The organism is Nocardioides sp. (assembly GCF_030150155.1).
Classification (GTDB): domain Bacteria; phylum Actinomycetota; class Actinomycetes; order Propionibacteriales; family Nocardioidaceae; genus Nocardioides.
In genome coordinates this window covers 56,122-113,792 of the sequence record NZ_JASLGR010000016.1, presented here as the reverse complement: position 1 = coordinate 113,792, position 57,671 = coordinate 56,122, and the positions used below count along the sequence as shown (strand labels likewise).

General features: G+C 71.0%; 45 protein-coding genes (2 of these 45 only partly in view). 22 read left to right on the top strand and 23 right to left on the bottom strand.

Annotation, left to right across the window (positions count from 1 at the left end):
• The 4 genes in view from Q1V88_RS03690 to Q1V88_RS03675 are tightly spaced (at most 4 nt apart) and all read right to left on the bottom strand, a layout consistent with a single transcriptional unit that may run on beyond the window.
• Positions 1–870 carry the 5' portion of an isocitrate lyase/PEP mutase family protein gene (locus tag Q1V88_RS03690; protein WP_300678035.1) on the bottom strand. Its footprint begins 78 nt before the window's first position, so 870 of the gene's 948 nt are visible here — the first part of the coding sequence; it begins with the start codon at positions 868–870; the stop codon falls past the left edge of the window.
• Positions 871–874: 4 nt separating this feature from the next.
• On the bottom strand, positions 875–2,398 hold the full coding sequence (locus Q1V88_RS03685) for an aldehyde dehydrogenase family protein (protein ID WP_300678032.1): 1,524 nt from the start codon (positions 2,396–2,398) through the stop codon (positions 875–877).
• Positions 2,395–3,699 (bottom strand): acyl-CoA dehydrogenase family protein, encoded by a 1,305-nt coding sequence (locus Q1V88_RS03680; protein WP_300678030.1) that lies wholly within the window; start codon positions 3,697–3,699, stop codon positions 2,395–2,397. The genes Q1V88_RS03685 and Q1V88_RS03680 overlap by 4 nt, the downstream gene beginning before the upstream one ends.
• Complete coding sequence (locus tag Q1V88_RS03675; protein ID WP_300678028.1) at positions 3,696–5,015, bottom strand: flavin reductase; 1,320 nt, start codon at positions 5,013–5,015, stop codon at positions 3,696–3,698. The genes Q1V88_RS03680 and Q1V88_RS03675 overlap by 4 nt, the downstream gene beginning before the upstream one ends.
• Before the next feature lie 176 nt (positions 5,016–5,191).
• On the opposite strand from Q1V88_RS03675, the gene Q1V88_RS03670 reads away from it, so the two are divergent.
• Positions 5,192–5,905 carry a GntR family transcriptional regulator gene (locus tag Q1V88_RS03670; protein WP_300678025.1) on the top strand — a complete coding sequence of 238 codons (714 nt, stop codon included), beginning with the start codon at positions 5,192–5,194 and terminating at the stop codon, positions 5,903–5,905.
• Positions 5,906–5,988: 83 nt separating this feature from the next.
• On the opposite strand, the gene Q1V88_RS03665 is transcribed toward Q1V88_RS03670, so the two are convergent.
• Positions 5,989–7,662, bottom strand: coding sequence for a nitrilase-related carbon-nitrogen hydrolase (locus Q1V88_RS03665; protein ID WP_300678023.1), 1,674 nt, complete (start codon positions 7,660–7,662; stop codon positions 5,989–5,991).
• A 77-nt stretch (positions 7,663–7,739) separates the two neighbouring features.
• On the opposite strand from Q1V88_RS03665, the gene Q1V88_RS03660 reads away from it, so the two are divergent.
• Positions 7,740–9,191 (top strand): MFS transporter, encoded by a 1,452-nt coding sequence (locus Q1V88_RS03660; RefSeq protein ID WP_300678020.1) that lies wholly within the window; start codon positions 7,740–7,742, stop codon positions 9,189–9,191.
• Between the two features lie 392 nt (positions 9,192–9,583).
• Here Q1V88_RS03660 and Q1V88_RS03655 read toward each other — a convergent pair whose 3' ends face one another.
• From Q1V88_RS03655 to Q1V88_RS03645, 3 genes are read right to left on the bottom strand one after another with little or no spacing between them, the layout of a single operon-like run.
• Positions 9,584–10,219 (bottom strand): DUF4437 domain-containing protein, encoded by a 636-nt coding sequence (locus Q1V88_RS03655; RefSeq protein ID WP_300678018.1) that lies wholly within the window; start codon positions 10,217–10,219, stop codon positions 9,584–9,586.
• The gene (locus Q1V88_RS03650; protein WP_300678017.1) at positions 10,216–10,881 is read right to left on the bottom strand and encodes an isochorismatase family protein; all 666 of its coding nucleotides are present in this window, start codon (positions 10,879–10,881) and stop codon (positions 10,216–10,218) included. The genes Q1V88_RS03655 and Q1V88_RS03650 overlap by 4 nt, the downstream gene beginning before the upstream one ends.
• A gap of 4 nt (positions 10,882–10,885) precedes the next feature.
• Complete coding sequence (locus Q1V88_RS03645) at positions 10,886–12,085, bottom strand: CoA transferase (RefSeq protein WP_300678015.1); 1,200 nt, start codon at positions 12,083–12,085, stop codon at positions 10,886–10,888.
• Between the two features lie 51 nt (positions 12,086–12,136).
• Between Q1V88_RS03645 and Q1V88_RS03640 the strand changes: the two genes are divergently transcribed.
• The 4 genes from Q1V88_RS03640 to Q1V88_RS03625 all read left to right on the top strand — a co-directional run bounded on the left by Q1V88_RS03640 (position 12,137) and on the right by Q1V88_RS03625 (position 16,879).
• Positions 12,137–13,090 (top strand): hydroxymethylglutaryl-CoA lyase, encoded by a 954-nt coding sequence (locus Q1V88_RS03640; protein ID WP_300678012.1) that lies wholly within the window; start codon positions 12,137–12,139, stop codon positions 13,088–13,090.
• A gap of 24 nt (positions 13,091–13,114) precedes the next feature.
• On the top strand, positions 13,115–14,677 hold the full coding sequence (locus Q1V88_RS03635; RefSeq protein ID WP_300678009.1) for an AMP-binding protein: 1,563 nt from the start codon (positions 13,115–13,117) through the stop codon (positions 14,675–14,677).
• 64 nt (positions 14,678–14,741) lie between these two features.
• A complete protein-coding gene (locus Q1V88_RS03630; protein WP_300678006.1) occupies positions 14,742–16,088 on the top strand; it encodes a DUF4437 domain-containing protein in 1,347 nt (448 codons plus the stop codon).
• Between the two features lie 14 nt (positions 16,089–16,102).
• Entirely contained in the window at positions 16,103–16,879 is a 777-nt protein-coding gene (locus Q1V88_RS03625; RefSeq protein ID WP_300678004.1) for a hypothetical protein, read from the top strand.
• An 87-nt stretch (positions 16,880–16,966) separates the two neighbouring features.
• Here Q1V88_RS03625 and phoU read toward each other — a convergent pair whose 3' ends face one another.
• Complete coding sequence (phoU, locus tag Q1V88_RS03620; protein WP_300678002.1) at positions 16,967–17,611, bottom strand: phosphate signaling complex protein PhoU; 645 nt, start codon at positions 17,609–17,611, stop codon at positions 16,967–16,969.
• Between the two features lie 134 nt (positions 17,612–17,745).
• Here phoU and Q1V88_RS03615 point away from each other — a divergent pair, with 134 nt between their 5' ends.
• Positions 17,746–18,909 carry an ATP-binding protein gene (locus tag Q1V88_RS03615; RefSeq protein ID WP_300677999.1) on the top strand — a complete coding sequence of 388 codons (1,164 nt, stop codon included), beginning with the start codon at positions 17,746–17,748 and terminating at the stop codon, positions 18,907–18,909.
• A complete protein-coding gene (locus tag Q1V88_RS03610) occupies positions 18,906–19,583 on the top strand; it encodes a response regulator transcription factor (RefSeq protein WP_300677996.1) in 678 nt (225 codons plus the stop codon). Before Q1V88_RS03615 ends, Q1V88_RS03610 begins: the two co-directional genes overlap by 4 nt.
• Positions 19,584–19,942: 359 nt before the next feature.
• On the opposite strand, the gene Q1V88_RS03605 is transcribed toward Q1V88_RS03610, so the two are convergent.
• Both Q1V88_RS03605 and mshA read right to left on the bottom strand, forming a co-directional pair.
• A complete protein-coding gene (locus Q1V88_RS03605; RefSeq protein ID WP_300677993.1) occupies positions 19,943–20,446 on the bottom strand; it encodes a YbjN domain-containing protein in 504 nt (167 codons plus the stop codon).
• Positions 20,443–21,708 (bottom strand): D-inositol-3-phosphate glycosyltransferase, encoded by a 1,266-nt coding sequence (gene mshA, locus Q1V88_RS03600; protein WP_300677990.1) that lies wholly within the window; start codon positions 21,706–21,708, stop codon positions 20,443–20,445. Before mshA ends, Q1V88_RS03605 begins: the two co-directional genes overlap by 4 nt.
• 18 nt (positions 21,709–21,726) lie before the next feature.
• Between mshA and Q1V88_RS03595 the strand changes: the two genes are divergently transcribed.
• The 4 genes from Q1V88_RS03595 to Q1V88_RS03580 all read left to right on the top strand — a co-directional run bounded on the left by Q1V88_RS03595 (position 21,727) and on the right by Q1V88_RS03580 (position 26,364).
• Positions 21,727–22,485, top strand: a complete 759-nt coding sequence (locus Q1V88_RS03595; protein WP_300677987.1) for an SDR family NAD(P)-dependent oxidoreductase — start codon at positions 21,727–21,729, stop codon at positions 22,483–22,485.
• A gap of 110 nt (positions 22,486–22,595) precedes the next feature.
• Positions 22,596–23,285 carry an amino acid racemase gene (locus Q1V88_RS03590; protein WP_300677984.1) on the top strand — a complete coding sequence of 230 codons (690 nt, stop codon included), beginning with the start codon at positions 22,596–22,598 and terminating at the stop codon, positions 23,283–23,285.
• Positions 23,286–23,428: 143 nt separating this feature from the next.
• A complete protein-coding gene (typA, locus tag Q1V88_RS03585) occupies positions 23,429–25,309 on the top strand; it encodes a translational GTPase TypA (RefSeq protein ID WP_300677982.1) in 1,881 nt (626 codons plus the stop codon).
• Positions 25,310–25,602: 293 nt separating this feature from the next.
• The gene (locus Q1V88_RS03580) at positions 25,603–26,364 is read left to right on the top strand and encodes a 2-phosphosulfolactate phosphatase (RefSeq protein WP_300677980.1); all 762 of its coding nucleotides are present in this window, start codon (positions 25,603–25,605) and stop codon (positions 26,362–26,364) included.
• A 15-nt stretch (positions 26,365–26,379) separates the two neighbouring features.
• Here the strand turns inward: Q1V88_RS03580 and fgd are convergent, their stop codons facing one another.
• The 3 genes from fgd to glgC are packed head-to-tail and all read right to left on the bottom strand — an operon-like array spanning position 26,380 to position 29,365.
• Positions 26,380–27,387 (bottom strand): glucose-6-phosphate dehydrogenase (coenzyme-F420), encoded by a 1,008-nt coding sequence (gene fgd / locus Q1V88_RS03575; RefSeq protein WP_300677978.1) that lies wholly within the window; start codon positions 27,385–27,387, stop codon positions 26,380–26,382.
• Positions 27,388–27,432: 45 nt separating this feature from the next.
• Positions 27,433–28,146, bottom strand: coding sequence for an NADPH-dependent F420 reductase (gene npdG, locus Q1V88_RS03570; protein WP_300677975.1), 714 nt, complete (start codon positions 28,144–28,146; stop codon positions 27,433–27,435).
• Positions 28,139–29,365, bottom strand: coding sequence for a glucose-1-phosphate adenylyltransferase (glgC, locus tag Q1V88_RS03565; protein WP_300677973.1), 1,227 nt, complete (start codon positions 29,363–29,365; stop codon positions 28,139–28,141). The genes npdG and glgC overlap by 8 nt, the downstream gene beginning before the upstream one ends.
• A gap of 22 nt (positions 29,366–29,387) precedes the next feature.
• Between glgC and glgA the strand changes: the two genes are divergently transcribed.
• From glgA to Q1V88_RS03540, 5 genes are all read left to right on the top strand, one after another.
• Positions 29,388–30,602, top strand: a complete 1,215-nt coding sequence (gene glgA, locus Q1V88_RS03560) for a glycogen synthase (protein ID WP_300678236.1) — start codon at positions 29,388–29,390, stop codon at positions 30,600–30,602.
• A gap of 61 nt (positions 30,603–30,663) precedes the next feature.
• Positions 30,664–32,160, top strand: a complete 1,497-nt coding sequence (locus tag Q1V88_RS03555) for a DUF1800 domain-containing protein (RefSeq protein ID WP_300677970.1) — start codon at positions 30,664–30,666, stop codon at positions 32,158–32,160.
• Positions 32,161–32,199: 39 nt separating this feature from the next.
• Positions 32,200–33,432: a DUF1501 domain-containing protein gene (locus Q1V88_RS03550; RefSeq protein ID WP_300677969.1), complete on the top strand. Its 1,233-nt coding sequence runs from the start codon at positions 32,200–32,202 to the stop codon at positions 33,430–33,432.
• 161 nt (positions 33,433–33,593) lie between these two features.
• Positions 33,594–34,907 (top strand): hypothetical protein, encoded by a 1,314-nt coding sequence (locus tag Q1V88_RS03545; RefSeq protein WP_300677966.1) that lies wholly within the window; start codon positions 33,594–33,596, stop codon positions 34,905–34,907.
• A gap of 94 nt (positions 34,908–35,001) precedes the next feature.
• Positions 35,002–35,934 carry a hypothetical protein gene (locus tag Q1V88_RS03540; RefSeq protein WP_300677963.1) on the top strand — a complete coding sequence of 311 codons (933 nt, stop codon included), beginning with the start codon at positions 35,002–35,004 and terminating at the stop codon, positions 35,932–35,934.
• Positions 35,935–35,942: 8 nt separating this feature from the next.
• Here the strand turns inward: Q1V88_RS03540 and Q1V88_RS03535 are convergent, their stop codons facing one another.
• The 7 genes from Q1V88_RS03535 to nrdR all read right to left on the bottom strand — a co-directional run bounded on the left by Q1V88_RS03535 (position 35,943) and on the right by nrdR (position 49,817).
• Positions 35,943–36,224 (bottom strand): hypothetical protein, encoded by a 282-nt coding sequence (locus tag Q1V88_RS03535; RefSeq protein WP_300677960.1) that lies wholly within the window; start codon positions 36,222–36,224, stop codon positions 35,943–35,945.
• Entirely contained in the window at positions 36,215–36,499 is a 285-nt protein-coding gene (locus tag Q1V88_RS03530) for a hypothetical protein (protein ID WP_300677958.1), read from the bottom strand. The genes Q1V88_RS03535 and Q1V88_RS03530 overlap by 10 nt, the downstream gene beginning before the upstream one ends.
• A gap of 243 nt (positions 36,500–36,742) precedes the next feature.
• Complete coding sequence (locus tag Q1V88_RS03525) at positions 36,743–44,650, bottom strand: CshA/CshB family fibrillar adhesin-related protein (protein WP_300677954.1); 7,908 nt, start codon at positions 44,648–44,650, stop codon at positions 36,743–36,745.
• On the bottom strand, positions 44,634–45,119 hold the full coding sequence (locus Q1V88_RS03520) for a hypothetical protein (protein ID WP_300677952.1): 486 nt from the start codon (positions 45,117–45,119) through the stop codon (positions 44,634–44,636). Before Q1V88_RS03520 ends, Q1V88_RS03525 begins: the two co-directional genes overlap by 17 nt.
• Positions 45,120–45,558: 439 nt before the next feature.
• A complete protein-coding gene (locus Q1V88_RS03515) occupies positions 45,559–46,137 on the bottom strand; it encodes a GNAT family protein (RefSeq protein WP_300677949.1) in 579 nt (192 codons plus the stop codon).
• Positions 46,138–46,257: 120 nt separating this feature from the next.
• Positions 46,258–49,176, bottom strand: a complete 2,919-nt coding sequence (locus Q1V88_RS03510) for a vitamin B12-dependent ribonucleotide reductase (protein ID WP_300677946.1) — start codon at positions 49,174–49,176, stop codon at positions 46,258–46,260.
• Positions 49,177–49,310: 134 nt separating this feature from the next.
• Positions 49,311–49,817, bottom strand: a complete 507-nt coding sequence (nrdR, locus tag Q1V88_RS03505; protein ID WP_300677943.1) for a transcriptional regulator NrdR — start codon at positions 49,815–49,817, stop codon at positions 49,311–49,313.
• Positions 49,818–50,162: 345 nt separating this feature from the next.
• On the opposite strand from nrdR, the gene Q1V88_RS03500 reads away from it, so the two are divergent.
• On the top strand, positions 50,163–50,426 hold the full coding sequence (locus Q1V88_RS03500; protein WP_300677941.1) for a hypothetical protein: 264 nt from the start codon (positions 50,163–50,165) through the stop codon (positions 50,424–50,426).
• A 184-nt stretch (positions 50,427–50,610) separates the two neighbouring features.
• Here the strand turns inward: Q1V88_RS03500 and Q1V88_RS03495 are convergent, their stop codons facing one another.
• On the bottom strand, positions 50,611–50,973 hold the full coding sequence (locus Q1V88_RS03495; protein ID WP_300677938.1) for a LysM peptidoglycan-binding domain-containing protein: 363 nt from the start codon (positions 50,971–50,973) through the stop codon (positions 50,611–50,613).
• Positions 50,974–51,174: 201 nt separating this feature from the next.
• Here Q1V88_RS03495 and lexA point away from each other — a divergent pair, with 201 nt between their 5' ends.
• From lexA to Q1V88_RS03475, 4 genes are all read left to right on the top strand, one after another.
• A complete protein-coding gene (lexA, locus tag Q1V88_RS03490) occupies positions 51,175–51,885 on the top strand; it encodes a transcriptional repressor LexA (protein WP_300677935.1) in 711 nt (236 codons plus the stop codon).
• A gap of 86 nt (positions 51,886–51,971) precedes the next feature.
• Complete coding sequence (locus tag Q1V88_RS03485; RefSeq protein ID WP_300677932.1) at positions 51,972–53,891, top strand: alkaline phosphatase D family protein; 1,920 nt, start codon at positions 51,972–51,974, stop codon at positions 53,889–53,891.
• Entirely contained in the window at positions 53,888–55,222 is a 1,335-nt protein-coding gene (locus Q1V88_RS03480; RefSeq protein WP_300677930.1) for an alkaline phosphatase family protein, read from the top strand. Before Q1V88_RS03485 ends, Q1V88_RS03480 begins: the two co-directional genes overlap by 4 nt.
• Before the next feature lie 35 nt (positions 55,223–55,257).
• Positions 55,258–56,952: an MXAN_6640 family putative metalloprotease gene (locus Q1V88_RS03475; RefSeq protein ID WP_300677929.1), complete on the top strand. Its 1,695-nt coding sequence runs from the start codon at positions 55,258–55,260 to the stop codon at positions 56,950–56,952.
• 131 nt (positions 56,953–57,083) lie between these two features.
• On the opposite strand, the gene Q1V88_RS03470 is transcribed toward Q1V88_RS03475, so the two are convergent.
• Positions 57,084–57,671, bottom strand: the 3' portion of a protein-coding gene (locus tag Q1V88_RS03470) for an ATP-dependent DNA helicase (RefSeq protein ID WP_300677926.1). 1,392 nt of this gene lie beyond the right edge of the window; 588 of the gene's 1,980 nt are visible here — the last part of the coding sequence; the start codon falls outside the window, past its right edge — the gene reads right to left on this strand; it ends in the stop codon at positions 57,084–57,086.

The window sequence follows — 57,671 nt, the reverse complement described above, 5'->3', positions numbered from 1 at the left end:
GCCCAGCAGGTCGGTCAGCTCGGTCCACCCCATCCGGGGGACGGCGTCGGCGTGCTCGTCGGCGGTGATCGCCGCCACCACCCGACGTACGGCGTCGGCGGCGGCCAGCAGGGCCGAGACCGGATGGATCACCAGCCGTACGCCGGTCGCGGCCAGGTCGGCGTCACTGGGACCGTTCCGCAGCGGACCGGCGGCCTCGGAGCGGTTGAACACCTGGGGCAGCCGACGGTGATCTCGCGACAGGGCGTCGTTGACCGCCGCGAGATCACCGAGTCCGGCGCCCTCCACGAAGACGGCGTCGGCACCGGCCTCGGCGAAGGCACGACACCGCTCGATCACCGCCTCGCGTCCCAGCACCGACAGCGCGTCGGTGCGGGCCACGATCACGAGCCCGGCGCTGGTCGCCGCGGCGGCGTCGACGGCGGCCCGGATCCGTGCCGCCGCCTCGTCGGCGGCGACCACCTCCTTGCCGCCGAGGTGACCGCAGCGCTTGGGCGCCACCTGGTCCTCCAGGTGCAGTCCGGCCACCCCGGCGTCGGCGTAGCGACGTACGGTGTGAGCCGCCTGCAGGGCGTTGCCGTAGCCGGTGTCGGCATCGGCCAGGATCGGGACCTCGTCGGCACCGGCGCCGAGCGTGCTGCGCAGCACCCGGGCGCGGTCGGCGATGTCGGTGCCGTGCACGAACCCGAGGTCGGGCAGACCGAGGTCGACCGCCGAGACGGCCGCTCCCGAGAGTGAGACGGCGCGCGCTCCACTGCGTGCGGCGATCGCCGCCGAGACGGCGTCGTAGACACCCGGGAGCCGGATCAGATCGGGGCCGGCCAGCAGTGACCGCAGCCGTGCGGCCGCCGTGCCGTGATCGCCGGTCACGGCGCTAGCGCCGATGCAGGGCGAAGCCACCCTCCAGGCCGACGACGCGAGCACCGGTGAAGATCCTGATCGTCTCCACGGTGCCCTCCTCGCCCATCCCGGACAGTCCCCACGCCGGGCGCGGGGTCATCAGGTGGAGGCTCATGATGGTCGACCCGTTGACCTTCACCTCGCCGGCGCGGACCTCCCGGGCCACGGCCAGCGCAGCGTCGGTGTCGGCGCCGACGACGTACCCCTCCAGGCCGAACGGGGTGGCGTTGGCCAGCTCGATCGCCTCGTCGACGTCGGTGTAGGTGTGCATCGTCGCGACCGGTCCGAAGACCTCCTCGACGGCGGCCTCGCTCGGCACCCCGGCGATGATCGTCGGGGCCAGGAACGTGCCCGGCCCGTCGGGCAGGGCGGTGGCGCTGTGCGCGGTCCCACCGGCGGCGACCCGCGCCTCGATCGCGGCGCCCAGGTGCGCCAGGTGCCCGGCGTGGACGATCGGTCCCAGATCGGTGGCCGGGTCGAGGGGGTCGCCGACGGTGAGCTCGCCGAGGCGGCGGGTGATGCCGTCCAGGATCGGCTCGGCCAGCACCTCGGGCACGACCAGGCGTCCCAGCGCCCGGCACCACTGCCCGTTGAGGGTGGTGAGCAGGTCGACGGCGTGCTGGGCGGCGGCCTCGGGGTCGGCGTCGGGCATCACCACGAGCGGGTTGTTGCCACCGAGCTCGAGCTGGAGGGCGGTGAAATTCGCCGCGCAGGCGGCGGCGACGGCACGACCGCCGCCCAGGCCGCCGGTGAAGGAGACCGCACGGATCCGCGGGTCGGTGACCATCATGCCGCCGACACCGGGACCGCCGTGGACGAGCTGGAAGGTGCCGGGCTCGACGCCCTCGGCACGCAGCACCGCGTCGATCTCCTGGGCGAGGGCGGTGGTGCCCCACGGGGCGTACTCGCTGGGCTTGAGGATGGTCGGCGCACCGGCGGCCAGCGAGCTGGCGACCTTGTGCGCGGCCATCGGGGCCGGAGCGTTCCACGGCACCAGCGCGAGCGCCGGGCCGAGCGGGAGGCGGTGCACCTCGACGGTGTTGCCGCTCTCGGCGGTGGTGGTCTCGCTCAGCACGCCGTTGCGCAGCATCTGGGCGGCGAGGTGGAACGCGCCGGGCACGATCACGCCGACGATGCTGGTCTGGGCGATCGGCACACCGGTGGCCATCGACTCCAGCGCCGCCAGCCGCGGCACCGCAGCACCGAGCGCGGCACCGACGGCATCGAGGATCTCGGCACGCCGCTCGACCGGCGTGGTGCGCCACGAGCCCGAGCGGTGCACCCGCGCCGCCGCGGCCAGGGCCGCCTCGACGGCTTCGGGCGAGGAGGCCACGGCGTGGCCGAGGCCGACGCCGAGGTACGGGTCGGCGAGCTCGACGTCGAGCCGGTCGGCGGGTGCCGACCAGACCCCGTCGATCAGCTCGGTGAGCTCGGGGAGCCGGAGACCGGCACGCAGATCGTCCTGCTCCGGTGCGGCGGTCGGGATGGTCTCGGTCACTGCTGGGCACCCTTCGCATCGGACATCGCGTCGCGGGTGGTCAGACCCGCCCAGCCCTGCTGGTCGACGATCATCTTGGCAAGGTCCAGTCTGCCGCGCTCGGCGGGGAAGGCCTGGACCAGTCCCATCGCCGTGTCACGCACCGCGCGGCCGATGTGGTTGCCCATCAGGGCACCGGAGGTGCCGCACATCTTGAGAGCGTCCACGGCGACGGCGAAGGAGTGCTCGCAGATCGCGCCCTTGGCCAGCTTCCAGCTCTTCACCACGTCCTCCTTGGGCAGCAGCGGCGGCTCGCTGGCCTCGAGGTCGATCTGGCGACGCAGCCACAGGTGGGCCTCACCGAGGTGGCCCTCGGCGTCGCCGATCAGCACCTGGTGCATCGGCGAGGACGCGATCGGCTTGCCGGTGTCGGCGAAGGTCGCGGCCATCACGCGCCCCATCGCGTGCTCCCACACGCCGCGGGCGATGCCGGCGTAGATCGCGGCGATCGCGATCTGGTTGCCGACCCAGGAGCCACGCGACATCTGGGTGGCGCGGGTGAAGCCACCGGGCAGGGTGAGCGCCTCGTCGTCGGGGATGAAGCAGTTCTCCAGCACCAGACCGTGGTTGTCCGAGGCACGCATGCCCAGGCCCAGCCACTCGGTGCGGGGACGGGAGCCCTCGGCGTCCCGCGGCACGAAGAAGAGCGAGAGCGCGTCGATGCCGGAGACGTCCTCGCGGCGGGCGGTGACCAGGTAGTAGTCGGCGGTGCCCGACAGGCAGCCGAACGACTTCTCGCCGTTGAGCAGCCAGCCGCCGTCGGTCTTGGTCGCCGTGGTCGAGATCAGCACGTTGGCGTTGGAGGCCTTGACCGCCTCGGAGGCGAAGTTGGCGAGCATCTTCTGCTCGCTGCCCATCCGGCGCAGCACCTTCTCGGAGAAGGCGCGGACCTCGGCCTCCTCCTCGGAGGTGTAAAGGCCTGCCTCGAGCGCCGCCAGGGGCAGCATGCCCCGCGAGGACGCCGAGCAGTGGAAGAAGTAGGCCAGCGCCGTCGAGCCGCAGACGGTCCCCAGCGCGTACGTCGTCGCCGCGAGGTCCCGCAGCCCGCCGCCGAGTCCTCCGAACTCGGTCGGGACGACCAGGCCGAGCAGGCCCGCGTCGGCGAGCAGCTTGACGTGGCCCGCCGGGAAGGCGGCGGTGATGTCGGCCTCTTCGGCGGCGGCGGCGATCTGCGGAAGGATCGACTCGACCCGCTCGGCCCGAGCGCGCTCGGCCTCCGTGAGGTCAGGAAGCAGATACTCGGCGGTCAGCTTCGTGCTCATCCAACGGCTCCTACGATGTCGGTGGCGTCAGGCGACGCCGGTGCTGAGAACGGGGCCCCGCCGGTGGCGGGGGTGTCGGCGGCGCCGACGGGGTGACGCACTGTGCGGGCGAGCTCGATCAGGGCGGCGGTGTCGACCGGGGTCGCCACCTCCACCTCGGCCAGCAGCCGGATCAGGTCCTCGGTGGCGACGGCCTCGTCGAGGCCGGCCAGGGTGGTGTCGAAGTGACGCACCCCGCTCTTGAGGGCGGTGATCGCCTTGACCAGTCCGAGCCGGTCGCGGTCGTGCAGACGCATCCGCACGGGCACCGGTCGGGCCAGGGCGACGACCTCCTGGAGCAGACCGCGCACCTCCAGCGGGGTGGCCCGCCCGGCGGTGTCGGCCAGGCCGATCTCGGCCACGCCGGCTGCCACCAGGGCGCCGACGCAGGCCACCACGGCGTCGAGCCGGTCGGGGCCGAACGGTGCGTCGAGATTGACCACGACCCGGTCGGCGATGCCGGCCACGCCCTCGATCAGGGCCGCGACGGCGGCCTCGTCGGTGGGGTCGAGAGCGAGCTCGGCCAGACCGACCCCGGCGTCGAGGACGACGCGGGCCTGGGTGGGGTCGGCCACCAGCGCCGAGGAGTTCTCCGCGGTCTGCCAGGGCTGTCCCACGGGGCTCGCGGTGTCGCCGACGACCAGGGTCGGCGTACCGCCGGTGAGGTCGGCGACACGGACGCGGGTGCCCGCCTCGGCGGCCTGCGCGGCGACGTCGAGCGCCCGATCCCCGCGATTGGTCTGGACCAGCGCGGCCACCAGGCCGGAGTCGGACAGGGTCGCGATGTCGGGCAGGACATCGGCGAACTGGCCCCAGCCGCGGGAGTGGAAGAGCAGCGGCGCGGAGCGTCCGGCGGCCCTGCCCGCGACGACCTCGCCGACGAAGATGGTGTGGTCGCCGCCCGGGTAGGCGTGCACCACCCGGCAGTCGAACCAGCCCAGGGCGGAGTCCAGCAGCGGCACCCCCGTCTCGGCCAGGGTCCACGACTCCCCGGCGAACCGGTCGGTGACGCCGGTGTCCATCCCGGCGAACCTGCGCCCGACGTCAGCCTGTCCCTTGGCCAGGATGTTGACCCCGAAGACGCCGCTGGCCTCGATCAGCTCGTGGCTGTAGAGCGTCCTGGTCAGGCAGATCGAGACCAGGGGCGGGTCGAGACTGACGCTCGAGAACGAGCTGGCGGTCATGCCGTGCGGCGCTCCTGCGCGGTCGAGCGTGGTCACCACGGTCACCCCGCTCGGCCATTGGGCCATCACGTCACGGAACGTGCTCGCATCCATCGGCGGCCTCCCTTCGAGTACAGAATATACGATATCTGTTTTGCGGACGCCAGTGGAATCCCATCGGATGCGCGAGATTCTGGGCACGGAATATAGGATTCGGGGCAGAAGCAGCGTCGCCACCTCCGGCGAGGCCGCCGACACAGCCCTATCCGGGACAAGGGGATGACAGGACGATGAGCCGGAGAACCACGAACGCCAAGGGCGTCCGCCCGATCGCGCACCACTCGCTGGTGGACCGCGTCACCGACGAGCTCCACCGCGCGATCCTCAACGGCGACCTGCCGCCGGGCTCGACCGTCTCCATCGTCGATCTGTGCGAGCGCTTCGACATCAGTCACATCCCGGTCCGCGAGGCCCTGCGCCGCCTAGAGAGCGAGGGCGTCATCGAGCTCCGCCCGGGCCGCTCCGCACTGGTCGCCACGGTGACCTCGGAGGAGCTCGCGAACATCTACCACCTGCGCAAGCTGATCGAGGGCGACCTGTGCGAGCGCGCCGGTCGCGCGATGACCGAGGAGCGCCTCGCCCACGCCGAGGAGGCGCTGGCCGAGTACGTCGGCATCGAGCGCGAGCCCGCCGCCCTGGCCGCCAAGCACCACGCCTTCCACGAGGCGATGCTGCTCGACGTGATCGGCCCGGCCGACTCCAACGTGCTGCGCGTGCTCTGGAAGGCCTCGGACCGCTACCTGCACCTGCTGATGGACAACCTCGACCACGCCCCCGAGACCCAGCAGGGCCGGATCGACGAGCACCGCGTGCTGCTCGACCTGGCCCGCGCCGGCAAGGTCGCCGAGCTCCGCGCCGCCTGGGTGGCGCACCTGGAGAGCACGGAGTCCGCACTGCTCGAGGCGCTCGCGGTCCGCGAGGCCCCGGCGGTCGCCACCTCCTGAGACTGGCTCGAGAATCGCGACGGCCCCCACTCCGACCAGGTCGGGGTGGGGGCCGTTGGCGTCGCGGGACTCGGCGCCGGGCCTCAGGCGGTCAGCACCCCGGCCAGGTGCCAGGGCCGACCGTCGACGACGTCGGTGCCGCGACTGACCATCCGGTTGGTCGCACAGGCCGGGCGCAGGGTCGCCGCAGTGACCGCGCCGGTCGCCGGCACCGGGTCGGGTCGTGAGATGACGCCGGCGAACGGGCCGTCCCACTCGGTGCCCCACAGCGTGAAGTTCGACGACAGCGGGATCAGGGCGCCGCCGCCATACTCGGCGTGCGGGCGTGAGGCGACCGCCAGGTTGAGACGGTTCTCGGCCGCCCGCTCCAGCAGGAGCAGGTCGACGTCGTGAGCCTCAGCCACCGAGAACGGCACCGCGACCACGTCGGCGTCGGCCAGCGCCGCCAGCCTGAACGTCTCCGGGAAGAGCGCGTCGTCGCCCACCACGACCGCGAGCCTGCCCCACGGCGTCTCCAGCACCTCGATGCCGAGACCGGCCGCCGGTGCGAGGGCCCCGTGGCGCGCACTGACGTGCAGCTGGGACTGGATCAGCTCGACGCCGTCGGCCGAGACCACGACGCCGACGTGCTGGCCCGCAGCCGCGTCGTCGGTGGTGATCGTCGAGGTGACGACGTACGTCGAGGTGCCGGCCAGCAGCTCACCGAGCGCCTCCACTCCCAGACGCTCGTCGGCCGGGGCGCTCGGGTCACCGCCCGGGTGGGCGGCCAGCTCCGGCAGCACGACCAGTCCGGCACCGTCGGCGATCGCAGCGCGCAGGTCGGCGACCAGGGCATCGACGCTCTCGGCCCCCAGCACGACGGCTTCGAGGGCCGCAGCACCCGCAGGTGCCTGTCGACCGACCGGCTCCTCGGTGATCGGGCTGTAGGCGTCAGGGCGGCGCGCTGCCATCACGTCGGTGCCGTCGGGGCGGGCCTTGTCGTCAGCGAGGGTGACGTCGATGTCGGCGATCACCACCGCCTCACCGGTGCGCGGACCGATCGCGACGACGGTCCCGTCAGGGGCGACGATCTGGCTCTCCCCCGCCCCGTGCAGCCGGTCGATCGGGACGCCGACCTTCTCGGCGACGGCAGCGATGGAGTGCTCGGGCACGAGCGGGCCGACCTTGTTGGCCGCGACCACCCAGACCTTGTTCTCCGCAGCCCGGACCGGGACGTGCAGCGAGGCCTCGTCCAGGGCGAAGGAGTTGAGGCTGTTGAGCAGCAGCTGGGCGCCGCCGACCGCGAGCATCCGCGGGGTCTCGTAGATGACGCCGTCCATGCAGGAGTAGAGCCCGACCCGGCCGATCGCGGTCTCGATCACGCCTGCGGTGTCGACGGCGGGGTCGATGTGGTCGCGCTCGGAGCCCATCAGGACCTGCTTGTCGTTGACCGCCAGCACGGAGCCGTCGGGACCGAAGAGCACGTTCGTGCCGCCGACCCGGCCGTCCTCGCGCAGCAGCGTGCAGTTGGCCATCAGGTGGATGCGGTGCTGGGCGGCGCGGGCCGCGAGGGTGGCGACGAACTCCCCGTCGAGGGTCTGGGCCTCACGTCGGGCGTGCTCGCGATCGGCGTACCAGGAGACATGGTTGCCGAACTCGGGCAGGACGACGACCTCGGCGCCCTGGGCGACGGCGGCGTCGATCATCCGCACCGCGGTGGCCAGGTTGGCGGCGACGTCCTCACCGACGGCGTACTGGACTGCAGCTACGCGAAGCACTCGGAACCTCATTTCGTATATCTTGTACGATTCCGTCAGCCTAGTACGAAACCGGCCCCGAGCACAGGAGTCCCCCCATGACGGAGACCCAGCCCGACCATCCAATCCCACCCGAGCGCGCCGTGGCGACGCTTCAGGTGCACTCCCGGGGTGAGGCGCGCGACGTCGACCTGACCCGCGACCCGCCGTTCGGGTGGTGGCCCGCGATCGTGATCGGCCTGGTCGCCTTCGTCGACCGGGTCGAGATCAACCTCGTCGCCGGGGCGCTCCCGGCGATCCAGGAGCACTTCGGGATCAGCGACACCGTCGCCGGCGCGATCCCGACCGCGGCCAGCATCGCCGCCGCCCTGCTGCTGCTACCGGCCGGACGCCTGGCCGACCGGGCTCCCCGGGTCGGCGCGATCGCGATCGTCGTCCTGGTCTGGGCGCTGTGCTCGGTGCTCAGCGGCCTGGCCAGCAGCTTCGCGCTGTTCTTCCTGATCCGGATCGCCATCGGCGCCGCCGGCCAGCTCTACAACCCGCCGGCCTCGAGCCTGATCGCCGACTACTACCCGTCGTCGAGTCGCGGCAAGGCGTTCGGCTTCGAGCGCGCCGGCTACTACATGGGCCTGCCCGCCGGCGTGATCGTCGGCGGCGCTGTCGCCGAAGCCCTGGACTGGCGGGCGGTCTTCTTCGTCGCCGCCATCCCGGGCCTGCTGGTCGCCGCCCTGGTCTGGACGGTACGCGAGCCGCGTCGCGGGCTCGGGGACGAGATCGACGCGCTCCGGGCGGGGCGGGCGGGGGCTGCGGGCTCGGGGGTGGCCGCGTCGGCGTCGGTGTCGGGGTCGGCGGTGTCGGGGTCAGCGGGCGCGGAGGGATCTCTCTCCAGTACGCCGCCCACGCACGGCCCGACCCCTGCGCGCGGTGCCCTGATCGCCGAGGCCCGCGGCCTGCTCACCATCGCGACGCTGCGCGGCGTGATCGCCAGCCAGGCGATGCTGGCGCTCGGGGTCGCCGGCCTCTTCTACTGGCTGCCGACGTTCCTGGAGCGGACCGAGGGCCTCGACCACGACGCCGCCGCGGGTCTGGCCGGCGGTGTCGGCGGCACCGGCATCGTGATCGGCATCGTCCTCGGGAGCCGTCTGGGCGACCGGGCACGGGCCGACGGCTGGCGGATCGCCGTCGCCGCCTGGTTCCTGCTGGCCGGCGCGATCGGGCTGACCCTGGCCGTCACCCTGCCGGGCCTCGGCCTGCGCGTCACCCTGATCGCCGCCGCCTGCGCGGGCTTCGCGGGGGCGATACCGAACCTGACGGCGGCCGCGGCCGACGTCGTGCCGTCACAGAGTCGCGGGATGGGGTTCGCCGTGCTGCAGTTCCTCACCACCCTCGGCGGGGCGTTCGGTCCGTTCCTGATCGGTCTGACCTCGGACCTGCTCGACTCGCTCCCGCTGGCGATGCTCGTCCTGCTGCCGCCCCTCTTCGCCTGCGTGGTGATCCTGCGCGCCGCCAGGAAGACGTTCGACGCCGACGTAGCCGCAGCCCACCCCTAGCCGACTTCCGGGTTCACCACCGCCCACTTCCGGGTTCACCACCGCCCACTTCCGGGTTCACCACCGCCCACTTCCGGGTTCACCACCGCCCAGATCCGGGTTCACCACCAGCAGGTCCGTTCGTGCGCCCTCGGGCCGAAACACGCCGACACCTTCGGCGTGTCGCCTAGATCGGGCACTGGAACGGATCGACCCGCTGCCCGGCGTACGACCATGTGAGCAATCCGGAACTCGACCGTGGCGAACCCGGAAGTCGACCGTGGCGAACCCGGATCTCGCGCGTGGCAAACCCGGATCTCGCGCGTGGCGAACCCGGAAGTCGACCGTGGCAAACCCGGATCTCGCGCGTGACAAACCCGGATCTCGCCGGTGGTGAACCCGGAATTCGGCGGTTAGGACCAGGTGTGGACGATCGCGAAGCCGGGGACCTGCGGGGCCGCGACACCGGCCGGGACGAAGGCCCAGGTCTGCTCACCGGGCCAGAACAGGTCGACGTCGACCTCGAAGACCTCGCCCGCGGCCTGCTCGCGCGCGTGCACCGTGCCGACGAGGGCGGGGGTGGCAGGACGCTGCAGGGCGGCGTCCACCGCGACGACCCGCGCCGCCCCGGGGGCAGAGGCCTCGCCGTCGGCCCAGCCGCCACCGGGGCCGGAGAACCAGACCAGGGCAGCAGTGCCGTCCTGCGTCGAGGTCGCAGCACGGGTGGCCAGCGGCTCCACGATCAGCATCTCGCCCTCGCCGCAGGTCAGGCCGCTGATCGCGAGCGAGCCGGAGATGATCACCATCTCCTCCCCCGCCGGCTGGTGGCCGACGGCGTCACGGGTCCACCCGTTGGGGAACCGCACCACCACGGCACGGGTGCCGCGCTCGGCGTCGGCCCGGAGCATGGTGATGTCGGCGGGCTGCTCGGCCCCGGCGATCTGGTGCCTACCCCAGGTCAGCTCGGGTGAGTCCAGCCGGACCACGATCGGAGCGGCAGAACCGGCAGCAGCAGAACCAGCAGCAGCAGAACCAGCAGGAGCATTCATCGGACGCCTCCAGGGGCAGGGGTGGTGGTCAGGTAGTCGAGGATCTCGGCCTCACTCAGCACATCGGCGTACTTGGCGTCGAGGTCGAAGAGGTTGCGCTCGTGCACCTCGGCATCGCGGTCGCCGCAGGCCTCGCGCGCGACCAGCGGCCGGAAGCCGTGCTGCAGCGCGTCGAGCGTGGTGGCCCTGACGCAGCCGCTGGTGGAGAAGCCGAGCACGACGGCGGTGTCGATCCCGAGGTGGCGCAGCGTCGAGGCGAGCGTGGTGCCGAAGAAGGCCGAGGCGTACTGCTTGGTCACCACGATCTCGTCGGCCAACGGAGCCGGCGAGGCCGGAAACTCCCCGTACGCCGACCCGCGCGCGAACGCGACCAGGCCCGGCACCTTGACCGCGAACCACCCCGCGTCAGCACCACCGGGCGCCAGCACGACCTGAGTGAAGAGCACCGGATGCCCAGCGGCCCTGGCCGCGGTGACGATCCGGTCGGCGCTGGCACGCGCCGCCTCGAACCGACCACCCGCATCGGCGAACGGCCCCGCGCCCAGATAGGCACGGCACACGTCGACGACGATCACGGCCGGCGCCGCCCCGCCCCCGATCCGTCCCATGAACCCGGCCGCCGCGTAGTCGGCGGACCGTTCGGTTCCCAGCGGAGACACCATCGGCTCAGATCACGCCCCGGGCCAGCAGGTCGGCGCGGGCCGCCTCGTCGAGGCCGAGCAGGTCGCCGTACACCTCGTCGTTGTGCTGGCCGAGCGACGGTCCGGTCCAGCGGATCGTGCCGGGGGTGGCCGAGAGCTTCGGCACCACGTTCTGCATCCGCAGGGTGCCGAAGGTGGCGTCGGGGACCTGGACGATCGACTCGCGGGCCTCGAAGTGCGGGTCGGCGAGCATGTCGGCGGCCTTGTAGATCCGTCCGGCCGGGACGCCGCCGGTGTTCATCGCGTCGAGCAGCTCGTCGGCCACCACGGTCGCGGTCCACTCCGAGATCAGGTCGTCGAGCTCGGCCTGGGCCTTCCCGCGGCCGACGTGGGTGGAGTACTGATGCCCGGGGGCGTACCACTCCGGGCGGCCCATCGCGTCGGCCAGCCGGGAGAAGACGGTGTCCTGGTTGGCGGCGATCAGGATGAGCTGACCGTCCTTGGTCGGGTAGACGTTGGACGGGGCGACGTTGGGCAGGATCGCCCCGGTCCGCTCGCGCTGGTAGCCCGCGACGTCCCACTCGGTGACGAGCGACTCCATCATCGCCAGCACCGACTCGTAGATCGACGCGTCGATCATCTGGCCCTGGCCGGTCTGGTCACGGTGCCGCAGGGCCGAGAGCGCCCCGACGCAGGCGTGCATGGCGGCGAGCGAGTCGCCGATCGAGATGCCGGCACGCGAGGGCTGCCGGTCGGCGTCGCCGAGGATGTAGCGCAGCCCGCCCATCGCCTCGCCGATCGAGCCGTACCCCGCCCGACTGGCGTAGGGACCGGTCTGCCCGTAGCCCGAGACCCGCACCATGATGATCCCCGGGTTGATCGCCTTGAGCTGCTCGTAGCCCAGGCCCCACTTCTCGAAGGTGCCGGCGCGGAAGTTCTCGACCACAATGTCGGCCTCGGCGACGAGGCGGAGAAAGAGCTCCTGACCCTCCTTCTCGCGCAGGTTGAGGGTCACCGACCGCTTGTTGCGGCCCACCACGGGCCACCACAGCGAGGTGCCGTCGGTCCGGCCCCAGGCGCGCATCGGGTCGCCGACGCCCGGCGGCTCGACCTTGATCACGTCGGCACCCTGGTCGCCCATCAACGTGGCGGCGAACGGCCCGGCGAGCAGCTGCCCGGCCTCCAGGACGCGGACTCCGGCGAGGGATCCGTTTGCACCAGTCATGCGCAAATCATATATCCGATATGCTGTAGATGTCAGCCTGGAGGAGTGGACATGAACGCAACCCCCGACCCGCCCGGTCCCGCGATCATCGAGATCGTCGAGGTCGCGCCCCGCGACGGCCTGCAGAACGAGAAGCGGCTGCTGCCGACCGAGACCAAGATCGAGCTCGTACGCCGCAGCGTCGACGCCGGCCTGCGCCGGGTCGAGGTGACCGCCTTCGCCCGTCCGGACCTGGTGCCCCAGATGGCCGATGCCGCCGAGGTCCTGGCCGGGGTCGCCGACCTCGAGGGACTCTCGATGATCGGTCTGGTGCTCAACCGTCGCGGCGTCGAGCGGGCGATCGCGGCGGGCTGCGACGAGATCACCGCGGTCGTCGTGGCCAGCGACGGCCTCGCCCTGCGCAACCAGGGCAGGGACACCGCCGCCCAGATCGAGGCCTGGCTCCAGATCGCCGCCGACGCCCGTTCGGCAGACCTGAAGACCTCGGTGATCCTGGCGGCCGCGTTCGGGTGCCCGTTCGACGGCGAGGTCCCCGCCGAGCGGGTGATCGACGTCGCCCGGCGCTGCCTGGCCGGTGCCCCCGACGAGCTCGCCATCGCCGACACCATCGGGGTCGGCGTACCCACGCAGGTCCGGGCCCTCGTCGCCGGCCTGCGCGCCCTGCCCGACCTCGATCCCGCCACGCCGCTGCGGGCGCACTTCCACAACACCCGCAACACGGGCTACGCCAATGCCGTGGCCGCGATCGAGTCCGGTGTGACGGTGCTCGACGCGTCCACCGGCGGGATCGGCGGGTGCCCGTTCGCCCCCGGCGCCACCGGCAACATCGCCACCGAGGACCTGCTCTACCTGCTCGACCGCTCCGCCGACGTCGAGGTGGCGCAGCCCGCAGGTCGCCCGCTCGACCATGCGGCGATCGCCGCGACCGGCACCTGGATCGCCACCGAGCTCGGCCTGCCACAGGCCCCCGCGCAGCTCGGTCGCGCCGGCTGGTTCCCCGCCTGACCACCTGCCCGCAAGGAGACCCGCATGTCCCTCATCCCCGGCGGTGCGCCGCTGTCCATCGTCAACGGCCTGCGTGAGTTCGCCGAGGCCACCCCCGACACCGTCGCGGTGATCGACGGGGAGCGCCGGCTCACCTTCGCCGCTCTCCTCTCCCGCGTACGTCGACTCGCACGCCACCTCCAGGCCACCGGCCTCACTCCCGGCGACCGGGTCGGCGTGCTGCTCGGCAACCGCCTGGAGTATCCGGAGATCGCCGCCGGGATCGCGGCGGCCGGCGGCGTGATGGTCCCGCTCAACCCGCGCCTGACCGCAGCCGAGGCGACCTTCATCCTGGGTCACTCCGGCGCGCGGTCGCTGATCCTCGACGACGCCCTGGCCCCGATCGTCACCGACGCGGTCGGGGCGGCCCGGATGCCGTGCCTGTCGATCGACGGGACCACGCTCGGGTCGGCGTACGAGGAGGCACTGGCGTCGGCCCCCGACGAGGAGACGGGGGTGGTCGTCGACGAGCGCGACCCGTTCTGCATCACCTACACCTCGGGCACCACAGGGCGCCCCAAGGGCGTGGTGATCTCGCACCGCAGCCGCTCCCTGACCTTCACCATGAGCGCCCTGGAGTGGAAGCTCGCCGCCGGCCGGGTCTCGGCAGCCGTGGCGCCGATGTACCACGGCGCCGGGTTCGCCTTCGGCTACGCGCCGGTCTACACCGGCGGCACCGTCACGATGCTGCGCAAGTGGGACCCGACCGCGTTCTTGGACCTGGTCGCCCGTGACCGGGTGCAGTCGGCCTTCCTGGTCCCCACGATGGCCCAGGCGCTGCGCTCGCTGGGCGACGACGTGATCGACTCCTACGACCTCGCCAGCCTGGACACCCTCTACTTCAACGCCGCCGCGCTGCCGTGGGCACTCAAGCAGTGGGTGATGGAGCGCTTCCCCGGCCGCGACGTGCACGAGCTGTACGGCTCCACCGAGTCGGGCATCATCACCAACCTGCGCCCGGTGCACATGCGGGCCAAGCCCGGCTCGGTCGGCCACCCCTGGTTCCACACCGAGATCCGGCTGCTCGACGAGGCCGGCGTCCCGGTGCCGAACGGCACGCCCGGTGAGCTGTTCAGCCGTTCGCCGTACCTGATGAACGGCTATCTCGACGACCCCGAGGCGACGCAGGCCTGCACCACGGCCGACGGTTTCGTCACCTGCGGCGACATCGCCGTACGCGACAACGAGGGCTTCATCTCGATCGTGGACCGCAAGAAGGACCTGATCATCTCCGGCGGCACCAACGTCTACCCGCGCGAGATCGAGGAGGTGCTGGCCGCCCACCCGCAGGTGGTCGAGGCGGCCGTGGTCGGCGAGGCCGACGAGACCTGGGGAGAGACGGTCGTGGCCCATGTCGTGATGACGATCCCGGCCGGCTCGGCGGCGGTGATGGCCGACGAGATCGCCGAGCAGCTGGCCGAGCACTGCCGGGTGAGCCTGGCGGGCTACAAGATCCCGCGGCGCTGGTACGTCGCTCCCGCGCTGCCCCGCAACGCCGGCGGCAAGGTGGTCAAGCGCGAGCTCGCTCCCCCGGTCGGGCACCCGTAGCCACCCGTAGCCACCCGACTCAATATCATATATTCTTTCATCACATTCATCTCAGGAGGCTGACTTGCGACCCCACGTCGAACTCATCCAAGAAGACGACTACGTCTGGCACGGCGCCGAGCTCCCCGGCGGCGAGGGACGCGCCAGCGAGCGCCGCCTCTCCGTCGACGAGGAGGACGGCTCCTCCTCGCTGCGCGTGGACTTCCACACCGAGTGGGGCCGCAGCGCCGGCATCCACCACGCCAACACCGAGTACTACGTGCTCGACGGCGAGATCGACTACGGCGGCCGCAGGATCGGCAAGGGCGGCTACGTCTACGCCCCGAAGGGCGTCCCGATGGACTACCTCAAGGTCGCCGAGGGCACGAAGCTGCTGCACTACCGCGAGTACGGCGACGCCGGCTTCGACCCGATCGACGGCGCCGATCTGGGCGACCCGGCCCGACGCTGGAACGACGCCCGCGAGGACGTCATCGTGATCGACTCCGAGGCCATGCAGTGGGACGCCGTGCCGAACCCGGGCCCGATGCCCGGTCTCTTCATCAAGTACCTGCACGTCGACCCGGTGACCGGGTTCTACACCCGCCTCGTGCACGCCCAGGAGGGCTGGAGCGACCACCGCCTGGCCCACCACCCGTGCTACGAGGAGGCCTACACCACCCAGGGCCACATGGAGTACAACTTCGGCACCCTCGACCTGGGCACCTACTTCTTCCGCCCCGCGCGGGTGAAGCACGGCCACTTCACCACGATGGAGGGCGGCGCCACCTGGCTGCTGCGCTCCGACGGTGAGCTGAAGAACTGGTACACCCAGAACGAGTGGGTGCGCTGGGGCGGCGACGCGGTCAACTACGGCCCGAACTCGGTCCAGGAGGAGCCGCACCCGCCGATCCGGCACGCGCACTCCACGCACGACCTGGCCGAGCCGTGGCGCACTGAGGAGGACATGCGTCAGATGCAGGCCTCGTGGCAGTTCCAGATCGACCAGGGTCAGGACAACACCCCGGTCAAGCACCAGGGGGTCGGCACGGACCCGTCCAGCCGCGCCATCACGATGGCGATGATGAAGGCGATGGACGCCGCCCAGCTGCAGGGCGGGCACAGCGACGGTCACTCGCACTCGCATGACCACGACCATGAGCACGGTCACGACCACGACCACGACCACAGTCATGAGCACGAGCACAGCCACGACGAGACGCCCGCCGCTCCGGCACGCGAGCTGATCGACCTCGACTGGGGCTGGTCCGGGCGCGCCACCGAGCACCCCGAGGACCGCACCCACCGCGACGCCCACAACTGGGGCCGTCCGGTGACCTGGAAGGAGGGCGACCCCGTCCCCGCCCCGATCCTCTCCTCGCTGCCCGTCCGCAGCCGCTCCCGCGGCCGCTGGGACGGCGACGGTATGTGATCGGGAGCAGCTGAGTGATCTCCTCTGCCCTCACCGGGGCGGCGACGGCGGCGGTCGAGGCTTCCTCGGCCGCCGCTGCCGTGCCTGTCCACGGCCTGTCCCTGTTCACCGTGGCGATCGTGCTGCACATCGGCCTGTTCGTGTACTGGCTCGGCGGCGACCTCGGCGTCTACTACTCCAGCCGGTTCATCATCAAGCCCGAGCTCTCCCCGCAGACCCGCGCCATCGCCGCGAAGATCATGGTCGGCTGCGACATGGCGCCACGGTTCTCCCTGATCCTGTTCGGCGCCAGCGGCGTCACCCTGATGTACGCCGGGCCGATGGGCGAGAAGTCCTTCCTGACCTGGTGGATGGTGGCGCTGGCCTGGGTGGCGACCCTGACCTGGGTCGTCGTCTCGTTGCAGGAGCACCGCACCAGCGGCCGTGGATCCCACCACGTCTTCCACACCGCGGACCTTGCGATCCGCTATGTCGCCTCGGCGTTCCTACTCGGGATGGGGCTCTACACCGTGGTGGCGTCCGAACCGTTCGGGGTCGACACCAACCCGAAGTGGCTCGGGGTGAAGGTGATGGCCTACGGCTTCTCGATCTTCTGCGGCATCATGATCCGCCGCGCGCTACGCCCCTTCGGTCCGTCCTTCGGCCGGCTGATGACCGAGGGATCCACCCCCGAGATCGAGGACGGCATCGTCGGCTCGATCCGCCGCTCCGAGCCGTGGGTCTACCTGATCTGGTTCCTGGTCGCCCTGGCCGCTGTGCTCGGGGTGATCAAGCCCGGGTACGTCGGCTGAGGGACGCCCTCCCAGCGCAGCACGACAGCCGGCCTCAGGCCCGGGCTACCGGGAGGCCGACTGTCGTGTGCGGGGTGGTGCGCAGACTCAGACCGGCGCCTCGCCGGTGACCACGAACACGACCCGGTTCGAGACCGAGACCGCGTGGTCGGCGATGCGCTCGTAGTAGCGGCCCAGCAGCGCCAGGTCGACGGCCGCCTCGACGCCGTACTGCCAGTCGTTGGAGAGCAGCTCGGCGAAGTTCGCGCGGCGCAGCTTGTCCATCTCGTCGTCGTCGATCGCCAGCTCGCTGGCCTGGGAGACGTCGCGGCTGCGGATGATCTCCGCGGTGCGGTGCACCATCGACTCGGCGACCTCCGCCATCCGCGCGATGGTCTCGCGGGCGCCGTCGGGGACGGCCGAGTTCGGCACCCGCAGGCGGGCGATCTTGGCGACGTGGACGCTCAGGTCGCCCATCCGCTCCAGGTCGCTCACCATCCGCAGCGCGGCGACGACGACACGCAGGTCGCCTGCCACCGGTGCCTGCAGGCTGAGCAGCTCGAAGCAGCGCTCCTCGACCCAGGTGCGGGCGTCGTCGATCGACTCGTCGGCGCTGATCACGCTCTGCGCCACCGACTCGTCGGCACCGAGGAGTGCCTGGGTCGCCTGAGCGACCGCCTCCTCGACCTGATCGCAGATGGCAGCCAGGGCGCCGAAGACGGCCTCAAGCTCCTCACGGAACGCTTCACGCATGGTCACCACGGTACGCAGGCGCAAGCGGATAGTCCGTGAAGAACAGGGTCCACTGGGTGAACGGGTGGTGAACGTTGCCGGATTCGCGTCTCAGGTGGCGAAGAGGGGGTGAAGCGGAGCCTTACGCTGGGGGTGTGAACCCGACGACGCAGGCATTTCTTGCCGCGATTCTCGGGGCCGTGGTGGCAGGTTCGGCAGTGCTGGCCTGGCACATCAGCGAGCGCCAGCAGCGTCGGTCCCCCAGCACGGCACCGCCCGTCGTCCCGCCCGAGGTCGCCACCGTGCTGTCGGTGCTGCGCTCCTCCGCGTTGGTCGTCGACGACGACGACGTCGTGGTGAAGGCGAGCGCGCCGACGTACGCTCTCGGGCTGGTTCGCGGCACCGCGCTGCTCTCCGACGAGCTCGCGACACTGGTCCGCCAGGTACGTCGTGACGGTCAGATCCGCGAGACCGAGCTGGTCATCGGCCGCACCGGCGGCCCCGACCGCCATGTCGTCGCCCGGGTCGCTCCGCTGGGCACCCGCCTGGTGCTGGCGCTGCTGGACGACCGCACCCGCGAGCGCCGGATCGAGGCGGTACGCCGCGACTTCGTCGCCAACGTCTCGCACGAGCTCAAGACCCCGGTCGGTGCCATCCGGGTGCTGGCCGATGCGGTCGGCGAGGCCTCCGACGACCCCGTCGCGGTGAAGCGGTTCTCCTCCCGGATGCTGATCGAGTCCGACCGGCTCACCGAGCTGGTCCAGCAGATCATCGAGCTCTCCCGACTCCAGGGCGACGAGCCGCTGGAGCGGCCGGTCGCCGTCGACATCGACGCGGTCATCGAGAACGCTGTCGACGTCGTCCGGGTCGACGCGCAGCAGAAGCACATCAGCGTCGTGACGGGCGGCAAGAAGGGCCTCTTCGTCACCGGCAACGAGGAGCAGGTGATGACGGCGGTGACCAACCTGGTCGCCAACGCGGTCAACTACTCCGAGCCGGGATCGTCGGTCTCGATCACCACGAAGGTGATCTCGGGTCAGACCGACACCGTCTCGATCTCCGTGGTCGACCAGGGCATCGGCATCCCGTCCTACGAGCTCGACCGCATCTTCGAGCGGTTCTACCGGGTCGACCCGGCCCGCCACCGGTCCACCGGCGGCACCGGGCTCGGCCTGTCCATCGTCAAGCACGTCGCCGCCACGCATGGTGGCGAGGTGAAGGTCTGGTCCGTCGAGGGACAGGGCTCGACCTTCACCCTCACTCTCCCGCAACATGTGGCGCACACGTCCGCCACTCTCCCCCAGGAGGTACGCCCGTGACACGGGTTCTGGTCGTCGAGGATGAAGAGTCGTACTCGGAGGCGCTGTCCTACATGCTCCGCAAGGAGGGCTTCGAGGTCGCGATCGCCGAGAACGGCGACGACGCGCTCAAGGAGTTCGACCGCAACGGTGCCGACATCGTCCTGCTCGACCTGATGCTGCCGGGGATCCCCGGCACGGAGGTCTGCCGGCAGATCCGCACCACGTCGGCCGTGCCGGTGATCATGGTGAGCGCCAAGGACGACGAGGTCGACAAGGTGGTCGGCCTCGAGCTCGGCGCCGACGACTACGTCACCAAGCCGTACTCCCCGCGCGAGCTGGTCGCCCGGATCCGCGCCGTGCTGCGTCGCGGGGCCGAGCCCGACCTGTCCCCGCAGACGCTGGAGGCAGGCCCGGTACGGATGGACGTCGAGCGCCACGTCGTCACCGTCGACGGTGGCGAGCAGCGGCTCCCGCTCAAGGAGTTCGAGCTCCTGGAGATGTTCCTGCGCAACCCCGGCCGGGTGCTCACCCGCGGCCAGCTGATCGACCGGGTCTGGGGCTCCGACTACGTCGGCGACACCAAGACCCTCGACGTCCACGTCAAGCGGCTGCGCGCCAAGCTCGAGCCCGACCCGAGCGAGCCGAAGTATCTGGTCACCGTCCGAGGCCTGGGCTACAAGCTCGACCTCTGAGGCGAGTGAGTGAGGCCGACCGTCGAGCTTGCTCGTGCGGTCGCTCCCAACGCCTCAGAACTCGCGGTTGGCGCGTCCAGGGTGATGGCGGTGCGTCGCCTGCGTTGCCCTCGCTCGGCGGCCGCTTCGCTCTCAGGCCGCCTTCGCTCGGGCGCCTTGGCGCCGCACGCGCTGGCACCCTTCAGTCACGCAATGCTCGGACCTGCCTCAGCGTGACGGCAACGCCGGCGGGGACGCCTGATCCGGCGCACGCTGGCCGGCTGACGTCAGTGCGCGCGGCGCCCAGGCGCCGGCGCGAAGGCGGCCTTTGAGCGGAGCGGCCTTCGAGCGCCGGCAACGCCGGCGACGCGCCACTGACGTCAGTCGGCAGGGCGGAGGGACTCGAAGGCGGCGAGGTTGGCTGTCGACTCCCCCCGCTCCAGCCGCCACGCCCACTCCTTGCGGATCGAGCTGGCGAAGCCCAGCTCCAGCAGGGTGTTGAACGACTCGTCGGCGTAGGTCAGCACCGAGCCGAGCAGCCGGTCGAGCTCGTCGGCACTGGCCAGCGCGAGGGGCAGCCGGGCGTCGAGATAGATGTCTCCGGCTGCGTCGAGCGCGAAGGCGACGGCGTACAGCTTGAGGTTGCGTTCCAGCATCCAGCGGTAGACGCCCTCGAAGTTCTCGTCGGGCTTGCGGCACACGAACGCATGCACGCCGAGGGCGTGGGTGCCCAGGTCGAGGCGGATCGGCACCGAGAGCTTGCGCTCCCCGGGCAGCGCGAAGGAGAAGGTGCGCTCCCCGGTCTCGGGCGCCTCCTCGGTGTACTCGATCTCGTTGGTCTCCAGCCACGTCCGTACGGCGGCCGCCTGATCGTCTGCGCTCATGACACTGCCTCTCGCATGCTCGCTCGCGCCTTCTCGTAGAGCGCGATGGTCTTCGACGCCGTCGCCTCCCAGGAGAAGTCCTGGGCGTGGGCGAGCGCACCGACCTGGAGCCGTGCACGCAGCCGCTCGTCGAGCAGGACGCAGGTCAGGGCGTCGGCCCACCGGCCGGCGTCGTGGCCGTCGACCAGGAGCCCGGAGACCCCGTGCGCGACGGCGGTGGTGAGGCCGCCGACCGCGGCGGCGACGACCGGGGTGCCGCAGGCCTGGGCCTCGATCGCGACCAGGCCGAAGGACTCGTTGTAGGAGGGCACGGCGACGACGGTGGCGGCGGCGTACCAGGTGGCCAGCTCGGTCTGGGAGACCGGCGGCACGAACCGGACCAGGTCGGCGATGCCGAGCTGGGCGGCCAGGGCGGCCAGTGACTCGGGGCGGTCGAGGCCGGAGCCGGACGGGCCGCCGACGATCGGCACGACGAGCCGGCTACGCAGCTCCGGGGAGCGGGTGACCAGCACCGCGATCGCTCGGAGCAGCACGTCGGGAGCCTTGAGCGGTTGGATCCGACCGGCGAAGAGGACGACCAGAGCCTCGGCCGGCAGGCCCAGGGTCGCCCGTGCGGACGCCTGGTCGGCGGGGGTGAAGCGGGCCAGGTCGACGCCGGGGTGGACGACCGCGACCCGGGCGGGGTCGGCGTCGTAGAGGTCGATCAGCTGGTCGGCCTCGAGCTCGGTGTTGGCCAGCAGCACGTCGGCGGCCTCGACCACCTGCTCCTCGCCGATCACGCGCGCGGCGGGCTCGGGGGTGTCGCCCTCGGCCAGGGCGAGGTTCTTGACCTTGGCCATCGTGTGCATCGAGTGCACCAGCGGCACCCGCCAGCGGTCGCGGGCCAGCGCCCCGACCTGGCCCGAGAGCCAGTAATGCGAGTGCACCACGTCGTACCAGCCGACCGGTCGGGTGGCCTCGACGCGCAGCACCTCGCGGGCGAAGGTGCACAGCTGGCCGGGCAGCTCGGCCTTGGACAGGCCCTCGTAGGGACCGGCGGCGACGTGGTGCACCGCGATCCCGTCGGCGGCCTCGACCCGGGCCGGCAGGGCCGAGGAAGTAGCGCGGGTGAAGATGTCGACCTCGACGTCCTGGGCGGCCAGCCGGCGGGCCAGCTCCAGCACGTAGACGTTCATCCCGCCGGCGTCGCCGGTGCCGGGCTGATCCAACGGTGAGGTGTGCAGGCTCACCATCGCCACCCGGCGTACCGCTCCCTCACCCATGCGCCCCAGAATAGGACCATGTCCTCCGAGCCCACGCAGCCCCGCAAGACCGCCGTCGTTACCGGAGCCTCCAGTGGGATCGGCGCCGAGACCGCCCGCCAGCTGGCAGCCGCCGGCTACCGGGTCTTCCTGGCCGCCCGCCGCACCGACCGGATCGAGGAGCTGGCCTCCGAGATCGACGGCGTCGCCGTCACCACCGACGTCACCGACCCCGCTTCGGTGGCGGCCCTGGCCGAGGCGGTCGGACCGACCCTCAACGTGCTGGTGAACAACGCCGGTGGTGCCTTCGGTGCGTCGCCCGTGGCCCAGGCCGACGCCGAGGAGTGGCGCCGGATGCTCGACGTCAACGTGGTCGGCCTGATGCAGGTCACCCGGGCGCTGCTGCCGGCCCTGATCGCGAGCGGTGACGGCGCGATCGTCAACGTCGGCTCGATCGCCGGGCGCCGCGCCTATGAGGGTGGCGCGGGCTACAACGCGGCCAAGAGCGGCGTACGGATGGTGACCGAGGCGCTCCGTCTGGAGATCGTCGACCAGCCGGTCCGGGTGATGGAGATCGCGCCGGGGATGGTGCGGACCGAGGAGTTCTCGCTGGTGCGCTACGACGGTGACCAGGCCGCTGCGGACGCGGTCTACGCGGGGGTGCCCGAGCCGCTGGTGGCTGCCGACATCGCCGAAGCGGTGGTGTGGATGGTGACCCGTCCGGCGCACGTCAACATCGACGAGCTGGTGATCAAGCCGCGCGTGCAGGCAGCCCCGCACAAGGTCCACCGGATCTGAGTCCGCTCGGCCCGGGGCCCTCCGCGCCGGGTCGGTGTCGGGCTGCTCACAGACCAGGCGTAGCATCCGAGGATTCTTTGCCCACCCGTGTGCGGTGGGACACTGCCGGGGTGAAGACGATCGGACTCATCGGTGGGCTGAGCTGGGAATCCAGCGCCGTCTACTACGAAGGTCTCAACAAGGGCGTGCAGGCACGTCTGGGCGGGCTGCACTCCGCCAAGGTCGTGCTGATCTCAGTCGACCTTGCCGAGCTGACGGACCTCCAGGCTCAAGGCGACTGGGACGCCGTCGCGGCGATCCTGATCGCCGCCGCCCAGGGCGCCGAGCGCGCCGGGGCCGACTTCCTGCTGCTGGCCTCCACGACGTTCCACCGGGTCTACGACCAGGTCGCGGCCGCCGTCGCGATCCCGGTCGTCCACCTCGCTGACCTGATGGCGGCGCGGCTCCAGGCCGCCGGGATCAGCACCGTCGGCTTCATGGGCACCGCGTTCACCCTGACCGACCACTTCTTCGCCGAGCGGATCGCGTCCCACGGCATCAGCGTCAACATGCCCGACGAGGTTCACACCGAGACCCTCGACTCGATCGTGTACGACGAGCTCGTGTTCCGCACCATCAACCCCAGCTCCCGCAAGCGGGTGCTCGGGATCATCGACGAGCTCACCGACGCCGGTGCCGAGGCGGTCATCTTCGCCGCCAGCGAGCTCTCCCTGCTGGTCCGTCCGACCGACGTGGAGATCCCCGTGCTCGACGTGATCACGGTGCACGTCGAGGACGCCCTCGACCGCGCCTTCGCCTGAGGCTCTCGCGCGAACCCTGCCGAACGAGGCGGCTCCTGGTGCATCCAGGCGCCCGTCGTACGGTGTCGCGCGCGTCACACTGCGGCAGGGCAAGTCTCGCCGATGCGGTTCATCGGCCTCGGCCGACCTAAACTTTCGAGACTGTGAAGGCTAATCTGCGCAACGTCGCCATCGTCGCCCACGTCGACCACGGCAAGACCACCCTCGTCGACGCGATGCTGCGCCAGGGAGGCGCCTTCTCGGCTCACGAGGCCGAGTCCGTCTCCGACCGCGTGATGGACTCCGGTGACCTCGAGCGCGAGAAGGGCATCACCATCCTCGCGAAGAACACCGCGATCCACTACAACGGTGAGTACGCCCCCGAGGGCGGGATGACGATCAACATCATCGACACCCCCGGTCACGCCGACTTCGGTGGCGAGGTCGAGCGTGGTCTGTCGATGGTCGACGGCATCGTGCTGCTGGTCGACGCCTCGGAGGGCCCGCTCCCCCAGACCCGCTTCGTGCTGCGCAAGGCGCTCAACGCGAAGATGCCGGTCGCCCTGGTGATCAACAAGGTCGACCGCCACGACGCGCGGATCGACGAGGTCATCGACGAGGTCTACGAACTCTTCATGGACCTGATCGACGACACCCACGGCGAGGACGCGATCGACTTCCCCGTGGTCTACGCCTCGGGCAAGGCGGGCATCGCCTCGCTGACCAAGCCGGAGAACGGCACCCTGCCCGAGGGCGACAACCTCGAGCCCCTGTTCAAGACGATCCTCGAGACGATCCCCGCGCCGGAGTACGACGAGGGCGCGCCGCTCCAGGCCCACGTCACCAACCTCGACGCCTCCCCGTTCCTCGGCCGTCTGGCGCTCGTCCGCATCCACCAGGGCTACTTGAAGAAGGGCCAGCAGGTTGCGTGGATGCAGCGCAACGGCGAGGTCAAGAACATCAAGATCACCGAGCTGCTGATCACCAAGGGCCTGGACCGCCAGCCCGGCGAGATCGCGGGCCCCGGTGACATCGTCGCCGTCGCCGGTATCCCCGACATCATGATCGGTGAGACCCTCGCCGACGTCGAGAACCCGGTCGCCCTGCCCCTGATCCACGTCGACGACCCGGCCATCTCGATGACCATCGGCACCAACACCTCGCCGCTGGTCGGCAAGGTCAAGGGCTCCAAGGTCACCGCCCGGATGGTCAAGGACCGCCTGGACTCCGAGCTGATCGGTAACGTCTCGCTCAAGGTCCTCCCGACCGAGCGTCCCGACGCCTGGGAGGTCCAGGGCCGTGGCGAACTCGCTCTGGCCATCCTGGTCGAGCAGATGCGTCGTGAGGGCTACGAGCTCACCGTCGGCAAGCCGCAGGTCGTCACCAAGGAAATCGACGGCAAGCTGCACGAGCCGCTCGAGCGCCTCACCATCGACGCCCCCGAGGAGTTCCTCGGCGCGATCACCGAGCTCCTCGCCGTCCGCAAGGGCCGCATGGAGGGCATGACCAACCACGGCACCGGCTGGGTCCGGATGGAGTTCGTGGTGCCGGCTCGTGGCCTGATCGGCTTCCGCACCGACTTCCTCACCGAGACCCGTGGTACGGGTATGTCGTCTTCGATCTCCGAGGGCTACACCCCGTGGGCCGGCGAGATCCGCTCGCGCCAGAACGGCTCGCTGGTCGCCGACCGCGCCGGTGCTGCCACCGCGCACGCGATGACCTCGCTGCAGGAGCGCGGCACCCTGTTCGTCCCGCCGGGCACCGAGGTGTACGAGGGCATGATCGTCGGCGAGAACTCCCGCGCCGACGACATGGACGTCAACATCACGCGTGAGAAGCAGCAGACCAACATCCGCTCGGCGACGTCGGACAACTTCGAGAAGCTCACCCCGCCGAAGCAGCTCTCCCTGGAGCAGTCCCTGGAGTTCTGCCGCGACGACGAGTGCGTCGAGGTCACCCCGGACACCGTGCGCATCCGCAAGGTCGTCCTGGACGCCAACGCTCGGGCTAAGACCGCGAGCCGAGCACGCAAGGCCAACAAGTAGGCCGGAGCGCCAGCGGAGGCCTGCTTGATTGGCCTTGTCGTGGGAGGCGAGTGAGTGAGGCCAACCAGCGAGCTTGCTCGTCTGGTTGTGCCGAGTGAGCGAGCCCCAGCCCGAAGGGCTGGACGGCGAAGCGGTCACGGCCCCGAAGGGGTCGTCGACGGCCAGCAAGGCCCGCAAGGCCAACAAGTGAGTCTCTGACTCTGCAGACTGACCAGATTGGCCCTTCCGGTTCGCCGGAAGGGCCAATTCTGTCTTTCTCGCGGCGCAACCAGGCGGGGAGGTAACGTCGCTCCATGACCGACCACTTCGGGCAGTCCGCCTACGGGATCAGGATGGAGTGGGGTCCTGTCGGCGCGGCGCGGGCGAAGGCCGCGATCACGGTGGTGGTCGACGTGCTCAGCTTCTCCACCTCGGTCTGTGTGGCGGTGGAGCGCGGGATGGAGGTCTTCCCCCATCCGTGGCGCGACGAGCGCGCCGAGTCGTTCGCGATCGAGCGGGACGCGATCCTGGCCGTCGGCCGGAGGGAGGCGGCCAGTGGCGACTCCGGCCCGACGCGGCCCTCGCTCTCCCCGGCCAGCCTGATGACCTGCGTGCCGACCCCGCGGCTGGTGCTGCCCTCCCCCAACGGCTCGTCGATCGCGGCGGCCGCCGAGGGCACCGAGGTCGCGGCCGGCTGCCTGCGCAACGCCGCAGCGGTCGCGGCCTGGCTCTCCCCGCAGATCGAGTCGGGCCAGTCGGTGGCGATCGTGGCGGCCGGCGAGCGCTGGGACTCCGACGACTCCCTCCGTCCGGCGCTGGAGGACCAGCTCGGTGCCGGAGCGATCCTGGCGGCACTGGCCGCGACCGGCCACCGGCTCGCGATGAGCCCGGAGGCCGGTGCGGCGGCCGACCTCTTCGAGGTCGTCAGGCCCGCCCTGGCCGAGCGGATCTACGCCAGCGTCAGCGGTCGGGAGCTGATCGCCGCCGAGTTCGAGGCCGACGTCGCGATCGCCGCCGAGCTGTCGGTCTCCTCAGCGGTCCCGGTGCTGCGCAACGGGGCGTTCACCCTCGCCTAGCAGCACCGGACCGGGTCAGGCCTGCAACGCCCGCAGGGCCGGGACGACCTCGGAGCCGAAGTCACGCAGGAACCGCTCCTGGTCGTGCCCCGGGGCGTGGAAGACCAGGTGGTTGAGGCCGGCGTCGACGTACGGCGTCACCTCGGCCAGCACCTCCTCGACGGAGGTGGCCACGATCCACCGCTTGGCGACCTGCTCGATCGGCAGCGCGTCGGCGGCCGCCGCCATCGCAGCGGGGTCCTGCAGGGAGTGCTTCTGCTCGGGGGTGAGCGAGAGCGGTGCCCAGAACCGGCAGTTCTCCAGGGCCTCCTCGCGGCTGTGCGCGTAGGAGAGCTTGATCTCGATCATCTTGTCCGGCTGGCCGGGGCGACCCGACAGCTCGCGGCCCTCGGCGAGCGCGGGCAGCAGCTTGTCGGTGTAGAGCTCCATGCCCTTGCCCGAGGTGCAGATGAAGCCGTCCCCGGCGCGGCCGGCGTACTTGGCGACCTGCGGTCCACCGGCGGCGATGTAGATCGGGATCTGCTGGGCGGGGCGGTCGTAGACGGTGGCGTCGACGGTCTTGTAGTACTCCCCGTCGAAGGTGACCCGCTCCTCGGACCAGAGCGTGCGGATCAGGCGGACCGCCTCGCGCAGCCGGGCGTAGCGCTCCTTGAACTCGGGCCACTCGAAGTCGCCGAGGACGGCGACCTCGTTGAGTGCCTCACCCGAGCCGACGCCGAGAGCGATCCGGCCCGGCGCCAGGCCGTCGAGGGTGGCGAAGGCCTGAGCGACCATCGCGGGGTTGTTGCGGAACGTCGGGGTCAGCACCGAGGTGCCGATCTGGACCCGCTCGGTGCTGGCCGCCAGCGCGCCCATCCACGGCATCGCGGCCGGTGCGTGGCCGCCGACGTGGCGCCACGGCTGGAAGTGGTCGCTCACCCAGACCGAGTCGAGCCCGACCTTCTCGGCGAGGACACCGAAGTCCAGGAGGTCGCGCGGTCCGAACTGCTCGGCAGAGGCCTTGTATCCGATCGTCAGGGTCACGCCTGCCAACCTACCGGGGTCCGGGGGCGCATCGAACCCCCTCTCTCACCTGTCAGAAGCCCCGGTGATCCTGATCCCGGCGTGGATCTGCTCCCCCGTGGCGGCCTCGTGGGCCCTGTTGATCGCGATCAGGTTGGCGACCAGCGCCTCCACCTGGGCGGAGTTGCGCAGCCCGCCGGCGTGCAGGCCGGTGAGGCCGTCGACCACGCCGACCAGGTCGATCACGGTCGCGACGGCGGCCCGGTCGTCACCGAGCACCAGCACGTCGGAGTCGAGCGGGTGGTCGGTGGCCAGGGCGGCAGCGGCCACCGTGTGGAAGGCGCTGGTCACGGTGCTCTCGGAGAGCAGCGCCGCTGCCTGCTGGGCCGCACTGCCCTCCCAGACGTGCACGGCGGTCGCGCCGTGGGCGTCGAAGGTGAGGGGGTTGACGGCGTCGATCACGAGCTTGCCCCGCAGCGGCCCGTGCAGTGTGTGCAGTACGTCGGCCTGCGCCCCGAACGGCACCGCGATCACAGTGATGTCGGCATGCTGGGCGGCATCGGCGTTGAGCGCCCCGATCACCGTCCCGCCCCGCCGGGCACGCACCTCGGCGGCAGCGGCCTCGGCCCGCTCCAGGCTGCGGCTGCCGAGCACGACCGGGATCCCGGCCGCCGCGAAGCGTCCGCCCAGGGAGCGGCCGAGCTGGCCGGTGCCGCCCAGGAAGGCGACCGTGCGTCCCGCCAGCGAGGGCGGCAGCGACGCTGCGGAGCTCTCAGTCATAGGGCTGGTCCTTGCCTGCGACGGTGAGGCCGTCGATCACGATGAAACCGTGTCGGGCGTCCTCCTCCGGATCGACCCCGACCCGGGCACCGGGCGGGATGATCACGTTCTTGTCCAGGATCGCGTTGCGTACGACGGCCCCCTCACCGATCGACACGTCATTCATCAGCACCGAGCCGGTCACGTCGGCCCCGGCCGAGACGTAGACGCCCGGCGAGAGCACCGACCGGGTCACCGATCCCCCGGTCACCACGACACCGGGTGAGAGCAGCACCTCGTCGACGGTGGACTGCACCACCTTCGCGGGCGGGTAGGGACCGTGCGAGGTGTAGATCGGCCACTCGTAGTTGTAGAGGTTGAACACCGGCAGCGGTGAAACTACGTCCATGTGGGCGTCGTAGTACGAGCGCATCGTCCCCACGTCGCGCCAGTAGCCGCGGTCGCGGTCGGTGGCCCCGGGCACCAGGTTGTCGCGGTAGTCGTAGACCGCCGCCTCGCCGCGGGAGACGAATCCGGGCACGATGTCGCCGCCCATGTCGTGCGCCGAACCGAGGTCGGAGGCGTCGCGGGTGACTGCCTCGACCAGGGCGTCGGTGTCGAAGCAGTAGTTGCCCATCGAGGCCAGCACCTCGTCGGGGTTGTCAGGCAGACCGACCGGGTCGGCGGGCTTCTCCAGGAACTGCGTGATCCGGCGCGGGTCGGTCTGGTCGACCTCGATCACCCCGAACTGGGAGGCCATCGAGATCGGCTGCCGGATCGCCGCCACGGTGCAGGGGGCGCCGAGCTCGAGGTGCTGGTTGACCATCTGGGCGAAGTCCATGCGGTAGACGTGGTCGGCGCCGACCACGATCACCAGGTCGGGCCGCTCGTCACCGATCAGGTTGAGGGACTGGTAGATCGCATCGGCCGAGCCGAGGTACCAGTTCTTCCCGACCCGCTGCTGGGCCGGGACCGAGGCGACGTAGTTGCCCAGCATCGTCGACATCCGCCAGGTCTGGGTGATGTGCCGGTCCAGGGAGTGGGATTTGTACTGGGTCAGCACCACCACCTGGAGGCAGCCGGAGTTGACCACGTTGGACAACGCGAAGTCGATCAGCCGGTAGATCCCGGCGTACGGCACCGCGGGCTTGGCCCTGTCCGTGGTCAGCGGCATGAGTCGTTTGCCCTCGCCACCGGCGAGGACGATTGCCATCACATTCTTGCGGAGCCTGACGACCATGACCCCACGCTACTGTGCAGGGGTGCGCGTCGACATCCTCACTCGTGAGTACCCCCCGGAGATCTACGGCGGGGCCGGGGTCCACGTGGCCGAACTGGTCCGGGCGCTACGGGCGCTGCCGCCGGTGCCGGGAGGGGTGCCGGGACAGGCTTCCGACGAGTTCTGGGTGCACGCCTTCGGAGCGTCGCGCACGGCCCCCCAGACCAGCTCGTACGCCGAGCTCCCGGCCCTCGCCGAGGCCAACCCGGCACTGCGCACGTTCGGCGTCGACCTGGAGATCGCCCAGGCAGCGCACGGCGACCTGGTCCACTCCCACACCTGGTACGCCAACCTGGCGGGCCACCTCGCCGCCCTGCTGCACGGCAGCAGGCACGTGATCACCGCGCACTCGCTGGAGCCGCTGCGGCCGTGGAAGGCCGAACAGCTCGGCGGCGGCTATGCGCTGAGCAGCTGGGCCGAGCGGACGGCGTACGAGAGCGCCGACGCCATCGTCGCGGTGAGCAACGCGATGCGCGAGGACGTACTGCGGGCCTACCCGGCCGTCGACCCGGCCCGGGTGCACACCATCCTCAACGGGATCGACTCCGAGCTGTGGCAGCCCACCCACGACCCCGACCGTGCCCGCGCGCTCGGGGTCGACCCGGACCGGCCCAGCGTCATCTTCGTCGGCCGGATCACCCGGCAGAAGGGGCTGCCCTACTTCCTCCGGGCCGCTGCCGCACTGCCGCCCGAGGTCCAGCTGGTGCTGTGCGCCGGGGCACCCGACACCCCGGAGATCGCCGCCGAGGTGAGCGCCCTGGTCGACGACCTCAAGGCCACCCGCGACGGCGTGGTCTGGATCGACCAGATGCTGCCGCGCGCCGACGTGATGACGCTGCTGACCCAGGCCACCGTCTTCGCCTGCCCCTCGATCTACGAGCCGCTCGGCATCGTCAACCTGGAGGCGATGGCGTGCGGCACCGCCGTGGTGGCGACCGCGACCGGTGGCATCCCCGAGGTGGTCGTCGACGGCACCACCGGCACCCTGGTCCCGATCGAGCAGGCCGTCGACGGGACCGGCACGCCGCTGGACCCGGACCGCTACGTGGCCGACTTCGCCGCCGCCCTGATCGCCACCCTGAGCGACCCCGACCGGGCCCGCGCGCAGGGCGAGGCCGGGCGCGCCCTGGCCGTGGAGAGCTTCAGCTGGTCTAGCATCGCCGCCCAGACCCGGGACCTTTACTCAACTCTGGGCTGAGCGCGTCGAGTGGTGGGGCGTCAAGGAAGACGCCCTATCCCCTGGTCATGAGGACCGTTCGATGGCAGCCATCAGCACCGACGAGACACTCCAGCCCACGCTCTACACCCCGGGCCGTTCCCGGACGAGCCCCACCCTGCGCCGCGCCGACCGCGCCGTCGTGTCGCGCTGGTGCTACGGCGTGACACCGGACCTGGCCCGGGAGGTGAAGGCTGCGGGCAGCGGACTGGACTGGTTCGAGGAGCAGCTCGCGACGGCGTACGACGGCCGCGACGACGTCGAGGACTGGTGGCCCGCGCTGAGCGCCGACCCATCGAGCCCGACCGTGCGCGGTGCCGACGCCTGGGACCTGGCCGCGGCGTACTCCTGCTCGCTGCTGGCCCGCCGGATGACCAGCCCGCATCAGGTCCTGGAGCGGATGACGGAGTTCTGGGAGAACCTGCTGCACGTGCCGGCACGGCCCGACGCGCAGGTGCGCTACCGCGCCGACTACGGCCGCACGATCCGTGCCGGGGCGCTGGGCTCCTACGCCGACCTGCTGACCGCAGCGATCTGCCACCCGGCGATGCAGCTCTACCTGTCGGGCAACCTGTCGGCCGCCGAGCACCCCAACGAGAACCTGGGCCGCGAGCTGCTGGAGCTGCACACCGTCGGGGTGGGCAACTACACCGAGGCCGACGTGAAGAACTCGGCCCGGATCCTGACCGGCTTCACCGTCGATCCGTCGGCGGCGACCGCGGCCGGCTACGACCCTCAGCGGCACTGGACCGGGCCGGTCACCGTGATGGCGAAGCGGGCCGCCTGGCCCGCCCCGTTCCGCAGCGACAACGCCGACCCCGACGGCAGGGCGGTGGTGAGCGACTACCTCGGCTACCTGGCCCGGCACCCGGCCACCGCGCGGCGGATCGCGCAGCGGCTGGCGATGGTCTTCGTCCGCGACTCCCCGCCGCCGGCGCTGGTCGCCGAGCTGGCCGAGGTCTACCTGGCCCACGACACCGAGATCGTGCCGGTGCTGCGGGCCCTGGTGACCTCGCCGTACCTGGCCGCGAGCGCGGGGGCGAAGCTGCGCGATCCGGCCCACGACCTGGTCGCCACCCACCGCGTGCTCGGCTCCCGCTTCGCCAGGCCGGTGGACTGGCAGTCGGCGGCGAACCAGCTCTACCACCAGCTCGACGGCATCGGCGCCGCCCCGATGACCTGGCCCAGTCCCAACGGCGCCCCGATCGTGGGCGCACCGTGGGCGACCCCGGTGCGGGCGCTGGTCTCGGCCGACGTGCACTACTCCGCGGCGGGTGGCTGGTTCCCGTCCGCGGGCGTCACCTATCCCGACCCGCGGCGGTTCATGCCGCGCAAGAAGATGGCGTTCCGGGCGTGGGTCGACCACCTCTCCCGGGTCTTCCTGGGCCGCCGCTCGACCCGCACCCTGCTGGAGGCGTGCTGCCGGGCGACCGGCCTGCTGCCCACCGACGTGGTGCGGCGCTCGGGGTCGTGGACCGGGGTCGACTTCCCGAACCTGCTGATCGTGCTGCTGGACACCCCGGCGCACTACTACCACTGACCGTCTCCCCCTGACCGCCGACGACCGAGGAGTCCGCCGATGCCTGTCCCCGCTCCCCGCACGGCCCTGAGCCGGCGTACGTTCCTCGGCGGCGCAGCCGCTGTCGGCGGTACGTCGATCCTGCTCGGCACCACCGTGGTGACCGTGACCGGCGCCCCCGCCGCCGGGGCCACCGCGCTCGGGGCAAACGTGCTGGTCACGCTCTCCCTGCGCGGTGCCTGCGACGGCCTGTCGCTGGTGGTGCCGCACACCGACCCGGCGTACTACGCGGCCCGCCCCACGATCGGGGTGCCCCGCACGGCACTGCTGGCCGCCGACGACACCTACGGACTGCACCCGCAGCTCGCGCCGCTGCTGCCGCTGTGGCAGGCCGGGCGGATCGCGGCGATCCACGGCACCGGGATGGCGATCCCGAACCGGAGCCACTTCGCCGCGATGGAGGTGGTGGAGAACGCCGCTCCCGGCAGCGACCTGCGCTCGGGGTGGCTCAACCGCCTGATCGGCACCGATGCCCTGACCTCGCCGCTGGAAGGGATCGCGGTGGGCGGCAGCCCGCCGACCTCGCTGGGCGGCACGGAGCCGTACCTGGCCCTGGCCGACCTCGACACCGGGATCGCCGGCAACGACCCGGCCGAGGACCGCAGCATCGGCCGGGTCGGGTCGCTGTCGACGGTGTGGGCCACCGACCGGAGTCCGATGGGGGCGGCCTGGCGCACCACCCTGGACGCCGATGCGGCCCTCGCCCCGGCCCGTCGGGCAGCGGACCGGACCTCGCTCTACCCGGCCGGTCAGCTGGGCGAGGCGTTGGCGATGGTGGCCCGCACGATCCGCGGTCGCGTCGGTGCCCAGGTGATCACCGTGGACCACGGCGGCTGGGACATGCACACCGCGCTGGGCACCCCGACGCATGGGCCGATGGTCACCCAGGCGGGCCAGCTCGCCAAGGCGGTGGCGACGTTCTTCACCGACCTGGGGGCCGCCGCCGACACGGTCACCCTGGTGGTGCTCTCGGAGTTCGGTCGGCGGGTGCAGGAGAACGCCTCGGGCGGCCTGGACCACGGCTGGGGCAACGTGATGTGGGTGCTCGGCGCCGGGGTCCGGGGCGGCTACTACGGCTCGGTCGCACCGCTGGCGAACACCCTGGACGCCGACGTCGCGGTGACCCTGGACTACCGCAGCGTCCTGGCCGAGGTCGTCCGCCGTCGTACGTCGGCCTCGACCGCCCGGGTCTTCCCCGGCTTCGTTCCCGAGACGGTCGGGTTCATGCGCTGAGGCGGGTCCCACGCAGCCCGGACGCCCCACCTGTCACAGCAACACCACATCCACAGCAGAGAAACACCCGATCAACACTGTGAGAAACACGAACGTGACCCAGACCTCTCCCGATGCCCCTAGAATCGCCGCGAACGCACAGTCAGGAAGTGGGTGTCGCGGTGCCTGAAGAGGCCCTCGAGAGCTACCGGGGGATGGTCGAGCCTGAGTCGGCTGCGACCGTCCTGCAGCGCGCCCAGCGCGTGGCCGAGGAGCTCCAGGCCGCCGCCGAGACCGACCGGGTCGAGGCGGAGCGGACAGTGCAGCGCGCCGAGGCGCTCTACGCCGCCTCGGCCGCCGACGCCCAGCAGGTGATCGCCGACGCGGTCGAGCAGTCCCGCGACCTGATCGCCGCCGCCGAGGAGCAGGCCGCCGCCGTGGTCGCCGAGGCCGAGGCCCGGGCCGGGGCACGGGCCGCAGAGGTGGACCAGATCGTCGCCGACGCCGAGGGCCGCGGGCGCACCATCGTGGCCGCCGCCCAGACCGCGGCCGACCAGATCCTGGCCGAGGCCCGGCAGCGCGCCGCCGCCGAGGAGGAGGCCTCCCGTGCGGAGACCAAGCGGATCGCCGCCGGGGCCGCCGCCCACGTGCAGGCGCTGATGGAGCAGGCCGCCAACCACTCCGAGACCCTCCAGGCCCAGGCTGCGGCCACCACCGAGGAGGCCCGGTCCGATGCCGACCGGTTGCGCGCCGAGGCTCGGGAGCGGGCCGCCGAGATCGTGACCGCCGCCGAGGCTGAGGCCGGCCGGATCGTCACCGCCGCCCACGCCGAGGCCGAGCAGCACCTCACCGAGACCGGCGAGCAGATGGAGTGGTCGCGCCAGGCGGTCGCGAAGTTGATGGAGACGGCTGAGCTGGAGCGTGCCCGGATGAGACGCGACAGCGAGGCCGCCGCAGCGGCTCACCTCGCCCGCGCCCGGGACGAGGCGACCGCCCTGGCCGAGGCGACCGCTACGGCCCTGGCCGAGGACCGGGCCCAGCACGACGCCGACGTCGCGGCCCTGCACGAGGATGCCTCGCGCCGGCTGGCCGAGGCCGAGGCGGAGGCAGCACGGCTGGTCGCCGAGGCCACCAGTGAGGCGGAGCGTCGTCTCGCCGCCGCCGAGGACGCGGCCGCCACCATCGAGACGCGCGCCCAACGGCGTACCGACGAAGCCGAGGCGAGTGCCCGGCTGCTGCGCCAGAGTGCCGTCGACGAGGCCGCCCGCCGCCAGCGTGAACAGCAGGAGGAGGCACGCCGCACGCGTGCCGAAGCCATGCAGTACCTCACGTCGGCGCGTGCCGAGGCCGACAAGATCATCGAGAGCGCGCACAGTTCGGTCGCCCAGACCCGGGCCGAGCTCGCCGCCCTCGAGACCCGGCGTGAGGCCATCACCACAGAACTCGGACAGCTCTCGGGAGTGATCCAGGCACTGGCCGTCCCGCACACCAGGTGAGACAGCCGATAACAACAACGCATCAGCCCCGTTAGACCTACAGCGCTTGCCCGCTACCCCCAGCTAGGCAGCATCAAGTGAGAGGAATCCGGCGATGACCGAGCAGCCGTCGCAGTTCACCTTCGTCCGTCGCGGCTACGACCCCGACGAGGTGGACCAGCGTTTGACCGAGTTCGCCCGGGCCATCAAGGAGTTGGCCGCCCAGCGCGACCAGCTGGCCGTCCAGCTGAACTCCGCGCCCCCGGTAGCCCCCGCGCCCGCCGCCCCGATCTCCTCCGAGCCCGCCTCCTTCGAGCACCTCGGCGAGCGGGTCGGCTCGATCCTCGCCCTGGCCCGCGACGAGGCCGATGAGCTCAAGAGCCGGGCGCTGGCCGAGGTGGACCAGGCGCGCGCCGCCCACGAGGCCCACGTCGCCGCGACGAAGGCCGACGCCGACGCGTACGCCGCCGGGGTCCGCCAGGACGCCGACACCGAGGCGCTGCGCTCGATCGCCGACGCCCGCCGTCAGGCCGACGAGATCCTCGACGCCGCCCGCCGTGACGCCGACGCCCGGATGAACGAGGCCCAGGCCGTCTACGAGGAGCAGAAGGCCACCGCGGCCAAGGCCGCCGCCGACTTCGAGGCCACCCTCAACGAGCGCCGCCAGCAGCACGAGTCCGACTTCGCCGCCAGCGTCGCCGAGGCCAACGCCCGGCTCGACCACGCCAACAAGCTGGTCGACGACGCCCGCAGCGAGGCCGAGACGCTGCGCAAGGAGGCCCAGCAGGAGGCCCGCCGCCTGGTCGACAACGCTGAGCTCGAGGCCTCCTCGGTGGTCAGCGAGGCCAAGGCCCTCGCCGCTCGGGTGAAGTCCGACTCCGACCGCGAGGTCGCCGCCGCCACCCAGCGCCGCGACTCGATCAACGCCCAGCTGGCCAACGTCCGCCAGATGCTTGCCACCCTCACGGGGCAGCCCGCAACGGGTCTGGACGCCGCGATGGCCGCGCCGTCCATTCCGGCCCAGGCCGCGGAGCCGGGTCTGGACTGAGCCTGCGGCTACCCGGCGCGCCGGGCCTGCCGGTCCGCGTTCAACTTGAGCGCCAGGATCAGGGCGCAGATCGGTGTGATCACGAGATTGGGCACCCCCACGGCATAGTGGTGGGTGCCCAGTCCGTAGATCACCCAGGCGGTCCCCTGGACCGTCGCGATCCCCCAGGTCCACGCACTGACCCCGCGCATCGCCAGCGCGTTGGCGCGGTGCGCGATCGTGTGCCGCGCCTGCGGGACGAACTGGACCACGTCGATGATCCCGACCAGCCAGCCGAGGATCAGGCCCACGGCTCGCTCCGCTGCCTCGATGCCACCCTGATGATCGTGACGATGGTGCACGCACACAGCAGGTTGACCACCGCCGCGACGATCACCGGCGGGGCGTCGGTGGTGATCCCGTAGGTCAGCAGCAACGCGTTGAAGACGATGGCGACGGCGTACGCCGAGGCGCTGATGCCGCCCAGAGCGTGCTGATCACGGCGGTGCTGCCAGGCTCGCGCCGCCTGCGGGATCCACATCGTGGCCGCCCCGGCGCTCCCCACGTATCCGATCGCCTCCAGCACGGTGGCGAGCCTAGTGGCTCGTGTCAGAGGTTTGGGGATGGTGGGCGTGCTCGGGGTGCGTGCCCCGAGTGCGCGAACCGACCAACAACGTCTGACACGAGCCACTAGTCACCGCCGCCCCGGGCGCCGCTCACCGGTGACGGTGGGCGGGGCTGCGGTGGTGAACCCGGAAGTCGGCGGTGGTGAACCCGGGACTCGGCCGTGGTGAACCCGGGACTCGGCGGTGGTGAACCCGGAAGTCGGCTAGCGGGTGCGTCGGGACAGTCCGATCAGCGCTGCTCCCCCGATGATCAGCAGCAGGGCGAGGCCCCCGGCGTACAAGCTCGGCCCACCGGTGCTGGCCAGGCCACCGCCGCTGCCTCCGCCACCGCCGGACGTCCCGCCGCCACCGTGGTGGATCGGGGTGACGGTCAGGGTGTTGATCCCGGTGAGGGTGCTCGACGGCGGGGTGGTCACCGGCGAGCAGCCCGAGCAGATCAGGGGGTGCGCCGACGCGGTGGCGACGTTGACCACCCGACCACGCTTCTGGTCGGCGCGGGTGATCACGTACGCCGTGGTCGCCATGCAGGTGACCTTGGCGCCCGGGACCAGGGTGCCAGCCGGGCAGGTGACCGAGATCTTCAGGCCCGCCAGCAGCGGGTCGGAGACACGCGGGTCGGCCACCGTGGTGTTGCCGATGTTGGTGACGTCGAAGACCCACCAGATCCGGTCGCCCCTGTTGGTCAGACCGTCACGGTTCACGTCGTCGATCGACGCGATCCGCTTGACCAGACCGAGCGCGGCCACGCTGTCCAGGGGCGTCGTCGTGGTGGACGGCGGCGTCACCGCCGGCGGTCCGGTCGGCGGCGTCCCGGTCGCGGTCGCGGTGTTGTCGACCGCGCCCGCGTCCATGTCGGCCTGCGTGACGACGTACCCCGCATCGGCGGTGCAGGTGCTGGACGCACCGGGCGCGAGCGGACCTGCCGGGCAGGTGATCGTGATCCCGGCGCTGGCCAGCATCGCATCGGTCACGGTGATCGGGTCGAGGCTGACGTTGCCGGTGTTGGTGACGTCGAAGGCGTACCAGAGCTCGTCGCCCTGGTCGGTCTTCCCGTTGGCGTTGGTGTCGACGGTCTTGGCGACCTTCTTCACCAGCTCCATCGCCGGGGCCGGCGTCAGCGGGGTGTGGGTGCCGTCGGTGGCGGTGACGTCGGGGCCGCTCGGCGGGGTGCCGGAGGCGGTCGCGGTGTTGTCCACCTTCGCGGCATCCACGTCGGCCTGGGTCAGGACGTACGGCGCCGCCGTGCACGTGGTGGACGCACCGGGCGCCAGCGTGGTCACCGGGCAGGTCACGGTGCCGACCTTCGGGTCGTTCACCGAGACCGGGTCGAGGGTCACGTTGCCGGTGTTGGTGACGGTGAACGTGTAGGTGATGGTGTCCCCGGCCCGGACCCCGGTCGGGGCTCCGGCCTTCTTGTCCAGGGTGATCGCGGGCGAGGAGATGATCGGCGTGTGGGTGCCGTCGGTCGCGGTCACGTCTCCCCCGGTCGGCGGGGTGCCGGTCGCGGTCGCGGTGTTGTCCACCTTCCCGGCGTCCACGTCTGCCTGGGTCAGGACGTACGGGTCGGCGGTGCAGGTGGTGTTCTTGCCGGGCGCCAGCGACGTCACCGGGCAGGTCACGGTGCCGACCTTCGGGTCGCTCACCGAGACCGGGTCCAGGGTCACGTTGCCGGTGTTGGTGACGGTGAACGTGTAGCTGATCGTCGAGCCCGCGGTGTTGCCCGACGGAGCACCGGCGACCTTGTCCAGGGTGATCGCCGGAGCCGACGGGATCGGGGTGTGGGTGGAGTCCGTCGCGGTCGGCGGGGTCCCGCTGGGCGGGGTGCCTGTCGCCGTGGCGGTGTTGTCCACCTTCCCGGCATCGACGTCGGCCTGGGTTAGCGTGTACGCCGCTGCGGTGCAGGTCGTCGAGGCGCGCGGGGCCAACGTCGTGACCGGGCAGGTCACCGCGCCGACCTTCGGGTCCGTCACCGTCACCGAGGTGAGGGTCACGTTGCCGACATTGGTGACGGTGAAGGTGTAGGCGATGGTGTCCCCCGCACTGTGGCCGCTGGGCATACCGGCGACCTTGTCCAGGGTGATCGCCGGGCCCTCGACGATCGGCGTCACGGTCGAGTCCTTCGCGGTGACGTCGTCGGACGGGTCGGCCGGGTCGCCACCGGGCGGGTTGCCGAAGGCGGTGGCGGTGTTCTTCACGGTCCCGGCGTCCACGTCGGCCTGGGTGAGGGCGTACGGCGCCGCCGTACAGGTCGTGCTAGCGCCCGGTGCCAGGGTGGTGACCGGACAGGTGACAGCGCCGACCTTCGGGTCGTTCACCGAGACCGGGTCCAGGGTCACGTTGCCGGTGTTGGTCACCACGAACGTGTAGGTGATGGTGTCGCCCTCGTCGTTGCCCGTCGGCGCAGCGGCCTGCTTGTCCAGGCTGATCAACGGCGTCTGGGTGATCGGGGTGTGGGTGGAGTCGTCGTCGGTCACCTTCGGTCCACTCGGCGGGGTGCCGGTGGCGGTGGCGGTGTTGTCCACCTTGCCCGCGTTCACGTCGGCCTGCGTGAGGACGTACGGGGCCGCGGTGCAGGTGGTGGCCTTGCCCGGCGCCAGGGAGGTGACCGGGCACGTCACGGTGCCGACCTTCGGGTCGGTGACGGCGATCGGATCGAGGGTGACGTTGCCAGTGTTGGTCACCACGAACGTGTACGTGATGGTCGAACCGGCGGTGTTCCCGGTCGGTGCCCCTGCCTGCTTGTCGAGGGTCAGCGACGGCGAGGCCGTGATCGGGGTGTGCGTCGAGTCGTCGTCGGTGACGTTCGGACCACTCGGCGGGGTGCCGGTCGCCGTGGCGGTGTTGTCCACCTTGCCCGCGTTCACGTCGGCCTGGGTCAGGACATACGGGTCGGCCGTGCAGGTCGTCGCCTTGCCCGGCGCCAGTGAGGTCACCGGGCACGTCACGGTGCCGACCTTCGGGTCGGTGACCGCAACCGGGTCCAGGGTGACGTTGCCGGTGTTGGTGACGGTGAACGTGTAGGTGATGGTCGACCCGGCGGTGTTGCCGGTCGGGGTGCCGGCCTTCTTGTCCAGGCTGATGCCCGGCGCCGAGTCGATCGGGGTGTGTGTCGAGTCGTCGTCGGTGACGTTCGGACCACTCGGCGGGGTGCCCGTGGCGGTGGCGGTGTTGTCCACCTTCCCGGCATCCACGTCGGCCTGGGTCAGGACGTACGGGGCCGCAGTGCAGGTCGTGGCCTTGCCCGGCGCCAAGGAGGTGACCGGGCACGTCACGGTGCCGACCTTCGGGTCGGTGACCGCAACCGGGTCCAGGGTGACGTTGCCGGTGTTGGTGACGGTGAACGTGTACGTGATGGTCGACCCGGCGGTGTTGCCCGTCGGCGACCCGGCACGCTTCTGCAGCCCGATCCCGGGGGCCGACGTGATCGGCGTGTGCGTGCTGTCGTCGTCGGTCACCGGCACGCCCGTGGGCGGGGTGCCGGTCGCGGTCGCGGTGTTGTCGACCTTGCTCGCATCCACGTCGGCCTGCGTGAGCTGGTACGGCGCCGCCGTACAGGTCGTGCTCGCGCTCGGTGCCAGGGCGGTGACCGGACAGGTGACGGTGCCGACCTTCGGGTCACTCACGCTGACCGGGTTGAGCGTCACGTTGCCGGTGTTGGTGACGGTGAACGTGTAGACGATGGTGTCGCCGACGTGGTTGCCCGACGGCGTGCCCGCCTTCTTGTCCAGGCTGATGCTCGGCGCCGAGGTGATCGGGGTGTGCGTCGAGTCGTCGTCAGTGACGTTCGGACCGCTCGGCGGCGTGCCCGTCGCCGTCGCCGTGTTGTCGACCTTGCTCGCATCCACGTCGGCCTGGGTCAACGCGTACGGCGCCGCCGTGCAGGTCGTCGACGCACCGGGCGCCAAGGTCGTCACCGGACAGGTGACGGTGCCGACCTTCGGGTCGGTGACACCGACCGTCGACAAGGTCACGTTGCCGGTGTTGGTCACCACGAACGTATAGGTGATCGTCGAGCCGGCGGTGTTCCCCGTCGGGGCACCCGCCTTCTTCGTCAAGCTGATCGACGGCGCCGAGGCGATCGGGGTGTGCGTCGAGTCGTCGTCGGTGACCTTCGGCCCGCTCGGCGGCGTGCCCGTCGCGGTCGCGGTGTTGTCCACCTTCCCCGCATCCACGTCGGCCTGGGTCAACGCGTACGGCGCCGCTGTGCAGGTCGCGGACGCCCCGGGCGCCAGCGTCGTCACTGGACAGGTCACCGTCCCCACCTTCGGGTCGGTGACACCGACCGTCGACAGGGTGACGTTGCCCGTGTTCGTGACGGTGAAGGTGTACGTGATCGTCGAGCCGGCGGTGTTCCCCGTCGGAGCGCCCGCCTTCTTCGTCAGACTGATCGACGCCGCCGACGTGATCGGGGTGTGCGTCGAGTCATCATCAGTCACCTTCGGACCACTCGGCGGCGTGCCCGTCGCGGTCGCCGTGTTGTCCACCTTGCCCGCATCCACATCGGCCTGCGTCAACGCGTACGGCGCCGCCGTACAGGTCGTCGACGCGCCGGGCGCCAAGGTCGTCACCGGACAGGTCACCGTCCCCACCTTGGGGTCGGTGACACCGACCGTCGACAGCGTCACGTTGCCGGTGTTGGTCACCACGAACGTGTAGGTTGTGGTCGAGCCGACCGTGTTGCCGGTCGGCGCGCCCGCCTTCTTGTCGAGGCTGATCGCCGCTGCCGACGTGATCGGGGTGTGCGTGGAGTCGGTCGCCGTGGGCGGCGTCCCGCTCGGCGGGGTGCCGGTCGCGGTAGCGGTGTTGTCCACCGTGCCCGCGTTCACGTCAGCCTGCGTCACGGCATACGGCGCCGCCGTACAGGTGGTGGAGGCACCGGGAGCCAAGGTCGTGACCGGACAGGTCACGGCACCAACCTTGGGGTCGGTCACCTTCACCGTGGTGAGCGTGACGTTGCCGGTGTTGGTCACCAGGAACGTGTACGTGATCGTCGACCCGGCGGTGTTCCCGGTCGGGGCGCCGGCCTGCTTGTCCAGGCTGATCGCGGGGCCCGCCAGCAGCGGGGTGTCGGTGGAGTCCGAGGACTTCACGTCGTCGGTGGTGGTCGTCGGGTCACCGCCCGGCGGGTTGCCGTACGCCGTCGCGGTGTTGGCCACATGGCCGGCGTCGACGTCGTTCTGGGTGAGGCTGTAGGCCGGGGCCGTGCAGGTCGTGGAGGCGCCCGGGGCGAGCGAGGTCACGGGGCAGGTGACCGGTCCGACCTTCGGGTCAGTGACCTTCACCGGGTCGAGGGTGACGTTGCCGGTGTTGGTCACCACGAACGTGTACGTGATGGTCGACCCGGCAGTGTTCCCCGTCGGGGTGCCGGCCTGCTTGTCCAGGCTGATGCTGGGCGACTGCGTGATCGGGGTGTGCGTCGAGTCCGTCGCCGTGGGCGGCGTCCCACTCGGCGGGGTGCCGGTCGCGGTCGCGGTGTTGTCCACCTTGCCCGCGTTCACGTCAGCCTGCGTGAGGACGTACGGCGCCGCCGTACACGTGGTGGAGGCACCGGGCGCCAGGGTCGTCACCGGGCAGGTCACGGCACCGACCTTGGGGTCGGTGACCTTCACCGAGGTCAGGGTCACGTTGCCGGTGTTGGTCACCGTGAACGTGTAGGCGATCGTCGACCCGGCCGTCTGGCCGCTCGGCGTGCCGGCCTTCTTGGTCAGGCTGATCGCGGGCCCGGCGACGAGCGGAGTGTCGGTGGAGTCCGAGGCCCTCACGTCGTCGGTCGTCGTCGAGGGGTCACCACCGGGCGGGTTGCCGTAGGCGATGGCCGTGTTCGGCACGTGCCCGGAGTCCACGTCGAACTGCGTGACCGAGTACGTCGCCGTGCAGGTCGTCGAGGCGCCGGGGGCCAGGGTCGTCACCGGGCAGCTCACCGGTCCGACCTTCGGGTCGGCGACCTTGACGGTGTCGAGGGTGACGTTGCCGGTGTTGGTGACCAGGAACGTGTAGCCGATCGTCGAGCCGGCGGTGTTGCCGCTCGGCGTGCCGGCCTTCTTGTTCAGGCTGATGCTGGGCGACTGCGTGATCGGGGTGTGCGTCGAGTCCGTCGCGGTCGGTGGCGTCCCACTCGGCGGGGTCCCGGTCGCGGTGGCGGTGTTGTCCACCTTCCCCGCATTCACGTCGGCCTGGGTCAGGACGTACGGCGCGGCGGTGCAGGTGGTGGAGGCTCCGGGTGCCAGCGTCGTCACCGGGCAGCTCACGGTCCCGACCTTCGGGTCAGTGACCTTCACCGCCGACAGCGTGACGTTGCCGGTGTTGGTCACCACGAACGTGTAGCCGATCGTCGACCCGGCCGTGTTGCCACTGGGCGTCCCGGCCTTCTTGGTCAGGCTGATCGCCGGGGCGGGGATCGACGGCACGCCGACCTGGGCGGTCGGCTTCGTCGGTGGGGCGACGCCTGTGGGCGGCGTACCGTCAGCGGTCGCGACGTTCTTGATCTGTCCCGCGTCGACGTCGGCCTGGGTCACCACGTAGGTCGCCGTGCAGGTCAGGGTGGCACCGACCGCGAGGGTGGTCGGCTGCGCCGGGCTGCACGACAGCGGCGAGAGCGCACCGCTGCCGTTGAAGGAGACCTCGTCGATGTGGGCGTTGGTCAGCGTCACGTTGCCGGTGTTGGTGGCGACCATCGTGAACGTGATGGTCTGCCCCTGCACCAGGGTGGTCCGGTTGGCCGTCTTGGTGAGGCTGATCGCGGCGGCACCCTTGGTGATGCTGATCGGGTAGTCCTCTACCTCGCCCGGCGTCGCCGCCAGGCCGGTCGCCTGCTGGGAGGCGGCAGCCGTCGAGCCCATCCGCAGTCGCAGGTACGACGACGAGGTGGCGACATTGGCGGGGACCGTCCAGGTCAGGGAGACCGAGCCGCCCGAACAGAGCGCGGTGTTGCTCGCCTCCCCCGCATCGAAGGTGCCGTCGCCGTTCCAGTCCACCCATCCGGTGACGTAGCCGTTCCCGGCACACACCACGTTCGGTTGGGAGTAGGTCAGGCCTGGATAGGCCACCAGTGGCGATGGCATCGGGATCGAGTCCTCGTCGTCGATGCCGGTGGTGTCGTCCAGGTTCGCGCCGACGCTGGGCTGGTAGTTGCCCTCGGAGTCGATCAGGGCGCCCAGGTGCAGCGGCGGCTCCCCCGGGGTGGCCGGGGTGATCGTCGAGGTCAGGTTGTTGGTGCCCTGCGACAGCGTGCCGCCGACCCAGCCCGGGTCGTAGATCGACCCGGCGGCGCCGTACGAGGCGGGCGCGTCACCGAAGTCGGACTGGAGCACGACGCCGAGCGCGACGGCCGAGTTGCCGCCGCCCTTGAGGATCACGTTCGCGGCGGTCGAGCCCTCCATGAACATGACCGCCATCGGGCCGTAGCCCGTCGAGGAGGACGCGTAGCACTCCGTGCCGTTGGGGCGCAGCGTGAGCGCCGTACCGGCCAACAGGCCGAGGGCGTCGGTGGCGCAGCCTGCGCTCTTGCCGCGGTCCAGCAGCCGCCAGGTCGTCGCGGTGTCGGGGGTGACGGTGATGTACTCGTTGGCCGTCGGGTTGTTCGGGAAGTAGTTGCTCGCCTCGGCGTCGGCCACGACCAGGCCCTGCAGCGGGATCGTGTTGCCGTCCATCGTGGCCGAGCAGGAGACATGGAAGTTCACGATCTGGCCGGCGGTGACGTTGGCGATGCCGTCGACCAGGGTGTTGGCGGCGTTGGCGCCACCGATGTTGTAGAGGTTGTCGAGCGCGTCGCCCGCCCAGGTGCCGGGGCGGTAGGCCTTGATCCCGCCCGAGCCGCCACCGAGGCCGTTGATCGTGCAGCTCGTGGTGACGGTCTGACCGCCGATGGTGCGGGTGTTGGTGCGGGTGGTGCCGTTGGCGATGGCGGCACCGTTGGTGCCCCAGGTGAACCAGTCGATCGACCCCTTGTAGCTGCCGGTCCCGCCGGTGGCGTAGTCGGCGCGAGCGGTCGGGGTGACGATGGCGACCGAGAGCACGGCCAGCAGCACCGCGACCAGCAGACGCACGGCACGGGCTCCAGGATCGGCGGTCCGGGCCCGATGCCGGCCGGCTCCGTTACTTGGCTTGCGCACGCTCAACCCCCCACACACAGCGGCGGGCGCCGGCAGGCACCTTCGCCTTGATCGTCACCTTGCGCTGCTCCCCGGCGGCCACACCGGCGAGCCGGTCGTAGCCGCGGGCCAGAACGTCACCGGCGTTGGTCGTCCAGCTCACCGTGACGAGATAGTCGGCCGTCCCCGTCGCCGAGGACGTGATCTCGGCCCGGGCCACCTGGTGCCCCGAGCCGACGTTGCACTGCTGCCCGGCCAGGTCGCTGATCGCCCCGCGCGCGCCCTGGAGGGTCGGCACGCTGGCCAGATCGGTGGGCGAGATCGCCCCCGGATCGGCGGTGCCGGACGGAGAGGTCGACACCGAGCCGGACGTCGGCGAGGCCGACGGTGCCGGCGACGTGGCCGCCTCAGAACCGCAGGCCGCTGTCAGCGCGAGTACGGCGACCGCGCTCGCGCCCAGCGTCGCCGAGCGGTGGATACGTTCGATCATGATTCCCCCATGCACTGCCTCGACGTACCTCTGCGAGGCTCGTCCCGGAGCAGGGAACGGGGCTCGCGAGCGAGGTACGCCCGATGTGGCCTTGTGTGTCCAACGGGGCTCCCGCTGAATCTCCACGCACGACAAATGTGATCTATCTCACATTCGGTCGATCTGAGCGGGGCACGGCCAGCAGTTGCGCCCGCTGATGCCGAAAAACGTGTCGCAGGTCTAGACCGACACCACTCCACGGTCGCCGATCCGACGCGCCCTGACATGCACCACTCCCCGAGTCGATCGCGCTCCCCCGCGCGGGCGCCATCGTCACCGGCCGGGTTCGGCCGATCGAGGGTTCAGGACGGACTTCCCCTATCTGGGGGACGTGGACCGCCCTGGGGTCGGCGACACGCCGAGGATCGGGCTCGGCTCAGGCCACTCGGTCAGGGCCGAGTCACGGCTGGGAGACGGGCCACTCCGAGGCCAGCAGCGCATAGGTGAGCCCGTCCATCCAGTCCCCCGACCGGTGCAGGGAGTCCCGGACACCGTGCTGCTCACGTCGCATCCCGAGCCGCTCCATCAGCCGCCACGACGGCTCGTTGGCAGCGAAGCAGGCCGCCGTCACCCGGCGCAGGCCCAGATCGGTGAAGCAGCGGTCGATCACCGCCGCCACCGCCTCGGTCGCGATCCCTCGCCCGCCGTACGCCGGATCCAGGCTCCAGCCCAGCTCGGCCTCGGTCCGCGCCGCCCGGTCCCGCACCTCGGTCTGCCCCCAGGCGTCGCCGATCCGCACCATCAGGTCGCCGACGATCCGCCCCTCAAGGTCGATCACGAGCCGTGAGCGCAGCCCCTCAGGGCTCTCGAACCGCTCGGCGAACGCCTCCCGGCTGGTCGCCGCATGGGTCACCCAGGCGTAGGACTCCGGCAGCCGACGCCACGGCCACACCAGCGCCGCATCGCCGACCCGCACCCGGCGCAGCGTGAGCCGCTCGGTGCTGATCGGCCAGGAGATCGCTGCCAGCTCGTCGCTCACCCCGCCACTGTGGCACGTGCCGCACCGGATCCGGGCGAGGCCACCACTCATGCCCGGAGACGCCGAACGGCGGCCACCCCAGAAGGGTGACCGCCGTTCGGCGTGATGTGATCGCTCAGATCAGCTGCAACCGCTGGTCGAGCCGCAGCCCTCGCAGACGTAGCAGGAGCCGGCGGGACGCATCTTCGTGCCGCAGGTGAAGCACAGCGGGCTGTCGATGGCCGAGCCGCTGATCAGCTCGAGGAGCTCGGCGGTGGTGTGGGCCGCCTTGGGCGCCTCGGTGGCGGCCGCGGTGACGGACTCCTCCGCAGGCGTCTCGACGACGTCGAGCTCGTCCTTGGTCAGCACCTCGGCGTGGGCCGGGGCCTCGGGGGCGGCCAGCAGCTCAGCAGCGCTGCCGGTCTCCTCCAGGGGCTCGTACGAGCCGGTCTCGAGGTAGCGCTGGCGCTCGTCGGCGGTGTAGATGCCGAGGGCGGCACGCTGCTCGAACGGCAGGTAGTCCAGGGCCAGGCGACGGAAGACGTAGTCCATCAGGGACTGCGACATCCGCACGTCGGGGTCGTCGGTGAGACCGGCGGGCTCGAAGCGCAGGTTGGTGAACTTCGAGACGTAGGTCTCCAGCGGGACGCCGTACTGCAGGCCGATCGAGACGGCGATCGAGAAGGCGTCCATCACGCCGGCCAGGGTCGAGCCCTGCTTGCCGAGCTTGAGGAAGACCTCGCCGAGCTGGCCGTCCTCGTGCGCACCGGAGGTCATGTAGCCCTCGGCGCCGCCGACCGTGAAGGAGGTGGTGCGCGAGACGCGGGACTTCGGCAGACGCTTGCGGGTCGGGGCGTAGACGATCTTCTCGACGACCTTCTCCACGACCTCGGCCTCGGGCGCAGCAGCGGCCTTGGGCGCGGCGTTGTCCTGACCGTTGTTGTCGCCCTTGGCGTCCGACAGCGGCTGGCCGACCTTGCAGTTGTCGCGGTAGATGGCGGTGGCCTTGAGGCCGAGCTTCCACGACTGGAGGTAGACGTCCTCGATCTCCTCGACCGTGGCCGACTCCGGCAGGTTGACCGTCTTGGAGATGGCACCCGACAGGAAGGGCTGCGTGGCAGCCATCATCCGAACGTGACCCATCGGGGCCAGCGAGCGCTTGCCCATCGCGGTGTCGAAGACCTCGTAGTGCTCGGTCTTGAGACCGGGCGCGTCGACGACGTGGCCGTTCTCGGCGATGTAGTCGACGATCGCCTCGACCTGCTCGTCGAGGTAGCCCAGCTTCTTGAGCGCGCGAGGGATGGTGAGGTTGACGATCTGGAGCGAGCCGCCGCCGACGAGCTTCTTGAACTTCACCAGCGAGAAGTCGGGCTCGATGCCGGTGGTGTCGCAGTCCATCATGAAGCCGATGGTGCCGGTCGGGGCGAGCAGCGACGCCTGAGCGTTGCGGAAGCCGTTCTCGGCGCCGATGGCGACGACGTCGGCCCAGGCCTTCTCGGCGGCCTTGATCACCGGGGCGTCGACCGAGTTGACCGAGCGGACCTGGTCGTTGGCGGCCTGGTGCTTGCGCATGACGCGCTTGTGCGCCTCGGCGTTGCGGGCGTAGCCGGCGTACGGGCCGACGACGCCGGCGAGCTCGGCGGAGCGCTTGTAGCCGGCACCGGTCATCAGGGAGGTGATGGCGGCGGCCAGGGTGCGGCCACCCTCGGTGTCGTAGCCGAGGCCGAGGGCCATCAGCAGCGCGCCGAGGTTGGCGTAGCCGATGCCCAGCTGGCGGTAGTCACGCGTGGTGCGGCCGATCGCCTCGGTCGGGAAGTCGGCGAACGAGATGGAGATGTCCATCGCGGTGAAGACCAGCTCGGAGGCCTTCTGGAACCGCACCACGTCGAACTGGTCGTCGTCGGTGAGGAACTTGAGCAGGTTAAGGCTGGCCAGGTTGCACGAGGAGTTGTCCAGCGACATGTACTCCGAGCACGGGTTGGACGCGGTGATCCGGCCGGTCTCGGGGTTGGTGTGCCAGTCGTTGATGGTGTCGTCGTACTGGAGGCCCGGGTCGGCGCACTCCCAGGCAGCGACGGCGATCTTGCGGAACAGCTCGCGGGCGTCGATCTCCTCGATCACCTCACCGTGCTGGCGACCGCGCAGGGCGAAGGACTTGCCCTCCTCGACGGCGCGCATGAACTCGTCGGTGACGCGGACGGAGTTGTTGGCGTTCTGGTACTGCACGGACGTGATGTCCTTGCCGCCCAGGTCCATGTCGAAGCCGGCGTCGCGCAGGGCGCGGATCTTGTCCTCTTCGCGGGCCTTGGTCTCGACGAACTCGACGATGTCGGGGTGGTCCACGTCGAGGACGACCATCTTGGCCGCACGACGGGTCGCGCCACCGGACTTGATCGTGCCGGCCGAGGCGTCGGCGCCGCGCATGAAGCTGACCGGACCCGAGGCGGTGCCGCCGGAGGTGAGCAGCTCCTTGGAGGAGCGGATGCGGGAGAGGTTGAGGCCGGCGCCGGAGCCGCCCTTGAAGATGAAGCCCTCTTCCTTGTACCAGTTCAGGATCGAGTCCATCGAGTCGTCGACCGACAGGATGAAGCAGGCCGAGACCTGCTGCGGAGCCTCGGTGCCGACGTTGAACCAGACCGGGGAGTTGAACGCGAAGTACTGGTGGACGAGCAGCCACTTGAGCTCGTGCTCGAAGACGATCGCGTCCTCTTCGGAGGCGAAGTAGCCGTGGTCGGCGCCCGCCTGCGTGTAGGTGTCGACCACCCGGTCGATCAGCTGCTTGAGGCTCCACTCACGCTGCGGGGTGCCGACGGCGCCGCGGAAGTACTTCGTGGTGACGATGGTGGACGCGTTGACCGACCAGAAGTCGGGGAACTCCACACCCAGCTGCTCGAAGACGGTGTCGCCGGTCTTCCAGTTCTTCTGAACGACGTCGCGTCGCTCCCAGGTGATCTCGTCATACGGGTGCACACCCTCGGTGCTGAACACCCGCTCGATGGTCAGGCCCGCGCCGGCCGATCCGGCCGTCCCGTTCGCGGTGTCGATCGATCCCTCGGTCATTCCTCAGTCCCGTCTGGTGGTGGTGATTGGTGATGGCTCATGCCGCTGGTACTGCGGTGATGCTGGGTGGTGCGTGTGCGTTGGTAGGGCCGGGCAGGTCGCTTCCCCACAACCTGCCCGGCCCGGCCTGGGGCTCAGCCCGGTGAGACCGGGGTGAGCATCTCCGCCTCAGGGATCGAGGCGGGATCGATCGGAGCGCGCTCGGAGCGCAGCATCGCGATCTCATCTGCGAAGTCGTCGGCCGACTCGAACTGTCGGTAGACACTGGCGAAGCGGAGGTACGCGACCTCGTCGAGCTTGCGGAGCGGGCCGAGGATCGCCATGCCCACGTCGTGGGCGGGGATCTCGGCGGCACCGGCGGCGCGCAGCGCGTCCTCGACCTCCTGGCCCAGGCAGGCCAGGGCGTCCTCGGTGACCGGGCGGCCCTTGCACGCCTTGCGCGCTCCGGCGATCGCCTTGTCCCGAGTGAACGGCTCGGTGGCGCCACTGCGCTTGAGCACGGTGAGTTGCATCAGCTCGACCGTGGTGAAGCGCTTCTCGCAGCTCTGGCAGGTACGACGTCGGCGGATCGAGCCGCCGTCGTCCGCGACCCGGGAGTCGAGGACCTTGGTGTCGGTGTGCCGGCAGTAGGGGCAGTGCATCGTGGTCTCAACTCCTTCTCATGGCGGTCGCCCACCCTCCGGCTCTGGCCGAATGTGGACGAATCTGTGGACGAACCTGTGCAAAAGCCGGTTCAGGTGTGCACATCTAGCCCCGCTCTGTGAACTAGATGTGGAGAACTACATCCCTGTAAGTACTAGATGTAGTGGTAACCCTAACCCCGCCCCTGCGGCACGAGTCAAGTGAGCGCGCACATGTCGTCACCTTCGCGCGTGAACCACCCGGCCATTAGGCACAATGGCCTCGTGGGCGGTCATGGAAAGCGGGCAGGAGCACGGCCGAAGCGGTCCCTTCCGCCCCGTGCGATCGCGTTGGCGGGCGCAGGCGTGGCAGCACTCGTGCTGTGGGCATATCTGGTCTGGGCCGCCATCCACTTCGGCTCCCAGGCGCGCAGCGGCGACCACAGCGACTGGTGGTGGGCCGGTCTGATGACCGTCGGCGCCGTCGCCGCACTCTTCGGCTGTCTGGTGCTGCTCACGCAGTCGATGCGGGCCCAGTCGACGCGGCCGGTCGGTGACACCGCGAGCGGGACCACCGAGGCGCCGGCCGCAGGCGGCCACGCCAAGGGCGGCAAGCGCGCAGCCCGCTGAGGCGACGGGCCGAAGCCACGAGCCGCGACATGAGGGGACGGAACGAGGGGCGCAGCGCCGTCTTCCCTTTCGGCGCCACACCCCTCGTCTTCCCGTAGATCCCGCCGAGCGGGGTCGAGTCACCCGACAGGAAGTCACTATTCAGTTGTGATTCATGCGCGCAGGCGTCCGGGCCCGCGCGAAGTCAGTGGGCGCTGGGCACGCGCAGGGTCTGACCCGCCTGGAGCGAACCGCCGTGGAGGTGGTTGAGCGCCTTGATCTGCTCCACCATGTCACCGGTGTGACCATCGACGGCCACCGATCCCGCGATGCTCCACAGGGTCTCCCCCGGCGCGACAGTGATCGTCGCGAGCGAGTCCGGCCGCTCGGTCGCCGTGGAGTTGGCCGCCAGGCCGAGACCGAGACCGAGCGAGAGCAGCAGACCGCTTCCCAGGACGACGACGCGACCACGCCGGGTGAGGCGGACCTGGGTAGCGCTGGACCGGCGAACCGGGCGGGTCGAGGCCGGGATCATGCGGGTCTGGGGGCTGAGGGTCATCGTGGTCATCGGAAGCTCCTGGGGAAGTAGGCGTTGCTGCTGTCTGACTCAGTTCTAGAGGTGACCACCGACAAAAGCTGTCGATCGCTTCCTCCACCGCGTTCGATCACACGTTCGATCGAACACATGTACGAGACTAGATCACGTGTTCGAACAATGACAAGCGTGTCATCGAACATTTTTTCGAACACAGGCGCTAGAGTCCTGCCCATGAGCAAGAAGATCGCCGAACTGCCGGACGGGCCGGCCGACGCCACGGGCCTCACCCCGCGTCAACAGCGCATCCTCGCCACCCTCAAGGACTCGATCGAACAGCGTGGTTACCCGCCGAGCATGCGGGAGATCGGCGCGGCGGTCGGGCTCACCTCCACCAGCTCGGTGGCGCACCAGCTCCGTGTCCTCGAGGAGAAGGGCTTCCTGCGCCGCGACCCGCACCGGCCGCGCGCGCTCGAGGTCTTCCTGCCCGAGGTGATGGCGGCCCGCAAGGCGATGGGCTCGGCCGACGACTCCGACCTCGACCAGACCGACATCGGCGACACCGCCCCGCCGGCCCAATACGTGCCGCTCGTCGGACGGATCGCGGCCGGTGGCCCGATCCTCGCCGAGCAGCACACCGAGACCGTGATGCCGCTGCCCAAGGAGCTCGTCGGCGACGGCGAGCTCTACATGCTCGAGGTCCGCGGCGACTCGATGATCGACGCGGCGATCTGCAACGGTGACTACGTCGTGGTGCGCAGCCAGCCGACCGCCAACAACGGCGAGATCGTCGCTGCGATGATCGACGGCGAGGCGACGGTCAAGACCTTCCAGCGCAAGGACGGCCACGTCTGGCTGATGCCGCACAACCCGGCGTACGAGCCGATCGACGGCACCCACGCCACGATCCTGGGCAAGGTCACCGCGGTCTTGCGGAGCTTGTGACCTGAGCGTCGCCCCCTCATCGGGCGGTCACGAAACGTTCACCTTCGCCCCCGTCACGTCGACGGGGGCGAAGTCGTTGAGGGCGCGTGATCTCGTTCGCACGGTGGAAACGTCGCTACCAGCCGGTCTGGCACTCGGACCTCGCCGAGTCCGGCCTGCCCCGCTCGGTGCGCGCCCGGCACCGCTGGCTGCACGAGCACCTGGCCTACGACGCCTGGCGCCTCGAACGCACCCACCGCGCCGCGGCCCGCCGACGCCTGCGTGCCGAGATCGGCCGGCACCGGCGCGAGCTGGCCCGCCTGCACCGCGCCCACGGCGGGATCCTCGCCACACCGGGCGGCCCCAGCACCGCTGTCGTCCCGCCGCCCAACCCGAAGGCGCCCCCGGCCACCCACACGTTCTTCGCCCACGGCCTCGCCTCCGGTGACCCGCTGCCCGACCGGGTGGTGCTGTGGACCCGGGTCACGCCGAGCCCCGAGGCCACCCCCGGCTCCGGCGCCGGCCCGACCGCGACGGTGCTGTGGCACGTCGCCACCGACCGCACCTTCCGCCGGGTGCTCCGCTCGGGCAGCGTCACCACCGACGCCTCCCGCGACCACACCGTCAAGCTCGACGTGACCGGACTCGCCCCGGACACGACGTACTTCTTCCGCTTCGTCTTCCAGGGCCCGTGGCGCACCGCCCAGGTCTCCCCCATCGCCCGCACCCGCACCGCGCCGGCGCCGAGCGCGACCCCGACCCACCTGCGCCTGGGGGTGGTGAGCTGCGCGAACCTGCAGGCCGGCTGGTTCAGCGCGTACCGGCACCTGGCCGAGCGCGACGACCTGCACGCGGTGCTGCACCTGGGCGACTACGTCTACGAGTACGCCCCCGGCCAGTACGGCTACGGCGCCGACGACGTCGATATCCGCGCCCACGTGCCGGCGCGCGAGATGGTGTCGCTGAGCGACTACCGACAGCGGCACGCCCAGTACAAGCAGGATCCCGACCTCGCCGCGTTGCACCAGCGCTACGTGATGATCAGCACCTGGGACGACCACGAGAGCGCCGACAACTCCTGGAAGGACGGCGCCGCCAACCACACCCCGGCGACCGAGGGCGCGTGGGCGACCCGCAAGGCCGCCGCGATGAAGGCGTACGACGAGTGGATGCCGGTCCGGCTCGAAGGGACCGCGACCGTGGGCGACGGGACCACGATCTACCGCCGGTTCGGCTTCGGCCAGCTCGCCGAGCTCACCATGCTCGACCTGCGCTCCTACCGCGACGAGCAGGTCAGTGCCGCCAGCCCGGCGACCACCAGCCCGGACCGGACCATCACCGGTGCCGCGCAGATGGCCTTCCTGAAACAGGGGCTCACCCCGACCGCCGCCCAGTGGCGCCTGGTCGGCAACCCGGTGACGATCGCCCCGCTCCAGGTCCTCAGCCTGCCCGCCAGCGTCCAGGACCTGCTCAACGGCCTCGGCGGCGGCGCCTACCTGCCCAACCCGCAGGGCCTCAACACCGACCAGTGGGACGGCTACACCGCCGATCGCACCGAGCTGTTCGACCACATCGTCGACCAGGGCGTGCGCGACGTCGTCTTCCTCACCGGGGACATCCACACCTCGTGGTGCAACGAGCTGCCCTACCCGGTCGCCAACGCGAACCTCTACGCCCTGCTCGGCGGCACCGCCGGGGTGGAGTTCGTCGGCCCGTCGATCACCTCGAACAACATCAAGGACTACATCCCCAGCCAGGCCGGCACCCCGACCGGCCTCGCCGCCGGGCAGCTGGCCGCCTCAGCGGTGCGGCTGGCCAACCCGCACGTGAAGTACCTCGACTTCAACAACCACGGCTTCATGGTCGTCGACATCACCCCGGCACGGGTGCAGTGCGACTGGTGGTTCATCTCCGACCGCGCCGACCGCAAGGCCACGATCACCTGGGCGACCTCCTGGGAGACCCGCACCGGAACCGGACAGGTGCGCCAGGTCGCGGCCCCTGTGGCTGGAGGGCCGACGGCATGAGCCACACCCACACCACCGACCCTGCGGGCTTCAGCCGCGGGCTGGCCCAGATCGCCACGGGTCGACGTACGTTGCTGAAGGTGGGCGCGGCGGGGATCGCGGTCTCGGCGGCAGCCCAGGCCGCCGGGGCCCGTCCGGCAGCCGCGGCCAGCACCGCCAAGCGGTGCTACGTGCTGGTCCTGGACGGCACCCGCCCCGAGGAGCTCGACCTCGGCATCACGCCGACGCTGACGGCGCTGCGCGACGCCGGGACGCGCTACCCGCGCGCCGTCTCCCAGCCGATCATGGAGACGATCCCCAATCACGTGATGATGATGACCGGGGTGCACCCCGACCGCAACGGCGTGCCGGCCAACACCATCTACGACCCCACCACCGGCGCCACCCGGGACGCCGACGACCGTGATCTCGCCGCCGGGCTGGCGGCCAGCAAGGGCGCCACCATCCTGGCCCAGCTCGACGCCCGCGGGCTGCGCACCGGGACGGTGCTGTCCAAGACCTACCTCTACAACGCGTTCCTGGGCCAGGCGACCTACCAGTGGGAGCCGACCCTGACGCTGCCGATCACGAACCACGAGGTCGACGCCCTAACCATGCCGGCGGCGATCTCGATGATCAAGGCCCAGGATCCCCACCTCCTGTTCATCAATCTCGGGGATATCGATCGGTTCGGTCATGCCGATCTGAGCGCCGGTCTCACCGAGTTCCTCACCGGCGGTACGTCGCTGCCGGTGGTGCGCCGCCTGGTGCTCGGGTCCACCGACCAGGTGGTCAAGCAGTTCGTCACCGCACTGAAGTCGACCGGGCACTGGGACGACGCGCTGGTGATCGTCCTCGCCGACCACTCGATGGACTGGTCGGCCGCGCAGAACGTGGTCTCGCTGACCTCGGTCTTCACCAAGGACAGCACCCTGAAGGGACGGTTCCAGATCGCCGACAACGGCGGTGCCGACCTGATCTACTGGACCGGCCCGGCGAGCGCGAAGACCGCCGGTCTCGCGGCGATGCGGGCGGCAGCCGAGGCGACGAAGGGCGTGCTGAGCGTGCACACGCCGGCCGAGTTGCGCCTCGGTGCGGCCGGCGGCGACCTGGTCGCCTACGCCCGCGCCGGCTGGCGGTTCAGTGACCCGACACTGGTCTCCAACCCGATCCCGGGCAACCACGGACACCCCACCACCCGGCCGATCCCGTTCTTCCTCACCGGCGGTGCGGTGGCGAATGCCGCGGTCCGCTCGGAGCTGGCCAGCACCCTCGATGTCGCACCCACGATCGGGGCGTACTTCGGCGTCGGCGCGCCGGCCGGCGGCTGGGAGGGCCGGTCGCGGCTGTGATGGTCCTGACAGGTCGAGTGCCTATAGTCAGGGCCATGCGTCGTCTCGGTCTGGTCGCGGTCACCGCGATCGCCCTCGTCTGTGGTCCTACTCTCAGCGCGTGGGCCGAGCCCTCAGCGAACCCGCGGGTGGCCTCACCCTCGCTGACCGGAGAGGACGGCGGCAGCGCCGATCTCCTCACCGGAGGTGCCGCGGCCGACTCGGTCACCGCCTCGGACCGGGCCGCTGCCGCCGAGGCGCAGTCCACCGTCACCGACCTGTTCGCTCCGAAGTCGCGGGCCGCCGCCCGGCAGCAGACCACCACCGCTGCCGACCCGACGCTGGCCCTGCGTGACCTCGCGCTGCGGCTCAACGCCGCGGGCCGCGCCCCGGCGGGCTCCAGCCTGGCGTCCTACCAGCGTCCGTGGGACGACGGCCAGGGCGGCACCGCGAGCCAGTGCACCGACAACCTCTGCCTGCACTGGGCGACCAGCGCGGCCGCGACCGGCAAGAGCGCCGACATCACCAACACCGCCTGGGCCCAGGGCACCGTGCTGCCGGTGCTGTCCCAGATCACCACCACGTACCAGCGCTCGGGCTACCGCAAGCCGGTCGCCGACGCCTCCTACGTGACCAACCCGTACTCCCGCTACTACGGCCGGCCGACCAACTGGGGCGGCTCCTCGGCGACCGACATCTACCTCGAGGACCTGGGCGGCACCGGGATCTACGGCTACTGCGCCTTCGACCTCGACGACGACGGCCGCCTGGTCTACTACCCGGCCCGTGGGGCCGGCGCCGTGCCGGCGTTCTGCGTCCTGGACAACGACTTCGCGCTCTCCCAGTACCGCGCCACCTACGCCGGCGAGACCCCGGCCGACATGCTCAAGGTGACCGCGGCGCACGAGTACTTCCACGCCACCCAGTTCGCCTACGACTCCTTCGAGGACGCCTGGTTCATGGAGGCGACCGCGACCTGGGCCGAGCGCCAGGTCTACCCGGGGATCCCGGACAACCGGCAGTACCTGCCCTACAGCCAGCTGCGTTACCCGTCGACCTCGCTGGACACCTACGGCGGCAACCGCGGCCTGCTGCAGTACGCCGACTGGATCTACTTCGAGTACCTCACCAAGCGCAGCACTGCCCGCACCGGCTCGATGCCGAACCTGGTGCTGAACATGTGGCAGCGCGCCGACAGCCTGGGCGCCGACCAGTACTCGATGCAGGCGATCGCCTCCGCGCTGGCCGCCCGCCGTCTCGACTTCGCCACCACCTACGGACAGTTCGCTGCGGCGAACCGGCGCCCGTCGTCGTACCTCGGTGGCGGTGCCTACCCGGTGGCCTCGGCCAACCGCACCTTCACGCTGCGCAAGAAGGCCAAGCGCTCCGGCACGGTGAAGATCAACCACCTCGCCTCGGCGACGTTCCGGTTCAAGCCGAAGAAGATCTCGCCGGGCAACCGTCGCGCCAAGATCAGCGTCGACATGGCCAACCGCAGCGCCGGTTCGGTGGCGCTGGTGACCATCGTGCAGCGCAACGGTCGCGCGACGGTGAAGTCGATCAAGCTCAACAAGTTGGGCAACGGCGCGATCAAGATCGCGTTCTCGTCCAAGCGGATCGCCTACGTCGAGCTGACCCTGGTCAACGCCAACCGGCGCTACACCGACTGCTCGACCAACCAGAGCTCGTACTCCTGCGGCGGTACGCCGGTCCGTGACCGGGTCAAGGAGAAGTGGAAGATCCAGGCCTGAGCCTGGCCCCCGAGTGCCGGGATCTGCCCCGAGGTCGCCGTACGGCGACGGGGGGTGGGTCCCGGCACTTCGTCTGTCTGGGCGGCTCGGGCGACTGAGGCACGGTGAGGCCCAGTGAGGCTCAGTGAGGCTCAGGCCCCCGCAGCGAGCCGCTTGAGCGCCTGACGGGCGATCGCCGGATCCACTGTCGGCCACATCGGCGGCAGGCTCGCCTTGAGGAAGCCGCCGTAGCGGGCGGTGGCCAGGCGGGCGTCGAGGATCGCCACCACTCCCCTGTCCGACGTGGTCCGGATCAGGCGGCCTGCACCCTGGGCCAGGAGCAGGGCGGCGTGGGTCGCCGCGATCTGCATGAAGCCGTTGCCGCCGGCCTTGTCCGCGGCGCGCTGGCGGGCGCTCATCAGCGGGTCGTCGGGGCGCGGGAACGGGATCCTGTCGATCAGCACGAGCTGGCAGGTGTCGCCGGGGACGTCGAGGCCCTGCCACAGCGTCAGGGTGCCGAACAGCACGGTGTGCGGGTCGGAGACGAACTGCTGCTGCAGCTCGGCGAGCTGGGCCTCGCCCTGGGCCAGGGTGGTCAGGTGCGGCAGCCGGGTGCGGACGTGCTCGGCGGCCTGCTCGGCAGCGCGGCGGCTGGAGGAGAGCCCCAGCGCACGACCGTCGGCGGCGTCGATCAGCTCGACGATCTCGTCGAGGTGCTGTTGGGTGAGGCCGTCGCGCCC

Bases quoted from the DNA above. Each gene is read 5' to 3' on its own strand.
- Q1V88_RS03680 (WP_300678030.1), bottom strand. From the start codon at position 3,699: ATGAGCACGAAGCTGACCGCCGAGTATCTGCTTCCTGACCTCACGGAG.
- Q1V88_RS03675 (WP_300678028.1), bottom strand. From the start codon at position 5,015: ATGGATGCGAGCACGTTCCGTGACGTGATGGCCCAATGGCCGAGCGGG.
- Q1V88_RS03670 (WP_300678025.1), top strand. From the start codon at position 5,192: ATGAGCCGGAGAACCACGAACGCCAAGGGCGTCCGCCCGATCGCGCAC.
- Q1V88_RS03660 (WP_300678020.1), top strand. From the start codon at position 7,740: ATGACGGAGACCCAGCCCGACCATCCAATCCCACCCGAGCGCGCCGTG.
- Q1V88_RS03655 (WP_300678018.1), bottom strand. From the start codon at position 10,219: ATGAATGCTCCTGCTGGTTCTGCTGCTGCTGGTTCTGCTGCTGCCGGT.
- Q1V88_RS03650 (WP_300678017.1), bottom strand. From the start codon at position 10,881: ATGGTGTCTCCGCTGGGAACCGAACGGTCCGCCGACTACGCGGCGGCC.
- Q1V88_RS03645 (WP_300678015.1), bottom strand. From the start codon at position 12,085: ATGACTGGTGCAAACGGATCCCTCGCCGGAGTCCGCGTCCTGGAGGCC.
- Q1V88_RS03640 (WP_300678012.1), top strand. From the start codon at position 12,137: ATGAACGCAACCCCCGACCCGCCCGGTCCCGCGATCATCGAGATCGTC.
- Q1V88_RS03635 (WP_300678009.1), top strand. From the start codon at position 13,115: ATGTCCCTCATCCCCGGCGGTGCGCCGCTGTCCATCGTCAACGGCCTG.
- phoU (WP_300678002.1), bottom strand. From the start codon at position 17,611: ATGCGTGAAGCGTTCCGTGAGGAGCTTGAGGCCGTCTTCGGCGCCCTG.
- Q1V88_RS03605 (WP_300677993.1), bottom strand. From the start codon at position 20,446: ATGAGCGCAGACGATCAGGCGGCCGCCGTACGGACGTGGCTGGAGACC.
- mshA (WP_300677990.1), bottom strand. From the start codon at position 21,708: ATGGGTGAGGGAGCGGTACGCCGGGTGGCGATGGTGAGCCTGCACACC.
- Q1V88_RS03595 (WP_300677987.1), top strand. From the start codon at position 21,727: ATGTCCTCCGAGCCCACGCAGCCCCGCAAGACCGCCGTCGTTACCGGA.
- Q1V88_RS03580 (WP_300677980.1), top strand. From the start codon at position 25,603: ATGACCGACCACTTCGGGCAGTCCGCCTACGGGATCAGGATGGAGTGG.
- npdG (WP_300677975.1), bottom strand. From the start codon at position 28,146: ATGACTGAGAGCTCCGCAGCGTCGCTGCCGCCCTCGCTGGCGGGACGC.
- glgC (WP_300677973.1), bottom strand. From the start codon at position 29,365: ATGGTCGTCAGGCTCCGCAAGAATGTGATGGCAATCGTCCTCGCCGGT.
- Q1V88_RS03555 (WP_300677970.1), top strand. From the start codon at position 30,664: ATGGCAGCCATCAGCACCGACGAGACACTCCAGCCCACGCTCTACACC.
- Q1V88_RS03550 (WP_300677969.1), top strand. From the start codon at position 32,200: ATGCCTGTCCCCGCTCCCCGCACGGCCCTGAGCCGGCGTACGTTCCTC.
- Q1V88_RS03540 (WP_300677963.1), top strand. From the start codon at position 35,002: ATGACCGAGCAGCCGTCGCAGTTCACCTTCGTCCGTCGCGGCTACGAC.
- Q1V88_RS03520 (WP_300677952.1), bottom strand. From the start codon at position 45,119: ATGATCGAACGTATCCACCGCTCGGCGACGCTGGGCGCGAGCGCGGTC.
- Q1V88_RS03510 (WP_300677946.1), bottom strand. From the start codon at position 49,176: ATGACCGAGGGATCGATCGACACCGCGAACGGGACGGCCGGATCGGCC.
- nrdR (WP_300677943.1), bottom strand. From the start codon at position 49,817: ATGCACTGCCCCTACTGCCGGCACACCGACACCAAGGTCCTCGACTCC.
- Q1V88_RS03495 (WP_300677938.1), bottom strand. From the start codon at position 50,973: ATGACCACGATGACCCTCAGCCCCCAGACCCGCATGATCCCGGCCTCG.
- lexA (WP_300677935.1), top strand. From the start codon at position 51,175: ATGAGCAAGAAGATCGCCGAACTGCCGGACGGGCCGGCCGACGCCACG.
- Q1V88_RS03480 (WP_300677930.1), top strand. From the start codon at position 53,888: ATGAGCCACACCCACACCACCGACCCTGCGGGCTTCAGCCGCGGGCTG.
- Q1V88_RS03475 (WP_300677929.1), top strand. From the start codon at position 55,258: ATGCGTCGTCTCGGTCTGGTCGCGGTCACCGCGATCGCCCTCGTCTGT.